This is a genomic window from Bradyrhizobium guangdongense (assembly GCF_004114975.1).
In the GTDB taxonomy this organism is placed as follows: Bacteria; Pseudomonadota; Alphaproteobacteria; order Rhizobiales; family Xanthobacteraceae; genus Bradyrhizobium; species Bradyrhizobium guangdongense.
In genome coordinates, this window is the sequence record NZ_CP030051.1 from 7,304,640 (window position 1) to 7,362,310 (window position 57,671).

The 57,671-nt window shown below is 64.6% G+C and carries 47 protein-coding genes (2 of these 47 cut by a window edge); 23 read left to right on the forward strand and 24 right to left on the reverse strand.

All coding sequences use genetic code 11. The features are described from left to right. Both X265_RS34975 and X265_RS34980 read right to left on the reverse strand, forming a co-directional pair. Positions 1-187, reverse strand: partial view of an efflux RND transporter permease subunit gene (locus X265_RS34975; protein WP_128968962.1) — the start only. Its footprint begins 2,978 nt before the window's first position; 187 of the gene's 3,165 nt are visible here — the first part of the coding sequence; it begins with the start codon at positions 185-187; its stop codon lies beyond the left edge, outside the window. Then, positions 184-1,401: an efflux RND transporter periplasmic adaptor subunit gene (locus X265_RS34980; RefSeq protein ID WP_164938947.1), complete on the reverse strand. Its 1,218-nt coding sequence runs from the start codon at positions 1,399-1,401 to the stop codon at positions 184-186. Before X265_RS34980 ends, X265_RS34975 begins: the two co-directional genes overlap by 4 nt. 270 nt (positions 1,402-1,671) lie before the next feature. Here X265_RS34980 and X265_RS34985 point away from each other — a divergent pair, with 270 nt between their 5' ends. From X265_RS34985 to X265_RS35015, 7 genes are all read left to right on the forward strand, one after another. Beyond that, positions 1,672-2,826: an iron-containing alcohol dehydrogenase gene (locus X265_RS34985; protein WP_128968964.1), complete on the forward strand. Its 1,155-nt coding sequence runs from the start codon at positions 1,672-1,674 to the stop codon at positions 2,824-2,826. A gap of 21 nt (positions 2,827-2,847) precedes the next feature. Then, the gene (locus X265_RS34990) at positions 2,848-4,398 is read left to right on the forward strand and encodes an AMP-binding protein (protein ID WP_128968965.1); all 1,551 of its coding nucleotides are present in this window, start codon (positions 2,848-2,850) and stop codon (positions 4,396-4,398) included. Positions 4,399-4,820: 422 nt separating this feature from the next. After that, positions 4,821-6,419, forward strand: coding sequence for an ABC transporter substrate-binding protein (locus X265_RS34995; RefSeq protein WP_128968966.1), 1,599 nt, complete (start codon positions 4,821-4,823; stop codon positions 6,417-6,419). Between the two features lie 38 nt (positions 6,420-6,457). Beyond that, positions 6,458-7,405, forward strand: coding sequence for an ABC transporter permease (locus tag X265_RS35000; protein ID WP_128968967.1), 948 nt, complete (start codon positions 6,458-6,460; stop codon positions 7,403-7,405). A gap of 191 nt (positions 7,406-7,596) precedes the next feature. Next, positions 7,597-8,490: an ABC transporter permease gene (locus X265_RS35005; RefSeq protein WP_128968968.1), complete on the forward strand. Its 894-nt coding sequence runs from the start codon at positions 7,597-7,599 to the stop codon at positions 8,488-8,490. Further along, positions 8,490-9,497 (forward strand): ABC transporter ATP-binding protein, encoded by a 1,008-nt coding sequence (locus X265_RS35010; protein ID WP_128968969.1) that lies wholly within the window; start codon positions 8,490-8,492, stop codon positions 9,495-9,497. The genes X265_RS35005 and X265_RS35010 overlap by 1 nt, the downstream gene beginning before the upstream one ends. Continuing rightward, positions 9,494-10,489 carry an ABC transporter ATP-binding protein gene (locus X265_RS35015; protein WP_128968970.1) on the forward strand — a complete coding sequence of 332 codons (996 nt, stop codon included), beginning with the start codon at positions 9,494-9,496 and terminating at the stop codon, positions 10,487-10,489. Before X265_RS35010 ends, X265_RS35015 begins: the two co-directional genes overlap by 4 nt. A gap of 120 nt (positions 10,490-10,609) precedes the next feature. Here the strand turns inward: X265_RS35015 and X265_RS35020 are convergent, their stop codons facing one another. The 7 genes from X265_RS35020 to X265_RS35050 all read right to left on the reverse strand — a co-directional run bounded on the left by X265_RS35020 (position 10,610) and on the right by X265_RS35050 (position 19,474). After that, complete coding sequence (locus tag X265_RS35020; RefSeq protein WP_128968971.1) at positions 10,610-12,583, reverse strand: acetyl/propionyl/methylcrotonyl-CoA carboxylase subunit alpha; 1,974 nt, start codon at positions 12,581-12,583, stop codon at positions 10,610-10,612. Next, a complete protein-coding gene (locus X265_RS35025; protein ID WP_128968972.1) occupies positions 12,580-14,196 on the reverse strand; it encodes an acyl-CoA carboxylase subunit beta in 1,617 nt (538 codons plus the stop codon). The genes X265_RS35020 and X265_RS35025 overlap by 4 nt, the downstream gene beginning before the upstream one ends. A 118-nt stretch (positions 14,197-14,314) precedes the next feature. Next, entirely contained in the window at positions 14,315-15,181 is an 867-nt protein-coding gene (locus tag X265_RS35030; protein WP_128968973.1) for a beta-keto acid cleavage family enzyme, read from the reverse strand. Between the two features lie 200 nt (positions 15,182-15,381). After that, positions 15,382-16,182 (reverse strand): helix-turn-helix domain-containing protein, encoded by an 801-nt coding sequence (locus tag X265_RS35035; RefSeq protein ID WP_128968974.1) that lies wholly within the window; start codon positions 16,180-16,182, stop codon positions 15,382-15,384. A 205-nt stretch (positions 16,183-16,387) separates the two neighbouring features. Continuing rightward, positions 16,388-17,044, reverse strand: coding sequence for a glutathione S-transferase family protein (locus tag X265_RS35040; protein WP_128968975.1), 657 nt, complete (start codon positions 17,042-17,044; stop codon positions 16,388-16,390). After that, positions 17,041-18,207, reverse strand: a complete 1,167-nt coding sequence (locus tag X265_RS35045; RefSeq protein WP_128968976.1) for an acyl-CoA dehydrogenase family protein — start codon at positions 18,205-18,207, stop codon at positions 17,041-17,043. The genes X265_RS35040 and X265_RS35045 overlap by 4 nt, the downstream gene beginning before the upstream one ends. A 130-nt stretch (positions 18,208-18,337) precedes the next feature. Beyond that, on the reverse strand, positions 18,338-19,474 hold the full coding sequence (locus X265_RS35050; protein ID WP_128968977.1) for an acyl-CoA dehydrogenase family protein: 1,137 nt from the start codon (positions 19,472-19,474) through the stop codon (positions 18,338-18,340). A 522-nt stretch (positions 19,475-19,996) separates the two neighbouring features. On the opposite strand from X265_RS35050, the gene X265_RS35060 reads away from it, so the two are divergent. Beyond that, entirely contained in the window at positions 19,997-21,220 is a 1,224-nt protein-coding gene (locus X265_RS35060) for an ABC transporter substrate-binding protein (RefSeq protein ID WP_128968979.1), read from the forward strand. 45 nt (positions 21,221-21,265) lie between these two features. On the opposite strand, the gene X265_RS35065 is transcribed toward X265_RS35060, so the two are convergent. Next, positions 21,266-22,066, reverse strand: a complete 801-nt coding sequence (locus X265_RS35065) for a helix-turn-helix domain-containing protein (RefSeq protein ID WP_128968980.1) — start codon at positions 22,064-22,066, stop codon at positions 21,266-21,268. Positions 22,067-22,252: 186 nt separating this feature from the next. Here X265_RS35065 and X265_RS35070 point away from each other — a divergent pair, with 186 nt between their 5' ends. The 4 genes from X265_RS35070 to X265_RS35085 all read left to right on the forward strand — a co-directional run bounded on the left by X265_RS35070 (position 22,253) and on the right by X265_RS35085 (position 28,585). Then, positions 22,253-24,526 carry a marine proteobacterial sortase target protein gene (locus tag X265_RS35070; protein ID WP_128968981.1) on the forward strand — a complete coding sequence of 758 codons (2,274 nt, stop codon included), beginning with the start codon at positions 22,253-22,255 and terminating at the stop codon, positions 24,524-24,526. A 179-nt stretch (positions 24,527-24,705) separates the two neighbouring features. Continuing rightward, positions 24,706-25,275: a class GN sortase gene (locus X265_RS35075; RefSeq protein WP_128968982.1), complete on the forward strand. Its 570-nt coding sequence runs from the start codon at positions 24,706-24,708 to the stop codon at positions 25,273-25,275. 114 nt (positions 25,276-25,389) lie between these two features. After that, entirely contained in the window at positions 25,390-27,609 is a 2,220-nt protein-coding gene (locus tag X265_RS35080) for an acetate--CoA ligase family protein (RefSeq protein WP_128968983.1), read from the forward strand. Positions 27,610-27,754: 145 nt separating this feature from the next. Then, on the forward strand, positions 27,755-28,585 hold the full coding sequence (locus X265_RS35085; protein ID WP_128968984.1) for an MlaD family protein: 831 nt from the start codon (positions 27,755-27,757) through the stop codon (positions 28,583-28,585). A gap of 3 nt (positions 28,586-28,588) precedes the next feature. On the opposite strand, the gene X265_RS35090 is transcribed toward X265_RS35085, so the two are convergent. The 3 genes from X265_RS35090 to X265_RS35100 all read right to left on the reverse strand — a co-directional run bounded on the left by X265_RS35090 (position 28,589) and on the right by X265_RS35100 (position 34,313). After that, complete coding sequence (locus X265_RS35090; RefSeq protein WP_244659399.1) at positions 28,589-31,624, reverse strand: autotransporter outer membrane beta-barrel domain-containing protein; 3,036 nt, start codon at positions 31,622-31,624, stop codon at positions 28,589-28,591. A gap of 307 nt (positions 31,625-31,931) precedes the next feature. Next, a complete protein-coding gene (locus tag X265_RS35095) occupies positions 31,932-33,434 on the reverse strand; it encodes a flavin-containing monooxygenase (RefSeq protein WP_128968985.1) in 1,503 nt (500 codons plus the stop codon). 120 nt (positions 33,435-33,554) lie between these two features. Continuing rightward, complete coding sequence (locus tag X265_RS35100; protein WP_128968986.1) at positions 33,555-34,313, reverse strand: S1 family peptidase; 759 nt, start codon at positions 34,311-34,313, stop codon at positions 33,555-33,557. 87 nt (positions 34,314-34,400) lie between these two features. Here X265_RS35100 and X265_RS35105 point away from each other — a divergent pair, with 87 nt between their 5' ends. Beyond that, on the forward strand, positions 34,401-35,036 hold the full coding sequence (locus X265_RS35105) for an HAD-IA family hydrolase (protein WP_164938948.1): 636 nt from the start codon (positions 34,401-34,403) through the stop codon (positions 35,034-35,036). A gap of 49 nt (positions 35,037-35,085) precedes the next feature. On the opposite strand, the gene mtnA is transcribed toward X265_RS35105, so the two are convergent. From mtnA to X265_RS35120, 3 genes are all read right to left on the reverse strand, one after another. After that, positions 35,086-36,195, reverse strand: coding sequence for an S-methyl-5-thioribose-1-phosphate isomerase (gene mtnA, locus X265_RS35110; RefSeq protein WP_128968988.1), 1,110 nt, complete (start codon positions 36,193-36,195; stop codon positions 35,086-35,088). Between the two features lie 30 nt (positions 36,196-36,225). Further along, complete coding sequence (locus tag X265_RS35115; RefSeq protein ID WP_128968989.1) at positions 36,226-37,101, reverse strand: S-methyl-5'-thioadenosine phosphorylase; 876 nt, start codon at positions 37,099-37,101, stop codon at positions 36,226-36,228. Between the two features lie 106 nt (positions 37,102-37,207). Beyond that, positions 37,208-37,480 carry a phosphopantetheine-binding protein gene (locus tag X265_RS35120; RefSeq protein WP_128968990.1) on the reverse strand — a complete coding sequence of 91 codons (273 nt, stop codon included), beginning with the start codon at positions 37,478-37,480 and terminating at the stop codon, positions 37,208-37,210. 357 nt (positions 37,481-37,837) lie between these two features. Here X265_RS35120 and X265_RS35125 point away from each other — a divergent pair, with 357 nt between their 5' ends. From X265_RS35125 to X265_RS35140, 4 genes are all read left to right on the forward strand, one after another. Beyond that, a complete protein-coding gene (locus tag X265_RS35125; RefSeq protein ID WP_128968991.1) occupies positions 37,838-39,055 on the forward strand; it encodes an acyl-CoA dehydrogenase family protein in 1,218 nt (405 codons plus the stop codon). 39 nt (positions 39,056-39,094) lie between these two features. After that, a complete protein-coding gene (locus X265_RS35130; RefSeq protein ID WP_128968992.1) occupies positions 39,095-40,075 on the forward strand; it encodes an amino acid--[acyl-carrier-protein] ligase in 981 nt (326 codons plus the stop codon). Positions 40,076-40,169: 94 nt separating this feature from the next. Then, positions 40,170-41,045: an acyl-CoA acyltransferase gene (locus X265_RS35135; RefSeq protein ID WP_128968993.1), complete on the forward strand. Its 876-nt coding sequence runs from the start codon at positions 40,170-40,172 to the stop codon at positions 41,043-41,045. Between the two features lie 170 nt (positions 41,046-41,215). Next, positions 41,216-44,083 (forward strand): PAS-domain containing protein, encoded by a 2,868-nt coding sequence (locus X265_RS35140; RefSeq protein ID WP_128968994.1) that lies wholly within the window; start codon positions 41,216-41,218, stop codon positions 44,081-44,083. Between the two features lie 112 nt (positions 44,084-44,195). Here X265_RS35140 and X265_RS35145 read toward each other — a convergent pair whose 3' ends face one another. After that, on the reverse strand, positions 44,196-45,890 hold the full coding sequence (locus tag X265_RS35145) for a putative bifunctional diguanylate cyclase/phosphodiesterase (protein WP_164938949.1): 1,695 nt from the start codon (positions 45,888-45,890) through the stop codon (positions 44,196-44,198). A gap of 220 nt (positions 45,891-46,110) precedes the next feature. Here X265_RS35145 and X265_RS35150 point away from each other — a divergent pair, with 220 nt between their 5' ends. Continuing rightward, positions 46,111-46,371 (forward strand): hypothetical protein, encoded by a 261-nt coding sequence (locus X265_RS35150; RefSeq protein WP_128969522.1) that lies wholly within the window; start codon positions 46,111-46,113, stop codon positions 46,369-46,371. A 193-nt stretch (positions 46,372-46,564) separates the two neighbouring features. Here X265_RS35150 and X265_RS35155 read toward each other — a convergent pair whose 3' ends face one another. From X265_RS35155 to mtgA, 3 genes are all read right to left on the reverse strand, one after another. Continuing rightward, a complete protein-coding gene (locus X265_RS35155; RefSeq protein ID WP_164938950.1) occupies positions 46,565-47,200 on the reverse strand; it encodes a hypothetical protein in 636 nt (211 codons plus the stop codon). A gap of 143 nt (positions 47,201-47,343) precedes the next feature. Beyond that, the gene (gene rpmF, locus X265_RS35160; protein ID WP_007598106.1) at positions 47,344-47,526 is read right to left on the reverse strand and encodes a 50S ribosomal protein L32; all 183 of its coding nucleotides are present in this window, start codon (positions 47,524-47,526) and stop codon (positions 47,344-47,346) included. A 170-nt stretch (positions 47,527-47,696) separates the two neighbouring features. Continuing rightward, complete coding sequence (mtgA, locus tag X265_RS35165; RefSeq protein ID WP_128968997.1) at positions 47,697-48,371, reverse strand: monofunctional biosynthetic peptidoglycan transglycosylase; 675 nt, start codon at positions 48,369-48,371, stop codon at positions 47,697-47,699. A 160-nt stretch (positions 48,372-48,531) separates the two neighbouring features. Between mtgA and X265_RS35170 the strand changes: the two genes are divergently transcribed. After that, on the forward strand, positions 48,532-49,455 hold the full coding sequence (locus tag X265_RS35170) for a polyprenyl synthetase family protein (protein WP_128968998.1): 924 nt from the start codon (positions 48,532-48,534) through the stop codon (positions 49,453-49,455). A 177-nt stretch (positions 49,456-49,632) separates the two neighbouring features. Then, the gene (locus X265_RS35175; RefSeq protein WP_128968999.1) at positions 49,633-50,310 is read left to right on the forward strand and encodes a DUF1345 domain-containing protein; all 678 of its coding nucleotides are present in this window, start codon (positions 49,633-49,635) and stop codon (positions 50,308-50,310) included. Between the two features lie 47 nt (positions 50,311-50,357). Here the strand turns inward: X265_RS35175 and X265_RS35180 are convergent, their stop codons facing one another. Both X265_RS35180 and X265_RS35185 read right to left on the reverse strand, forming a co-directional pair. Then, positions 50,358-52,190, reverse strand: coding sequence for a caspase family protein (locus tag X265_RS35180; protein ID WP_128969000.1), 1,833 nt, complete (start codon positions 52,188-52,190; stop codon positions 50,358-50,360). 163 nt (positions 52,191-52,353) lie between these two features. Next, positions 52,354-52,782, reverse strand: a complete 429-nt coding sequence (locus X265_RS35185) for a GFA family protein (RefSeq protein WP_128969523.1) — start codon at positions 52,780-52,782, stop codon at positions 52,354-52,356. 95 nt (positions 52,783-52,877) lie between these two features. Here X265_RS35185 and X265_RS35190 point away from each other — a divergent pair, with 95 nt between their 5' ends. From X265_RS35190 to X265_RS35205, 3 genes are all read left to right on the forward strand, one after another. Then, positions 52,878-53,252 (forward strand): nuclear transport factor 2 family protein, encoded by a 375-nt coding sequence (locus X265_RS35190; RefSeq protein ID WP_128969001.1) that lies wholly within the window; start codon positions 52,878-52,880, stop codon positions 53,250-53,252. A gap of 218 nt (positions 53,253-53,470) precedes the next feature. After that, a complete protein-coding gene (gene bla / locus X265_RS35200; RefSeq protein ID WP_128969003.1) occupies positions 53,471-54,328 on the forward strand; it encodes a class A beta-lactamase in 858 nt (285 codons plus the stop codon). 46 nt (positions 54,329-54,374) lie between these two features. Further along, complete coding sequence (locus X265_RS35205; RefSeq protein WP_128969004.1) at positions 54,375-55,985, forward strand: Na+/H+ antiporter; 1,611 nt, start codon at positions 54,375-54,377, stop codon at positions 55,983-55,985. Between the two features lie 30 nt (positions 55,986-56,015). Here X265_RS35205 and X265_RS35210 read toward each other — a convergent pair whose 3' ends face one another. Further along, positions 56,016-56,822, reverse strand: a complete 807-nt coding sequence (locus X265_RS35210) for an N-acetylmuramoyl-L-alanine amidase (protein WP_244659400.1) — start codon at positions 56,820-56,822, stop codon at positions 56,016-56,018. Between the two features lie 3 nt (positions 56,823-56,825). Further along, a protein-coding gene (locus X265_RS35215; RefSeq protein WP_128969005.1) for a Rieske 2Fe-2S domain-containing protein crosses the window boundary here: on the reverse strand, positions 56,826-57,671 show its 3' portion. Its footprint extends 492 nt past the window's final position; 846 of the gene's 1,338 nt are visible here — the last part of the coding sequence; its start codon lies beyond the right edge, outside the window; its stop codon occupies positions 56,826-56,828.

Below are 57,671 nucleotides of genomic sequence, written 5' to 3' on the forward strand. Positions count from 1 at the left end.
CGGTATCGGACACGGTCTGCGCCGAGGCGCCCGGATATTGCGTGGTGACGACGACCGTCGGCGGCACCACTTGCGGATATTCGGAGATCGGCAGCGTCGAATAGGCGAGCGTACCGACGATCAGGAGCACGATCGACAGCACCATCGCGAGGATGGGCTGATTGATGGAGAGGCGGCCAAGGTTCATGACTTGTCACCAGCCTTGCCACCGGCCGGCGCTTGAGCGGTCTGCGGGGTCACCTTGGCGCCGACGCGGGCGCGCTGGATGCCGTTGACGATGACGCGGTCCTCGGCCTTCAGGCCTTCGCGGATCACGCGCAGGCCGTCCTCAAGCGGCCCGAGCACCACGGGCCGCGCCTCCACGGTGTCGTCGGACTTCACCACGAACACGATCTTGCGCGACTGGTCGGTTGCGACAGCGGCATCCGGCACCAACAGCGCCTCGTAGGGCGCGCTGCCGATCAGGCGGACGCGGCCGAACTGGCCGGGCAGGATCGACAGATCGGTGTTCTTGACGACGGCGCGGCTGCGCAGCGTGCCGGTGGAGACATCGAGGCGGTTGTCGAGGAAGTTGACGGAGCCCTCATGCGAGGGCTTGGTTTCGCCGGCGAGCGTCACCTGCACGGGATTGGCCGTGTCGCGCGAGCTCGGGCGCTTCCCCTCGAACCAGAGCTTGCTGTATTTCATGAAGGCCGTCTCATCCATGTCGAAATAGATGTAGATCGGGTCCATCGTCACGATCGAGGTCAGCAAGGTCGAAGAACCGTTGTCGCTGCCCTGCACGAGATTGCCGGGACTGACGAGATGGCGGCTGACACGGCCGGTGATCGGCGCGGTGACATGGGTGAACTCGATGTTGAGCCGGGCGGCCTTCAGTGCACCCTCGGCCTGGGTCTCGGCGGCGTGCGCGGCCTGCAAGGCCTGGCGGCGCTGGTCGACGACCTGCTCGGACACCGCGCTGGTCTGGACCAGGTTCAGGCCGCGGTCGAGTTCGCGCTTGGCCAGCTCCACCTTGGCGCGGGCGTCGGAGAGCTGGCCGTCGGCCTGCTCGGCCACCGCCTCGAAGGGACGCGGGTCAATCACATAAAGCAGATCGCCTTGGTGGACGATCGCGCCGTCCTGGAACTCGACGGAGTTGACGAAGCCGCCGACGCGAGGACGCACCTGCACCTCCTCGACCGCCTCGAACCGGCCGGTGTACTCATCCCAATCGGTGACCGTGCGCTTGACCGGCTGCGCGACAGTGACCGGCGGCGGTGGCGGCGCGGCCGCCTGCGAGGTCGGCTGTCCGCAACCGCTGAGCGCGAAGGCCGCTACGAGCAGGCCGGCTAACGCGCAAGTCCGGGACTGAACGAAATCGTGCGTCGTGGCAAATTGCTCGCTTCCGTCCGGTCCGCTCATCCCAGGTCCTCGCATCACAGCCGCAGAAGCCTAGGGTAGGCTTTTACCTGCGGGCGGCACAAGATGGGTGGCAATGATGAACTCTTCAAGACCAATGGGTGTGCAATGCTGCAGAGAACGCCCTGGCCGGATGGCGGGTTGACACGGCTCTTCTTCGCCCCCTCCCGCGCGCGGGGGAAAGGCCGCCAGCGTCTTCACACATGACGCGCCCTGTCGGCTCGGCTAGATTATCCCATAGAAAACAAGACGAATTGTCCGGGGAGGACAGGCGTGCATCAGGGACGTGTCGTTTACGGCGCGATCGAGGAGGTCGTGTTCGGCCATCCGGCGGCCGAGGCCGTCGTCGCGCAGATGGACCGGCTCGGAACCCGCCGCGCCTTCCTGATGGTCTCAGGCACGCTGAACCGCCAGACCGACGAAATCGCAAAAATCCGAGACGCGCTGGGCTCGCGATGTGCCGGGCTGTTCGATGCGATGCCCGCGCACACGCCACGCGAGGCGGTGATCGCGGCGACCAACGCCGCGCGCGCAGCCGGCGCCGATCTGATCGTCACGGTGGGCGGCGGCTCGATCACCGACGGCGCCAAGGCGGTGCAGCTGTGCTTGGCCAACGGCATCGACGATGTCGCGGGCATCGACCGCATCCGCGTGCACAGGGGCGTCGCACCTGACATGACCGCGCCATTGGTGCGGCAGGTCAGCGTGCCGACCACGATTGCCGGCGGCGAATTCTCGTCGATCGCCGGCGTGACCGACCGCAGCACCCATGTGAAGCAGATGCTGCGGCATCCGCTGACCGTGCCGCGCGCGACCATCCTCGATCCCGCCATCACCGTGCACACGCCGGAATGGCTGTTCCTCTCCACCGGCATCCGCGCCGTCGACCATTGCGTGGAGGCGATCTGCTCGCACGAGACGCATCCTTATGCCGATGCGCAAGCGGTGAAGGGCCTTGCCATGCTGGCCGACGCGCTGCCGCGGGTGAAGGCCGATCCGGCCGATCTCGACGCGCGAATGGATGCGCAGATCGGCACCTGGTTGTCGATGGGCGCCCTCGCGGCCGGCGTGCCGATGGGGGCGAGCCACGGCATCGGCTACGTGCTGGGTGGCGCCTTCGACGTGCCGCACGGCTACACGTCCTGCGTCATGCTGCCGGCGGTGATGCGCTGGAATGCAAGCGCCAATGCCGAACAGCAGATGATCGTCGCCGCCGCAATGGGCTTTCCCGGCCACAACGCCGCCGACGTGCTCGATGCCTTCATCCGCTCGCTCGGCATGCCGCGCAGCCTCGCCGCCGTGGGTGTCTTGCCCGAGCATTTTGCTGCGGTCGCCGAACAGGCGATGCGCACGAACTGGATCCCGCGCAACCCGCGCAAGATCGAGAGCGCGGCGCAGATTCGCGAAATCCTTGATCTCGCCGCATGATGTCGTAATGCCGGAGGACTGATGTACCCAGGTCTGCATGCTCGACTGCGCCCGCTGCAACCCGCCTTCATCATGGCCGCGACGGGCGAGGCCGTCACCTACCGCGAGCTGGAGGCGCGCAGCAATCGCCTCGCGCATCTGCTTCGCAAGCATGGCTTGAAGCGGCTCGATCACTACTCGATCTTCATGGAGAACAATTCGCGCTATCTCGAAGCCTGCGGCGCGGGCGAGCGGTCCGGCCTTTACTACACGTGCATCAACTCCTTCCTGACGCCCGGCGAGCTGGCCTATCTCCTCGTCAACAGTCAGTCCAAGATCCTGATCACCTCGGTGGCCAAGCTCGACATCGCGCGGGAGGCGATCCAGGCCTGCCCCGAGATCAAGCTCTGCATCGTCGCCGACGGCCCCGGCGAGAGCGACCGCATCGTCGGGCTGGCTGATGTCACCGCCGAGCTGCCGAAAACGCCGATCGCCGATGAGTGGCTCGGCACCGCGATGCTCTACTCGTCGGGCACGACCGGACGGCCGAAAGGCATCCTGCGGCCACTGCCGGAGGAGCCGCCGAAACACAATCTGCCGCTGTTCGATTTCCTGACCAAGCTTTGGCACTACCGCGAGGGCATGGTCTATCTGTCGCCGGCACCGCTCTATCATTCGGCGCCGCAGGCCGCGGTCAATCTGACGATCCGCATGGGCGGCACCGTGATCATCATGGAGCATTTCGATCCCGAGCGTTACCTCCAGCTCGTCGAACAATGGGGCATCACGCACAGCCAGCTGGTGCCGACGATGTTCTCGCGCATGCTCAAGCTGCCCGAGGACGCGCGAAAGCGTTACGATTTGTCCTCGCTGGAGATCGCGATCCATGCCGCGGCGCCTTGTCCGGCGCTGGTCAAGGACGACATGATCAAATGGTGGGGGCCGATCATCCACGAATATTACGGCGCGACCGAAGGGCTCGGCTTCACGGCCTGCAACAGCGAGGAATGGCTTAGCCACCGCGGCACCGTCGGCAAGGTGCTGCTCGGCGACTTGCATATTCTCGACGAGAACATGCGGGAATGCCCGACCGGCACGCCGGGCCAGGTCTGGTTCAAGACGGCGTCGCCGTTCGAGTATTTCAACGATCCGGAGAAGACCAGGGAGGCGCGCTCGGCCGATGGCAGCATGAGCACGGTCGGGGATGTCGGCTATGTCGATGAGGACCGCTTCCTCTATCTCACCGACCGCGCCACTTTCATGATCATCTCCGGCGGCGTGAACATCTATCCGCAGGAATGCGAGAATCTACTGATCACCCATCCCAAGGTGGCGGACGCGGCGGTGTTCGGCGTGCCCAATGCCGATCTCGGCGAAGAGGTGAAGGCGGTGGTGCAGCCGATGCCCGGCGTGGTGCCGGGGCCCGCGCTGGCAGAGGAACTGATTGCTTTCTGCGGGCAGTCACTGTCGCGGCAGAAGGTGCCGCGCTCGGTCGATTTCGAGAAGGAATTGCCGCGGCTGCCGACGGGGAAGCTGTACAAGCGGCTGCTGAGGGATCGGTACTGGGGCAACAAGACGTCGCGGATCGTGTGAGGCGTTCTGCCGTGTCGTAAGCAAGCCAGTTCCAAAAACTCCGCTGTCATCCCGGGATGCGACAAAGTCGCGAACCCGGGATCCATAACCACAAGGCATCGTTGTTGCGCGCGCCGGTCACTCCGAGTCTTCGCCAAACGTCTCCCTGTGGCTATGGTCCCGGGATCTGCGCTGCGCTTATTCCGGGACCGCGACGGAGATTTGGCATTGCAATCGCGCGCAACGCTACCGCCGGAACCCTTCGCACCTGCACTCCCAAATTGTGAAAGCGTGAAGATTCCTGCGGCATTACGTCATCCAAATTGCCGAGGCCATAAAACGCGTTAGCCGGTTGCCTCGGTCCATGCGCGTCGGCTATCGTCGGGACAAACAGGCCGCAAAAGGCCCAAGAGGCTAAAGGCCAATGTCCAGGGAGGACGAGGATGCGGAGCGTGCGGGCGCTCGCCGCGACGGCGGCGCTGTCTTGGCTGGCGTTTTCGACCATTGCGTTCGCCGGCGAGCCCAAGCAGGGCGGAATCCTGCGGATGTATCACCGCGACAGCCCGGCGAATGCGTCCATCCTCGAGGGCGCGACCTATTCGGTCAACGTGCCCTTCATGGGCGTGTTCAACAATCTCGTCATCTACGACCAGCACATCGCGCAGAACAGCCCCGATACCCTCAGGCCTGAGCTGGCAGAAAGCTGGTCCTGGAGCGGCGACAACAAGAAGCTGACGTTCAAACTGCGCCAGGGCGTCAAATGGCACGACGGCAAGCCGTTCACGTCGGCCGACGTCAAGTGCACCTTCGATCTCCTGATGGGCAAGTCGCAGCAGAAGCTGCGGCAGAATCCGCGCAAGGCCTGGTACAGCGAGGTCAACGACGTCACGTCCAACGGCGACTTCGAGGTCTCCTTCGACCTGAAGCGGCCGCAACCTTCGCTGCTGGCGATGCTCGCCTCCGGCTATACGCCGATCTATCCCTGCCACGTCTCGCCGGCGGACATGCGCACCCACCCGATCGGGACCGGGCCGTACAAATTCGTCGAGTTCAAGGCCAATGAATCGATCAAGCTGACGAAGAATCCGGACTATTGGAAGAAGGGCCTGCCCTATCTCGACGGCATCGAATACACGATCATCCCGAACCGCTCGACCGCGATCCTCGCCTTCGTCGCCGGCAAGTTCGACATGACGTTCCCGACGCATATCACCATTCCGCTGCTGAAGGACATCAAGTCGCAGGCGCCGAACGCGGTCTGCGTCGTCGAGCCGACCAACGTTTCGACCAACATCATCGTCAATTCGACCTCCCCGCCGTTCGACAACATCGATATCCGCCGCGCGATGGCCATGGCGCTCGACCGCAAGGCCTTCGTCGACATCCTGTTCGAGGGTCAGGCCGACATCGGCGGCACCATGCTGCCACCGCCGCAAGGCATCTGGGGCATGCCCAAGGACAAGCTGCAGACCATTCCGGGCTACGGTCCGGACGTGAACGCAAACCGCGAGGAAGCGAAGAAACTGATGCAGAAGGCGGGCTACGGCCCCGACAAACATCTCGCCGTGAAGGTCTCGACGCGCAATCTGGCGGAATATCGCGATCCCGCGGTGATCCTGATCGACCAGCTCAAGAGCATCTATATCGACGGCGAGCTCGACGTGGTGGAAACTGCCAACTGGTTCCCGAAGGTCGCGCGCAAGGATTACATGCTCGGCCTCAACTTGACCGGCAATTCCGTCGACGATCCCGACCAGTCCTTCTACGAGAACTATTCCTGCGGCTCGGAGCGGAACTACACCAACTACTGCAACAAGGAGATCGAAAAGCTGTTCGACGTACAGTCGCAGGAGATCGACATCGCCAAGCGCAAGCCGCTGGTCTGGGACATCGACAAGAAGCTGCAGGAGGACGTTGCCCGTCCGATCATCTTCCATGCGCGGGCCGGCACCTGCTGGCAGCCCTACGTCAAGGGGGTCACGATCATGTCCAACAGCTCCTACAACGGATTTCGCTTCGAGGATGTGTGGCTCGACAAATAGTGCGCCAGGCTGAAGACTAAGGGCGCGGAGGGCGAAGGATGTTTGCCTATCTGGTGCGGCGCCTGTTCCTGATGCTCGTGACCCTGTTCGGGATCTCGGTCGTCATCTTCTTCCTGCTGCGCATCGTGCCCGGCAACATCGTCGACATCCTGTTCGCCGCGGCCGGCTACGTCGATCCCGCCGACAAGGTCGATCTGGAGAAGCAGCTCGGCATCGATCAGCCGCTGGTGGTGCAATATCTGCACTGGATCGGCGGCCTGCTGCACGGCGATCTCGGCTATTCCTATGTTTCGGAGAAGCCGGCGCTTCAGGAGATCTTGCCGCGCATCCCGATCACCGCCCGGCTCGCCGGCCTCGCGCTGCTGTTCTCGGCTTCGATCGGCATTCCGCTCGGGGTCATCAGCGCGGTCAAGCAGGGCACACGGCTCGACTATGCGCTCCGCGTGGTCAGCCTGAGCGGATTGTCGCTGCCCTCGTTCTGGCTCGGTCTTTTGGTCCTCACCGCGTCGGTGGCGATGTTCGGGCAGATGCCGATCTTCAATCCCAATCCACAAACCCTCGGCGAAGCGCTTGCGACCTATTGCATCCCGGCGATGGTGGTCGGATTCCGCAGTTCGGCGCTGACCATGCGCATCACGCGATCCTCGATGCTGGAGGTCTTGCGGCAGGACTATATCCGCACCGCCCGCGCCAAGGGCGCCTCCGATGCCGCCGTGAATTATCATCACGCGCTGAAGAACGCGATCCTGCCCGTGATCACCGTGATCGGCATCGAGGCGGCATTCCTGATCGGCGGCCTGATTGTGACGGAGACCGTGTTCAACATCCCCGGCGTCGCCCGGTTCCTGGTCGAGGCGATCCGCTGGCGCGACTACCCGATCGTGCAGAACCTCGTGATGCTCATCGCGGTGGTCGTGGTGTTCGCGAACTTCACCGTCGACATGCTCTATGCCGTGTTCGATCCGCGCATCCGGTACACGGATTAGTGGCATGAGATCGAGGCGATCACACGCGACGGCGGTGCTCCACCTCTCCCGTAGGGAGAGGTCGGGCCGCATCGCAAGATGCGGTCCGGGTGAGGGATTACGCTCTCTCGTGAGGGCAGAGCCCCCTCACCCGGCGCTACGCGCCGACCTCTCCCCGAGGGGGAGAGGTGTATCTCTCCGCGGAGGCCCGCATGGCCGCGATCGATTTTGACGTTGAACTGAGGCGGGCCGGCGCGCATGCGACCGGCGGCTGGCGGCGCGTGCTGTTTCTGGCACAGCGGCACGTGCTGGGCGCGGCCGGGCTCGTCATCATGACGCTGTTCGTGCTGACGGCGATGTTCGCCGACTTCATCGCCCGTTACGATCCGCTGAGCGTCGATGCCGCCCACGCGCTGGCGCGTCCGAGCTGGGCGCACTGGATGGGCACCGACTCGTTCGGCCGCGACGTTTTCAGCCGCATCATCCATGGCGCGCGGATCTCGCTGGCGGTGGGGCTCGGCTCGACAGCGCTCGGCGGCTCGATCGGCGTCATCGTCGGCCTCACCTCCGGCTATCTTTCCGGCTGGGTCGATCTCGTATTCCAGCGCGTCTCCGACGTTCTCCAGGCGTTGCCGCTGCTGGTGCTGGCGCTGGTGATGACGGCCGCGCTTGGGCCGTCGCTGCCGAACGTGATTCTCGCCATCGCCATCCCGCTGATCCCGACGGTGGCGCGCGTCACCCGCGCCAACACGCTGGCGCTACGGGAGCAACCGTTCGTCGAGGCCGCCAAATCGATCGGCATGAGCGAGGTCCGCATCGCGCTGCGTCACGTCCTGCCGAACACGCTGGCGCCGCTGATCGTGCTGGCCACCGCGCAGCTCGGCTCGACCATTCTGACCGAAGCCTCGCTCTCCTTCCTCGGCCTCGGCATTCCCGAGCCCTATCCGTCATGGGGGCGCATGCTGTCGGAGTCCGCCGCCGAATATGTCCGCACCGCGCCGTGGCTGGTGATCTTCCCGGGCATTGCCATCAGCCTCGCCGTGTTCGGCGCCAATCTGTTCGGCGACGCGCTGCGCGACATCCTCGATCCCCGGCAGCGCGGCTGATGGTTGAAACAACCGATCTCGTGCTCGAGGTGAAGAACCTGAAGACGGTGTTCTTCACCAATTCCGGCCTGTTCAAGGCGGTCGACGACATCTCCTTCACCGTGAAGCGCGGCGAGACGCTGGCGATCGTCGGCGAATCCGGCTGCGGCAAGAGCGTCACCGCGCTGTCCTTGATGCGGCTGGTCCCCGATCCGCCCGGACGCATCGTCGGCGGCTCGGTCTCGCTCGAAGGCACCGACCTGCTGGCGCTGGACGAAACCGGGATGCGCGAGGTTAGGGGCAACCGCATCTCCATGATCTTCCAGGAGCCGATGACCTCGCTCAATCCCGTGATGCGGATCGGCGACCAGATCGTCGAGGCGGTGCGGCTGCACCGGAACATCACGCCGAGGGAGGCGCACGCTGTCGCGGTCGAGATGCTGCGGCTGGTGCGCATTCCCGAGCCGGCGCGGCGCGCGCGCGAATATCCGCACCAGCTCTCCGGCGGCATGCGCCAGCGCGCGATGATCGCGATGGCGCTGGCCTGCCGGCCGGCGCTGCTGATCGCGGACGAGCCGACCACCGCGCTCGACGTCACCATCCAGGCCCAGATCCTGGCGCTGATCCTCGATCTTCAGAAGGAGCTCGGCACCGGCCTCGTGCTCATCACCCACGATCTCGGCGTCGTCGCGCAGACCGCACAGCGTGTGATCGTGATGTATGCGGGACGCAAGGTCGAGGAAGCCACCGTCGAAGCGTTGTTCGCCGCGCCCAAGCATCCCTATACGCGCGGGCTGATGGCCTCGATCCCGGCGGTGCCCGCATCGGGCGTCGCCGCGCAGGAGCGCTTGAACGAAATTCCGGGCACGGTGCCGTCGCTGGTGCGCTTGCCAAAGGGCTGCGCCTTCGCGCCGCGCTGCAAGCTCGCGGTGAAACGCTGCGAGGCGGAGTACCCGCCGCTAACCGATTGGGGCGGCGGCCATCTCGCCGCCTGCTGGCGCGCGGCTGAAGTGGCGGAGGTGGCATGACCAAGGCGCTGCTCGAAGTCACCGATCTCAAGAAATACTACCCGGTGCGCGCCGGCGTGCTGCGCCGGCAGGTCGGCACGGTGCATTCAGTCGACGGCGTCTCGTTCTCCCTTGGCGCCGGCGAGACGCTCGGCCTGGTCGGGGAATCCGGCTGCGGCAAGTCGACGGTGGCGCGCAGCGTGCTGCGGCTGGTCGAGCCGACTGCAGGCCGGATCCGCCTTGACGGCGAGGACATCACGCATCTGTCCAAGACCGCGCTGCGAGCGCATCGCCGCGCGATGCAGATCGTGTTCCAGGACCCGTTCGCCTCGCTCAATCCGCGCATGACCGCCGGCGATATCGTCGGCGAGCCGATCGCGGTCCACGGTCTTGCTACCGGCAAGGCGCTGGAGACGCGCGTCGCAAAACTGTTCGAGCAGGTCGGGCTGCGCCCGGACCAGATGCGCAATTTCCCCCATCAGTTCTCCGGCGGTCAGCGCCAGCGCATCTGCATCGCGCGGGCGCTGGCGCTGGAGCCGCGGCTGATCGTCTGTGACGAGCCGGTCTCCGCGCTGGACGTCTCGATCCAGGCGCAGGTGATCAACCTGCTGATCGATTTGCAGCGCCAGCATGGCTTCTCCTATCTCTTCATCGCTCATGACCTTGCCGTGGTCGCTCACATCAGCCACCGCGTTGCCGTGATGTATCTCGGCCGTATCGTCGAGATCGCCGACAAGGACGAGCTGTTCCGCAATCCGCGTCATCCCTATACGCAGGCGCTGCTCGCCTCGGTGCCGATCGCCAACCCGCTGGCGAAGAAGCTCGCGCCGCTGGTCGATGGTGACGTGCCAAGCCCGGTCAATCCGCCGCCCGGCTGCGCGTTTCACACCCGCTGCCGGTTCGCGATGGAGCGATGCAAGACGGAGCGACCGGTGCTGATGGATGCCGGCGACGGGCATCAGGTCGCCTGCCTGTTGAACGAAGGGACGGGGCGACCAGCGGAGGTACCGTAGCGCTGCCGCCGTCGGGTGGGCAAAGCGGAGCGTGGCCACCAGTCGTTCTCCATCACGGAGATCGTGGGCACGGCGCTTTGCGCCTTTGCCCATCCTACGAGACCGCGTTCGCGGCTCCGACTACGCCCCGATCTCCGCCACAACCCGTCCCGTCGTCACCTGCTCGCCCTCGGCGACATCGATCGCCGCCACCACGCCGTCGATGCCGGCCTTGTGGACGTGTTCCATCTTCATCGCTTCCAGCGTCAGCACCGGTTGGCCTGCTGTGACGCGGTCGCCCGGCTTGACCAGGACGGCGACAACACGGCCGTTCATGGCGGCGCGGACCTTGCCATCGCCGCCGTTGCTTGCGGCGGCCCTCGGCGCAGCCAGCGTGAGATCGGTGATGGCAAATGGAATGCCGCGATGCTGAACGTAGAGCCGATCGCCGTCGCGCAAGTATTTTGCACTATCCATCACGCCGCCGTGGCGGAAGCGGATGGAGCCAGGGTCTAGCTGGTCGATCTCGAACTTGTCCTGACGACCGTCCCTGCCAACAATGTAGCTGCCGTCGCGCTCGCGCGTGACATCAAGCTCGAGCGCCTGGCCGGCGATCTCGATCTTCACGGGAAGCGGAAACGTCGCCGACAGGCTCCGGCCCCTGCGCCATACCGGCGCGCGCGGATTGGTGACGTAGAGCAGCAGGCCGGCCAGCGCCGTATCGAATGCGGTATCCGCCCGCGGCGCCAGCAGCTCGTCGCGATGGGCGTCGATGAAGGCCGTCGTTGCCTCCCCCCTGGCAAAGCCGGGATGACGCAGGCAGGACATCAGGAACGCCTGGTTGGTGGTCACGCCGAGCGCCGTGAGCTGCTCGAGTCCGACGATTAACCGCCCCCTCGCCTCCTCGCGCGTCGCGCCATGGCTGATCACCTTGGCGATCATGGAATCATAGAACGGCGGGATCTCAGACCCGGATTGCAGCGCGTGCTCGACGCGAATGCCTTCCGGCACTTGCCAGCGCGCCATGCGGCCGGACTGCGGCATGAACTCATGCGCGGCGTCTTCCGAGCAGAGCCGCACCTCGATGGCATGGCCGGAGAACTTGATGTCCTGCTGCTTCACCGGCAACGGCTCACCACGCGCAATGCGCAATTGCAACTCGACGAGATCGAGCCCGGTGATCGCTTCGGTGACGGGATGCTCGACCTGGAGGCGCGTGTTCATCTCCATGAAGTAGAAGTCGCCGCTTGCATCGAGCAGGAATTCCAGCGTGCCGGCGCCCTCATAGCGCAGCGCCTTCACCGCCGCGACCGCGACCTCGCCCATCCTGGCGCGCAGCTCCGGCGTGACCGCGGGCGACGGCGCCTCCTCGATCAGTTTCTGGTGCCGCCGCTGCACCGAGCAGTCGCGCTCGCCGAGATGGATGGCGTTGCCATTGATATCGCCGAACACCTGAACTTCGATGTGACGCGGGTTCTGGATGGCGCGCTCGAGAATGACCGTGGGATCGCCGAACGCCGCCTTGGCCTCCGATCGCGCGCTACGCAACGCATCCGCAAACGACGCTGCGTCGGTCACCAGCCGCATGCCGCGACCGCCGCCCCCCGCAACGGCCTTGATCATGACGGGGAAACCGATCTTGCTGGCTTCCGCGAGCATGGTCTCATCACCCTGATCGGAACCTTGATAGCCGGGCACGACAGGTACCCCAGCCTTCTTCATGATCTCCTTGGCGCCGGCCTTGTTGCCCATCGCTGCGATCGCCTGCGGCGACGGGCCGATGAAGACGAGACCGGCATCCCTGCAGGCTTGCGCGAAGTCCTCGTTCTCGGCGAGGAATCCGTAGCCGGGATGAACGGCATCCGCGCCGCTCGCCTTGGCCGCGGCGATGATCGCGGGGATGTTGAGATAGGATTGCGCCGGCAGGGCTTCACCGATGCGCACGGCCTGGTCCGCCTGCTTCACATGGAGCGCATCGCGATCGGCATCTGAATACACGGCGACAACGCCAAGGCCGAGCTGCCGCGCGCTCCGCATCACGCGCAGCGCGATCTCGCCGCGATTGGCGACCAACACTTTAAAGAACGGCCGGTGCTGCACTGATCCGTTCCTCATGGCCGGGCCACCGAAAACTGCATGCGCTGGGGCATGCGCGAATCGCCCTCCCGGCAGATCGCGAGCACCTGCGACAGCACCGCGCGGGTGTCGCGCGGATCGATCACCCCGTCGTCGAGCACGCGCGCGCTGGTCGAGAACACGTCCATCTGGCCGTCGAACACGCCGACGATCTGCGCTTTCATGGCCTCTAACTTGTCTTTCTCGATCGGCTTGCCGCGGCGCGCCGCGGCGGCTTCCGTCACGATGGCCATCGTCTCGGCCGCCTGCTCGCCGCCCATCACCGCAGTCTTGGCGTTGGGCCAGGAGAAGCAGAAGCGCGGATGGAAGCCGCGGCCGCACATGCCGTAATTGCCGGCGCCGAACGAGGCGCCGCAATAGATGGTGATCTGCGGCACCGTCGCCGAGGTCACCGCCTGAATCATCTTGGAGCCGTGCTTGATCATGCCGGCTTCCTCATAGGCCTTGCCGACCATGTAGCCGGTGGTGTTGTTGAGATAGAGGATCGGCGTGCGGGTCTGGCAGCAGGCCTGGATGAAATGCGTCGCCTTGTTGGCGCCGGCGGGATCGAGCGGGCCGTTGTTGGTGATGATGCCGATCGCCTGGCCCTCGATGCGGGCGTGGCCGCAGACGGTGGCCGGGCCATAGTTCGGCGCCATCTCGATGAAGTCGGAATCGTCGATGATGCGCGCGATCACTTGGCGCATATCGACAGGCCGCTTGTGGTCCATCGGCATGATGCCGAGCAGCTCGTCCTGGTCGTAGCGCGGTGGCTTGAAGTCAGACGGCGTCCGGTCCGGCCGCTCCCATTGCAGCGCCGCCATGATCTCGCGCGCGATACGCAGGGCGTCGCGGTCATCCTCGGCGAGATAGTCGCCGAGACCGGAGATTTGCGTGTGCATCTCGGCGCCACCGAGCTCTTCCTCGGTCGCGATCTCGCCGGTCGCGGCCTTCAGGAGTGGGGGACCGGCGAGGAAGGCGCGGGTGCGGCCGCGCACCATCACGATATAGTCGGAGAGGCCGGTCTGATAGGCCCCGCCCGCGGTGGACGAGCCGTGCGTGACGGTGACGACCGGAAGGCCCGCCGCCGACAGCCGCGCGAGATTGCGAAAGATGTTGCCGCCGCGGACAAAATCCTCGACGCGGTAGCGCAGGAGATTGGCGCCGGCGCTTTCGACGAGTTGAACGTAGGGCAGCTTGTTCTCGAGCGCGAGCTCCTGCACGCGCAGCGTCTTGTCGAGGCCGAAAGGCTGCAGCGCGCCGGCATCGATACCGGAATCGCTGGCGCTGACCATGCAGCGGATACCGGAGACGAAGCCGATGCCGGCGATGACGCCACCGCCGGGCACGCTCTTGTCGGCATCCGGGACGTCGAACATATAGCCGGCGAGGGTCGACAGCTCGATGAAGGGCGCGCCGGGATCTAGCACCAGCGCGACGCGCTCGCGCGGCAGCAGCTGCCCGCGCTTGTGGAAACGATCCTTTGCCGCGGCGGAAGCGACACGCGTGCGTTCTTCCAGCGCGCGCATGCGGCCGATCAGGCCGAGCATGCCGTCGCGATTGGCCTGATAGCTGACGCCGCTGGGGGAGATGGTGTTTTCGATAGCAGACATTAGTGCTCCTGCCCGTCATTCCGGGGCGCGCGGAGCGCGAGCCCGGAATCCATACTCCCGATCGTGGTTATGGATTCCGGGCCTTGCCCTTTGGCCGTCCCGGAATGACGACGTGTGACTACCTGTTCGTCCCAAAGATCTTCCGCGCCTCGGCCGGGCTCGCGATCTCGCGGCCTGCTCGCCTTGCGCAGGCGGCGATGGCCTCGATCAGCTGTCCGTTCGAGGTCACCTTCTTGCCATTGGCGAGATAGAAGGTGTCCTCCAGCCCGGTGCGGAGATGGCCGCCAAGCTCGGCGCAGCGCTGATGCAGCGGCCAGATCTCCTCGCGCCCGATCGCGGTGACCTGCCAATGCGCTTCAGGGCGCTTCAGCTTGATCAGGATCGGCAGCAGCTCGGGATCGGCCGGCATGCCGGAGGCGACGCCCATCACAAAATTATATTCGAGCGGGCCGCTGTACATGCCGACTTGGGTGTACATGCCGACGCAGCGGACGATGCCGACGTCGAAACATTCGAACTCGGGGATTGTGCCGACTTCGTTCATGACGTCGAGATAGTCCTTCACTTTCTCGACCGCGTTGTCGAACATCATCGGGGGCCATGCCCAGGTGTTGTCGGCCTTCACCTTCAGATAATTCAGCGAGCCGGCATTGCAGGCAGCGATCTCCGGCCTGGTCTCGCGGATGCAATCGAGCGCGCCGGAGTAGTTCGGCCCTGACACGCCCGAGGTGTGGTTGATGATCACGCCGGGGCAGGCTTCGCGGATCGCCTGCTGGATCTCCTTTGACACAGCGACGTCCCAGGACGGCAGGTGCCCCTTGTTCGGCGCCTGCTGCCGCAGATGGATGTGCATGATGGATGCGCCGGCATCGAACGCAGCCTTGGCCTCGCGCGCCATCTGCTCGGGGGTCACGGGCACGTTGTGCTGCTTCGGGTCGGTGAGCACGCCGTTCAGCGCGCAGGTGATGACGGCCTTGTCGCTCATGCCAAAATTATCTCGCACGTTGAGAATTCAACGCTTGGGATCATGTGATGCGGGGCATGCGGCTTCTTGCGCGGAGAAGCTGGGAAAAAGGCGAGCTTTCGTAGGGTGGGCAAAGGCGCTGTTGCGCCGTGCCCGCCATATGTCACTGATCGAGAGATGTGGTGGGCACGCTTCGCTTTGCCCACCCTACGAGAGCGGTATCAACCCGCTTCCGCCATCCTCACCGTCTCGGTGCTGCGATAGATCGCCAGATCGCGCGAGCCGACGAAGATCGCGCGCGGCTTCAATCCGTAGAAGCGGCGGATCGAGTGGCTGAAATGGGTGCTGTCGGGATAGCCGATGTCCTGCGCGAGATGGGCGAGGTTGAGATCCTGGTTTGCGAAGTGCAGCAGATGCCGCGCGCGCTTCCAGGCGCGGAAGGAGCGGAACGAGATGCCGGTCTCCTCCTTGAACAGATGCAGGAAGCGCGACGCCGAGAGGCCTGCTTCCGCCGCGCAGGTATCCGCCGTCACCGGCTCGCCGGAGAAGCGCCCGATGCGGGCGACGGCGCGCATCACGCGCGGGTCGAGCACGCGGCGCGGCAGCGCCTCGCCAAAGCACATCTCGTCGAATTCGGCGGTGGTGATGTCGCCATAGCGCCGCTGACGCAGCAATGCGTAGGCGGCGAGGATCTTGCGGGCATGGGCGGCCCGGTCGGGGCCGGTCAGCCGCTCGGCCAAGGTCTCCAGCACCCCATCCGGCATGCTTTCGGGCTCGAGCGTCACGCTGATGACGGTGCGATATTCGCTGGCGATGGAATGCCGCTGGTTCGGCAGGGTGACGAACAGCTCGCCGGTGGCGAGGACATCGTCGATCGTCAGGTGCAGATCGCCCTTTACCGCGACATAGACGTGGCAGCAGCCGGGGGTTCGCTTGCGGGGGCGGCCAAGCAGGCCGGCATAGAAGACCCGCTCTGGTGTGATCAGCATCAGATGGTCGGATTCGCGACCGTGATATTCCATTGGGCTCCTCCTCGCGCGGCTCTCTGGCCGCTGCGGACGGAGGTCACCTTAGCGGAAATTTGGGCGCTGTCACGACGGGATAGCGCTGTCATGGAAACAGGCGCCATCGCTCCCGGGCGGTCGATTGAACCGAACCCGGAACCTCGATTTGGCTGCGCGAGAATCCCGATTCGCGCAATTGCGCGCCCCGGAATGACAGCATCCCTTACGCCCTCACGCGTGGTGCAACATTTTGCTCGAGGCCGGCCTTTTGCTCCGCAGCAACCGCACGCTTGAATCCGTCGCGCTGCTGCAAGCGCGCCCAATAGGCTGCGACATTTGGACCAAAATCCTTGGCGAGACCGATGCTGCCTGCGAGACGCAACGCATAGCCGATGACGATGTCAGCGGCGGTGAAACGGCCGGCGCACAAGGTTTCGGCATTGGCGGTCGCTGCCTCGACCGCGCGCAGTCGCCCCAGAAACCACTTGGCATAATCGGTGGCGACCTGCGGATTGCGCCGCTCCTCCGGCTCGAGCTGGGTGTAGCGGAGCACCAGCGTTTGCGGAAAGGTTAACGTGGCATCGCTGAAATACATCCAGTTCAGGAAGGCGCCATAGGCGGGATCCTCGGGGCCGACCATCAGCGGCGTCGGCCCGTAGACGACGCCGAGATAGTGACAGATGCCTGATGACTCCGTCATCCCGGTCTCGCCGTCGATCAGATATGGAATCGTGCCGAGCGGATTGAGCGCCAGATAATCCTTGGCGAAGACGCGCGGCGGGAACGGCAGCATCTTCAGCTCGTAAGGCAGCCCCATCTCCTCCAGCATCCAGAGCGGACGAAACGAGCGCGCGGCGTCGCAATGATAGAGCGTGATCATGAAGCCTTTCCTCTACTCCCAGGCAGCGTCCCCATCATCTTGCACAGAACCATCAGCATGACCTCGTCGGCGCCCCCACCGATCGAGGTCAGACGGCTGTCGCGATAGGCGCGGCTGACCGGCGTCTCGTTGGTAAAGCCCATTCCGCCCCAATATTGCAAGCAGGCGTCGGTGAGCTCGCGGCCGAGCCGGCCGGCCTTCAGCTTGGCCATGGTCGCAAGTTTTGTCACGTCCTCGCCAGCGACCAGCTGCTCGGCCGCGCGATAGATCAGCGCGCGCAGCAGCTCGACCTCGGTCTGCATCTCCGCGAGCTTGAAGTGCACGACCTGGTTGTCGAGGATGCTCTGGCCGAACGCCTTGCGGTTGCGGGTGTATTCGATGGTCTCGTCGATGATGTATTCGTGCGCCTTGAGACAGGCCGCGGCGCCCCAGAGCCGCTCCTCCTGGAACTGGATCATCTGGTAGGTGAAGCCCTTGCCCTCTTCGCCGATCCGATTGCGTTTGGGCACCCGGACGTTGTCGAAGAAGATCTGCGCCGTATCGGACGAGCGCATGCCCATCTTGTCGAGCTTGCGGGCGACCGTGACGCCCTTGCTCTTCATGGGCACGCAGATCAGCGATTTGTTGCGGTGAACCGGACCGTCGCCCGTGTTGGCGAGCAGGCAGATCCAGTCGGCTTGCGTACCGTTGGTGATCCACATCTTGCCGCCGGTAATGAGATAGTCATCGCCGTCGGAGCGGGCATTGGTCTTGATCGAGGCAACATCGGAGCCTGCGCCAGGCTCGGAGACGCCGATGCAGGCGACATAGTCACCCGAAATCGAGGGCCCCAGAAACTCGCGCCGCACCTCGTCCGAACCGAATCGCGCAAGTGCCGGCGTCGCCATGTCGGTCTGCACCCCGATCGCCATCGGCACGCCGCCGCAGGTGATGGCCCCCAGCTCTTCCGCCATCATCAGCGCATAGGAATAGTCGAGGCCTGAGCCACCGAACGCGACCGGCTTGTTCAGGCCGAGAAAGCCGAGACTGCCCATCTTCTTGAACAGCTCATGCGCCGGGAAGATGTCGGCCTTCTCCCATTCATCGACGTGAGGGTTGATCTCGTTCGCGATGAACTTTTGCAGGGAACGGCGGATGTCGTCGTGGTCGGCGGTGAATAGCATTCTTCTCAGCCTCGTCATTCCGGGACGCGCCTCTTGGCGCGGGCCCGGAATCCATAACCACCATCGTGAGTATGGATTCCGGGCTCGCTCCGCTTCGCTCGCGCCCCGGAATGACGCGAGGAGATAGTATTCACAATCCCATCTGCCTCGACGCCAGATCCTTCATGATCTCCTCGGTGCCGCCGCCGATGGCGTTGACCTTGACCTCGCGGTAGATGCGTTCGGCCTTGATGCCGCGCATGAAGCCGGCGCCGCCGAAGATCTGCACCGCTTCCGAGGCGCAGAACGCCATGGTCTGCGTCGCCTGGTTCTTCATCATGCAGATTTCGGCGACAGGGCTCTCGCCCTGCTCCAGCCGCCAGGCCAGCATTTCCAGCATCGCCTGCGAGGCTGCGACCTTCTGCGCCATGTCGACGATCTTGTGCCTGATGACCTGATGCTGCGCGAGCGGCTTGCCGAACGTCTTGCGCTCCTTGGCGTAAGCGACGGCTTCATCGAGACAGACCCGGGCAAAGGCGGTGCAGCTCGCGGCCATGCCCATCCGCTCGCTGTTGAAGTTCTGCATGATGATCTTGAAGCCCTGACCCTCTTCGCCGATCAAATTTTCGGCCGGCACCCGGCAGTCATCGAAATGCAGCGTCGCGGTGTCGGAGGCCCACCAACCCATCTTCTTCAACTTGGTGCGCGACAGGCCGGGCGTATCGCCCTCGATCAGCAGCAGGCTGACGCCGCCGGCCCCCTCGCCGCCGGTACGCACCGCAACGGTCAGATAATCGGCGCGCACGCCTGAGGTAATGAAGGTCTTTTCGCCGCTCACGACGTAGTGATTGCCGTCGCGCTGCGCCCTTGTGCGCAGGTTCGCGACATCGGAGCCACCGCTCGGCTCGGTGATCGCAAGCGCAGAGATCTTCTCGCCCGACAGGACCTGCGGCAGCACGCGCGCCTTCACCTCCGGCCGCGCGGCGCGCGCGATCGGCGGCGAGCCGATGGTGTGGCTCATCAGGCTGGCACTGACGCCGCCGGCTCCGGCGCGCGCCAGCTCCTGGCTCGCCACGATCTTCATGAACTGGTCGGCGGCGATCCCGCCATATTCCTCGGGGAAGCCGAGCCCCAGCAATCCGATCTCGGCCGCCTTGCGATAGAGGACGCGGGGAAATTCGCCGGCTTCGTCCCACTCATGGACGAACGGGGCAATCTCCTTGTCGACGAAGCGGCGCATGACGTCGCGAAAGGCGTCGTGCTCGGCGGTATAGAACGGGCTCTTCATTGCACTTTCGCCTTCGACGACTCGTCTCGTTCCACCATGGCTGGAACACCGGCGGCTCGCTTGCGCCGAGTGGCTGGGCCGGGAGCCGCTCGGCACCAGCCGCGCGATCCAGCAACTCAACGCAAGACGATTTTCCCTCCTCGCGGGCCAACTCCAAATCAAAAAAGTGCTGCACAAACTCCGGCTGGCCTCCCAGGGCCATGCCGGGATGGTGCACAGCAATAAAATTCAGGCGGCGCAAGACCGCCGAGGGAGGGAGTGTTGGCCGTCCGTTATTACGACTGGATCACTCATCATGCACGCCGCGCGCCTGGCAAGGTCGCGGCCATCGACCTCGCGAGCGAACGCCGATTGAGCTATGCGGGGTGTCCAAATCTCGCGCCTTCTCATTCTTCCGCCCACGCAGCTTCGACAAGAAATTCGCTGCCGTTTGATCAAAAGCGTCCGTCTCGCGGGCGCTTTTTATTTTGAAGTGCCTGCTCCATCCCACAAGAAACCCAGCAAGAAACCCAAGGAATTTCCATGAAGAACAAGAAACTCTCCCTGCTCGCCGCGGCGGCGGCCGTGACGTTGCTTTCGGCCCAAGCCGCCAACGCACAAAAGGCCTACGACACCGGCGTTACCGACACCGAGATCAAGATCGGCAATGTCGAGGCCTATTCCGGCCCGGCGTCCGCCTACGGCATCATCGGCAAGACCGAAGAAGCCTATTTCAAGATGATCAACGACCAGGGCGGCATCAACGGCCGCAAGATCAACTTTATCTCTTACGACGACGGCTATTCGCCGCCGAAGACGGTGGAGCAGGTCCGCAAGCTGATCGAGAGCGACGAGGTCTTCCTGGTGTTCAACGCACTGGGCACGCCGACCCAGACCGCCGTGCAGAAGTACCACAATGCCAAGAAGGTGCCGCAGCTCTTCCTCGCCACCGGCGCCAGCAAATGGAACGACCCGAAGAACTTCCCCTGGACCATGGGCTTCCAGCCCAGCTACCGGGTCGAAGCGCGGATCTTCGCGAAATACATCCTGAAGGAAAGGCCGGACGCGAAGGTCGCCATCTTCTACGCCAACGACGATTTCGGCAAAGACTATCTTGCCGGCATCAAGGACGTGTTCGGCGACAAGGCCTCGAAGCTGATCGTGGCGGAGGAAAGCTACGAGACGTCGGAGCCGTCGATCGACGCCCATATCGTCAAGCTCAAGGACACCGGCGCCGATGTCTTCGTCAACGTTTCAACTCCGAAATTCGCGGCGCAGGCGATCAAGAAGATCGCCGAGCTCAACTGGAAGCCGATGCATCTGATGACCGACGTCTCGGTGTCGATCGGCGCGGTGATGAAGCCGGCCGGGCTCGAGGCGTCCGAAGGCGTGCTCTCGGCCGGCTACCTCAAGGACGCGTCGGATCCGCAATGGAAGGACGATGCCGGCATGAAGAAGTTCATGGCCTTCATCGAGAAGTACATGCCTGGCGCTAACATTTCCGACGCCAATCTGGTCTATGGTTACGCCGCGGCCCAGACCATGGTGCAGGTGCTGAAGCAGGCGGGTGACAATCTCACGCGCGAGAACGTGATGAAGCAGGCCGCCAGCCTGAAGGATTTTACGCCCGATACGCTGATCCCGGGGATCACGATCAACACCTCGGCCACCGACTTCGCGCCGATCGAGCAGCTCAAGATGTGGCGGTTCAAGAACGGCCAGTGGGAGCTGTTCGGCCCCATCATCAGCGCCGAGCCGAGCGGCTAGCTCGGACGGGATGCCAGGACGCGCGAGATAGCGGCCGCAAGGCCGCTATTTCTTTTGCTCCGCCTGCAAAGGCGCACTGACGGGCAGGAACAGCGCAAAAGACTCGTCGACCGTGCGACGCAGATGATCGCGATAAAGCGGATGATTGGCATCATCGGGCCCGACCCGTCCCCAAGACGGCTTTGCCACGTTTCTGAGCGGCACGTAGGCGATCGGCGCCGCAACGGGCGTGAGCTGCGACCCCGGACCGGCGCGCAGGGTCGAGATGATGCCGTACATCTCGCCGGCCACCGTCGGCCGCGACACCGTGATGACGCGATGCTGGCCGTGCTTGTTGATGACGAGATAGATGAAGCCGGACTGGTGCGGCACCGCAACCTCTCCGGTATGCTCGTAGGCCGCATCGGTGCGCTCGCCCTCACGAAACACCAGGGAGGAGACGTTCGGCTCCCAGACGATCTCGGTGCGGTAGGCGAAGATCGCATCCTTGTCCCCGAATGAAGGCCGCAGCGTCACGAAGACGCCTTCGAGCCAGGTGACGGCGCGATGCGAATATGCGCCGAGGCTGTCGGGTGCGACATCGCTACCGGCCGTGGGCGACGGTGCAGCGGCGCTCTTGCGCAAGGAGACGCCCAGCGCCTGCTCCAGCCGGACCGTGGTGGCCAGCGTGAACGGACGGCGACCGCCGAGCGCCTTCTCCAGCGTCGACAGGCTGAGCTTGGCCTGCTCGGCCAGCGCCTGGCGCGAGATCCGACGCCTCGCGATTTCTTCGCGGATGGTGTCCGCGACCTCGCGGCTCTGCTCGTCCGAAAGCTGCCCGTCGTTAAGTTTATCCGGCGTCTGCATCGGTAATCCTGCTCCACTGGCGTCAGTCTAGCAGGGCGGACAAGTCAGCACAAAACCGGACAGGACCGCCACCATGGCGGCCCGCTCAGGCCGGCCGCGGCGGAACATTGCCGATCATTCTGCTCGCGACATCAGGCCCTCCCGACCGATGCTCAGGCCGTCAAACAGCTTTCGGGAGCAGGCGAAATGGACACTTACGACACGGTCGACAGCGACGAACACCCGGACGAGCACCTTTGGCTGGACAGGCTGATCAAGGTCGGTCTGTTTCTGCTGGCGCAAAGCATTGCCGTGCTCCTGGTCAGTTTCGTCGCCCTGCTGGTGAGCTTCGAAACCTCGTGGTCGGCGACGACGCAGCAGGCCAGCCTGCTCCAGCCCGGCGATGTCAGGTCCGGCACCCTCCTCCTGAAGAACGACAGTGCCACGACCGAAGCCGTCCGGCTCGGGATCGACGTCGACATCACGGTGTCAGGCCCGACGCTGCGCACGCGCGTCACGCAAGCTTTCCGTAACTCGACCAAGGACTGGGTCGAGGCAACCTATGTCTATCCGCTGGCGAGTGACGGCGCCGTCGACACGCTGAAGATGGTGGTCGGCGACCGCATCATCGTCGGCGACATCAAGGAGCGTCAGAAGGCCCGCGTGATCTACGAGCAGGCGCGCCGCGCCGGGCAGAAGGCCGCGCTCACCGAGCAGGAACGGCCCAATATCTTCACCAATTCGGTTGCCAATATCGGACCCGGGGAGACCGTGCTGGTGCAGATCGAATATCAGGAGCCGGTGCATCAATCCGGCAACGAATATTCGCTGCGCCTGCCGCTTGTCGTCGGGCCGCGCTACAATCCGGCCCCGCTCGTGCAGAGCGCCGATTTCCGCAAGGACGGCACCGGCTGGGGCGCGACCACATCAGACCCGGTGCCGGACCGTGACCGCATCTCGCCGCCCGTTCTCGATCCCGCCAGGAATGCGCCGGTCAATCCGACCAGCATCACCGTGCACCTGAACGCCGGTTTCGCACTCGGCGAGGTCAAGAGCCAGCACCACAAGGTCAAGATCGAGAGCCCGGATAACGCAACGCGCGTGATCACGCTCGCCGAGGGCGCGGTGCCCGCCGACCGCGACTTCGAACTGACCTGGAAGCCGGCCGCCCAACAGGCGCCGTCGGTCGGCCTGTTCCGTGAGCATGTCGGCAATGCCGACTACCTGCTCGCCTTCGTCACGCCGCCGGCCGCCGAGCAAGCCACGCAGAAGCCGTTGCCGCGCGAAGTCGTGTTCGTGATCGACAATTCCGGTTCGATGGGCGGCACCTCGATCGAGCAGGCCAAGGCAAGCCTGCTCTATGCGCTCGGCCGCCTCAAGCCGAACGACCGCTTCAACGTGATCCGTTTCGACGACACCATGGACGTGTTGTTTCCGACCTCCGTTCCCGCAGATAACGCGCATCTCGGCGAAGCGACCTCGTTCGTCAGCGCATTGCAGGCTCGCGGCGGCACCGAGATGGTGCCGGCGATGCGTGCGGCGCTGACCGACAAGCTCGGCGACACCAACATGGTCCGGCAGATCGTGTTCCTGACCGACGGGGCGATCGGCAACGAGCAGCAATTGTTCGAGACCATCACCGCGATGCGCGGCCGCTCGCGCATCTTCATGGTCGGCATCGGCTCCGCGCCCAACACCTATCTGATGACGCGCGCCGCCGAGCTCGGCCGCGGTGCCTTCACCCATATCGGCTCCGTCGAGCAGGTCGAGGAGCGCATGCGCGGCCTGTTCGCCAAGCTCGAGAATCCTGCCGTGACCGGCCTCACCGCAAGGTTCTCCGAGGCAAAGGCCGACGTCACGCCCACGATCATTCCCGATGTCTATCGCGACGAGCCGCTGGTGCTGGCGGCGAAGCTGGACAAGCTCGCGGGCTCATTGGAGATCAAGGGTCGTGTCGGCGACCGCCCGTGGTCGGTGACGCTGCCGCTGCAGAACGCCGCTCAGGGCAAGGGCCTGTCCAAGCTCTGGGCGAGGCGCAAGATCGGCGACGCCGAGGTGGCGCGGACGCTCCGCGAGATGACGCCGGAGGATACCGACAAGACCATCCTTGCGCTGGCGCTCGACCATCAGATCGTCACGCGGCTGACCAGTCTCGTCGCGGTCGACAAGACCCCCAGCCGTCCCGAAGGCGCGCCGCTCAAGCTCAGCGAGCTGCCGATCAATCTGCCGGCCGGCTGGGATTTCGAAAAAGTGTTCGGCGAACGGCCGCAGCTGACGCCGACCCAACTGCGCGAACGCCGCGCCGATGCGGGCCAGCCCGCGGCAAGGCGGTCGGCTCCCGTCACACCAGACGCGATCCGCCTGCCCAAGACCGGGACCTCGGCCGAGCTCAAGATGATCGCAGGACTGGTCATGATTGCACTCGCCCTGATCCTGTTCGTGTTCAACCGGCGTCGGACCTTGCTCACTGGCGCCGCTTGAGAGAGGAGCACCCCGAACTCCTCTTGCTTGGCGCGCGCGGCTGCCCGTCCCGAAACCAACGGCCGCGCGCGCCTTTTTTCCTGTCATTGCGAGGAGCGAGACGACGAAGCAATCCAGACTGCCACCAGGGAGACAGCCTGGATTGCTTCGCTCCGCTCGCAATGACGAGGAAGATTGCCATGTCCCGCTTCATTTCGCCTCTGGTCGTCGCGCTCTTTGGAATGATCCTGTTCGGCGACGGCGCCTATATCCACGCCAAAGCCTGGCTCGCGCAGGTACTGCTGGAGCGCGCGTTCGAGCGGAGCGTGGCGACCGGCGAGACGGTCAAGCCGTGGTCATGGGCCGACACCTGGCCGGTCGCCCGGATCGAGGTGAAGCGGATCGGCGCAAGCGCTATCGTGCTGGAGGGCACGAGCGGTCAGGCGCTTGCTTTCGGACCCGGCCATGTCGAGCGGACGGCCGCTCCAGGCGAACGGGGCGTTGCCGTATATGCCGCACATCGCGACACGCATTTCCGCTTCCTGCGGAATGTTTCGGTCGGTGACGTCATCGAGATCACGCGCCGCGACGGCAAACATTTCCTCTATCGCGCGGATTCCTCGGCTGTGGTCCGTTTCGATGCAACCGGCATCGATCCCGCGACACGGGATTTTGAACTAGTGCTCTCGACCTGTTGGCCGTTCGATGCCGTCACATCAGGGCCCGAGCGCTACATCCTGCATGGCGTTCTGATTGGAGAGAATCAATAAGAGCGACACATCGCTCATTCCATCTTGCGGCATACCAGTTGGTTGCCACTGAGAAGAACTCGCCATAGAACAGAGGAACGCGCCGTCAAGAAGAACAACAGGTGAGGTCACGCCATGGAAGCTCAGGTCTCTGCTGCATCGGTTCCTGCCCGTCCGTGGTCGCCTTCACCCGATGCCAGCGACATCGTCAAGCGCATCCATGCCATGCTGCATCCCCGCAACATCGTGCTGGTGGGCGCGACCGACAAGCCCGGCAATTACGCCGAGCGCATCTGGAACAATCTGGTCAAATACGGCTACGAGGGCGGGCTCTATCCTGTCAATGCCAAGCGCGACACGATCTGGGGCGTGCCGTGCTACAAGGATTTTGCGAGCCTTCCCGAAAAGCCTGATCACGTGTTGGTGCTGGTGCCCGCGCGCTTTGCCGTACAGGTGATCCGCGACGCCGCTGCCGCCGGGGCGCGATCGGCCACCATTGTCACCTCCGGCTTCAGCGAATTGCAGGACGAGGAGAGCCAGAAGCTGGCCGCAGAGCTGCAGAAGGCGGCGCGCGAGACGGGACTCGCCGTCACCGGCCCGAATTGTCTCGGCAATTTGAGCGCCGGCGAAAAGCTCTTCACAAACATCGACGACCGCATCGTCACCATGGAACAGGGCGCGGTGGCGATCGCCGGCCAATCCGGCGCCATCGTGATGGCGATCCGGCAAGCGCTGGAGGATCGTGGCGTGGGCGTCGGCTACATGGTGACGACAGGCAACGAGACCGGGCTCGAGACGCCGGACCTGATGCGCTATTTCGCCGAGGATCCCAGCATCAGGGTGATCGTGGTCTATCTCGAAGGCGTGCGCAACACCAAGGCGTTTCGCGACGCCTGCAAGGCGGCGCGTGCGGCGAGCAAACCGGTGATCGCGCTCAAGCTCGGATCATCGGAAGGCGGCCGCGCCGCGGCGATGGCGCACACCGGCGCGCTGGCAGGCTCGATCGAGACGTTCGATGCCATCGCGACCCGCGAAGGCGTCATCCGCGTCAGCGGGCTCGACGAACTGATCGAGACCACCGAATGCTTCGTCCACGCCACCGTGCCCAAGGGCGACCGGCTCGCGGCGGTGACGCTGTCCGGCGGCAAGCGCGGCATGCTGATCGACGCCTTCTATGCACAAGGCCTGAACTTCGCTCCGCTGAGCCCGCATGTCAGCAGCGAGCTGGCCAACATGCTCGGACCGGGCTCGATCGTCGGCAATCCGCTCGACGCCGGCTTTGCCGCGGTGGTCGATCCCTCCGTCTACATGAAGTCGATCAAGCTGATGATCGACGATCCCGATATCGACATCGTCATCATCGATTCCGAGTTGCCCAAAGCGCCGCACGAGCAGCGCGAGCGCAATTTGCGGATGGTCAACGAGATGGCGAGCCGGGCCTCGAAACCCGTGATCTACATCAGCGCGATGTCGATCGGCTTTACCGAATTCACCAAGGGCCTGCGCAAGTCGCTGCCGCATCTGGCGGTGATGCAGGGCATGGACCGTGCCGTGACGGCCATCAAATCGCTGCTCGCCTATGCGAAGCTGCGGAAGGAGGTACCCGACATCGTCTCGAGCTCCAAGCCAGCCGCGCGCGCGGTGCTGGAGAAGGCGCTGAAATCGGCGAGCGGCGCCGCGCTCGACGAGGTCGCCTCGAAGAAACTGCTGAAGGCCTATGGCATCCCGATTTCGAAGGAGGGAATCGCGCAGACGGCGGCAGAAGCCGTGAAGATCGCCAAGCAGATCGGCTTTCCCGTGGTGGCCAAGGTCGTCAGCGCCGAAATCCTGCACAAATCCGATATCGGCGGCGTGGTGCTGAACCTCACCACCGCTGCAGAGGTGAAGAAGGCCTTTGCCGACATCACCGCACGGGTGGCCAGGTTGAAGGGCAAGCCGAAGCTCGACGGCATCCTGATCGCACAGCAGGTGAAGGCCGACCTCGAGCTCGTGGTCGGCGCCTCGCTCGATGCCGAGATGGGGCCGGTCGTGCTGTTCGGCACCGGCGGCGTCGATATCGAGCTGATGAAGGACGTGGCGCTATCAGGCGCGCCGCTGGACGAGGCCGAGGCGCGGCTGCTGATCGGCCGCACCAAGGCGGGTATCAAGATGCGCGGCTATCGCGGCAAGCCGGCGTTGCACGAGGTCTCCGCCGTGAAGGCGCTGGTCGGGCTCTCCAATCTGATCGCGGATGCCGGCGACCGGATCGCCTCGATCGACGTCAATCCGTTCCTGATCAACACCAAGACCGGTGTCGCCGTCGACGCGCTGATCGTGTTGAACAATGCTGCGGCAAAACGCGCGGCCAAGCATTGATGTCGTCTAGGGCGGATTAGCGCAGCGTAACTCGCCAATTTGCACGAATGCCGGCGTCAAGCGGCGGGTTACGCTTCGCTAACCCGCCCTACGTACCATTACTGCCTCCTTCCAACTTTCAGGCATTGACCGTAAACTCGACCTTATGGCACGCGCGAGCAATCTGGTGATTGGAACGACGACGCTGACGGTGATCGCCGTGGCGTTCGGCGGCGTGCTCGGCATGCAGAAATGGCGCACTATCCAGAGCCGCAGCCAGTTGCGCGTCGTGTTCGAAGGCGGCTCGGCGAGCGGCCTGCGCCGCGGCGGCCCGGTCAATTTCGACGGCGTTCCCGCCGGCCAGATTCTGTCGATCAAGCTGGAGAATCCGCGCAAGGTCGTGGCGCTGGTGTTGCTCGACAACACCGCGCCGATCCGCAAGGACACGGTGGCCGGCATCGAGTTCCAGGGGCTCACCGGTGTCGCCGCGGTCTCGCTGATCGGCGGCGCTCCGTCCGCACCCCCGGTGCCGCTGGACTCGGACGGCATTCCCGTGCTCACCGCCGATCTCAGCGACGCCGAATCCATCGTCGATACGCTGCATAGCGTCGATCGCTCGATCGTCAGCAACGCGCCGGCAATCAAGGAGGGCCTCCGCACGTTCGAAGACTACACCGCCAGCCTCAGGGGCAAGGGCGAGGAGATCGACACGGTGATGCTCAAGGTCGACAATGCGTTTGCGGGTTTCGACAAGGCGGTCACGAAAATCGAGGGCGTGGTGCCCGGCTTCATCGACGGCAAGACCGACGAGCTGTTCGAGAAGGTGAAGGCGCTGCACGAGCTCGCCGACACCATGAAGAAGAAATCGGCGAGCTTCCTCGAGGACACCCGCCGCTCCCTGCTCGACGTCAGCGAAGCCGCCAACAAGATGAGCGGAATACCAACGCCCGTGGCCGCCCCTCGCCCGCCACGCAAGCCGCCGCACCCCAAGCGGTAGAATTTACCAGGTGTAGCGCACGACGCCCTTGCCCGCGTAGGAGCGCGTGACGTTCGAGAATTCGCCCTCGAAGGTTGCCGCGGCGGACCAGCCGTTCATCCAGTTCATTTGCACCGACGCGGTCGTGAGCGCGGAATCGCGCGCCAGCGCGGCGCCGTTCACGACGAAGGCCGAGCCCGGCAGCGTCTGGAACACCGCACCGACCATGCGATCCGGATTGAAATCATGCGCCCAGGCCGCGCGACCGCGCAGCGTCACCACGCCGCCGGCCGCGGCAAAGGATTTGTCGGCGCGCAAGCCGAGCTCGGTCCGGGTGCTGGTCACGTCCTTGGCGGCATAGTTGAGCGCGAACGTGTTGTTGCCGACCACGGCGAATTCCTGATAGCTCGGCAGGCTGAACAAAGTGGCCTGCAGCGCGGCATAGGGTGTCAGGCCGATCCACGGCGTCGCCTGGCGATAACCGCCTTCGAGACGTCCCGAGACGGCGTTGGCGTTGAACCGGGCACGCAGCTGATCGGTGCCGGCCGCCGTGACGATGCGGTTGGTGGTGACATCCTGCCAGCCGTAGGCCAGCGCGGCCGTGAGGTAAGCGGGGCCGGCGTTGTGACGAACGAAGGCGCCGGCCTGGAACAGGTCGGAGTGGCCCCAGCCGAGACCATTGACGCCGAAACCGGTAGCGCCGCCGGCGAGCGCAAAGCCTGCGATTGTCGAGGGCGAGAAGCGATAGTCCAGACCGACCGCCGTGCCGTAGACGCTGCTGGTGGTGGTGCTCGAGCCGAGTGCCGCGTGGCCGTCGGTGGTCTGCGAGCCGCCGAAGCCGGCCGCCCAGACGTCCCAACGCTGCTCGAATGTCGGCGGCGCCGCCTTGCGATCAATCGAGGCAAACGCGTCGCTGGGCCGCCTGGCGGAGGCGGCGTAGGCATTCGCGCGGGTCTCGTCGGCGTAAGGGGCCGCACCCGGAGGACCGCTGCGCCCTGCGCCGAACACATCGGTCAACAGGCTCATGAACAGGTTCATCGCGTTGAATGTCGTCTGCTGCGATCCCGTTGCCGATTCACCCGAGGCCTGCGACAGGCCGGCGGGACCGAGGCCCGCGAACTCAGCCGGCAGGACGCCATTGGCGTTGAAAAAGTTCTGAAGCGTCGTCGCCACGTTCTGCTGGTTGACGTTGAGCGCGTATTTCGCACCATAGTCCAGCGTGAAATCGAGAAAGACCTGGCTCGAGCCGACGCTCGTCGTGCCGATCAGTCCGCCCGGCGCGGCAACGCCGGCAAAATTTCCGGTGGCGATGCCCGAGAAGTCCATGATCGCGTAGTGCTTCATCACCATGCTGCCGGCAGACAGCGAAATACCGACCGTCCCGTTCAGCGCGACATTGCCGCTGACGAGCGCGTGACTGGTGCTGGAGCCGCTGCCGACCTGCACGGCATAGACCGAGCCGGGCTGAAAGCTGAGATCGCCCTGAACCCGCATGCTTGAGCCCGGACTACCGTTACCCGGGGCGTAAATGCCGCCATTGGTGATGACAGTGTTGCCGATTATGCCGGCGCCATAGAGCGCAGCGCCCGCATTCACCGTGGTCAGGCTCGACTGCGAGATGCTGCCATCCACGCGCAGGCTGCCGCCATTGATGGTCGTCGTGCCGGTGTAGGTATTCGTGCCGGAGAGAACCAGCGTTCCGGTGCCGACCTTCTCGAGAGAGCCAGGCCCCGGGCCACAGCCGCAGGAATCGGCGATGACGCCGCTCACTTCGGTCGACAGATTGTTGCTGCCGACCACAAGCGTATTACCGATACCGATCACGTAGGTGCCGGAGCCTGCAATCGATCCGGCGCTCACGCGCCCGTCGCCGTTCGGACCGGTGCTGCCGGAAAAATCGACAATGCCGGTCCCATTCGTGATGAATTGCGCGTTGCCGCCCGTTGCGGCAACGAAAAACTGCGTCGTGCCGCCGTTGAGTGTCGTGATGGTGGCGTTTCCGGCGGTCGCGTTGCCGCCAAAGACCGTCGAGCCACCCGATCTATTGGTGATGCTGGCGTCGGCCGCCGTGGTTGAATCGCTGAAGATCGTCACGGCGCCCGTGCGGTTGGTGATCTTGGCGCTGCCCGCGCTGCTGTGTTCGAGAAATTCGATTCCGCCGCCGCTCTCGTTGGTGATCGTTGCAGATCCTGCCGTGGTCCGCGCAAAGAAGATCGTAGCTCCCGTGTTGTTCAAAATCGTCGCGTTGGCGGCCGTTGCGGTGTCGGTTCCGCGAAACGTGCCGAAGAACGTTTCGCCACCGTTGATGTTGGTGATCGTGATCGAGCTTGCGCCCGTGCTATTGAGGAAGGTGGTGGTGGCCGGGCCGAAGCTGCTGCCGTCATTCCGGATCGTGGATATCCCTGACGTGTTGGCATTGACGACGTTGAAATAGCCTTCGTTGACGACCGATCCAGTAAGGCCAGCGGTATGGGTGAGATCACCGAGTTGCAGCGTCGCGCACGAGCATATGGTGACAGAGACGGCATTCGTTCCCGTCAGAGCGAGCGTGCCGGAACCGAATAGGGACATCCCGCCGCCGCCGACGATGTTTGAGGCAATCACCGCCGAGGGAGCCGACGTGCCGGTGACGTCGCCCACATTGATGATCGTCCCGCCCACCGCCAGCCTGAGGTCCCCACCCTGGATTGTATAAATCGAATGATCGCCGGTGTTGGTGAACGTCAGGGCGCCGGTAAGCTGGACGCCGGTTGGCGCGACCGTCACCGTACCGCCGGTGGCCGGTGTCGATGTGGCGGAGGCGCCAAACACTGTGCTGGTCGCCACGGATGGATCGTAGACCGAACTCGTCGTCCCGGGATCGTTCGTCCAGTTCGTCGTGGTCGTTTCCCAAACGCCGCCTCCGCCGTTGACGGCGCCGTTGGGCGTGGTCTGCGATCCGTTGAAGAATTGCTGCGCGGCTGCGGGGCTCGTCGTCGCGGCCACGCTCAAGGCAAAGCCAAGCCAGACGGCCGCGCGAACCGCGGCGACGATCCGGCGCGGGCAATTCTGCCCCCTCAATGGCACCCCAGCCCGCAACGCTTGCCCCCTGACCCTTGGCGCTCCTAGCGGCGCCAGCCCCGGAACCTAGATCATGGGAATGGTCAGTAGAACTACGGGCGGCCCAGAATCCGCCCGTAAGGCTGCAACTCAGGCAGATTCGACACACGTTGTTGCAACCGCGCCACGTTTTGACACGTTCGGCTCTCAATCGGCGCATGCGACGGTGCGTCAGAATGGCCGATCGTGTGTACGGCCATTCACACCGGAAGCATACGCCCACGCCCTCGCCATGACGATTGAGAGATGATCGGGCGGCCGGAAGCCGTTACCCGTACACAAACGCCGCGTCATCGAGATCGGTCCTCGGGATCTCGTCCTTCTCGGTCCAATAATCCTGACTGTGCTGCCATTCCGGCTTGTCGCCGCGCTTGGGCAAGAGGTCCATGTTGCGCATGATGTAGCCGGGGTTGAAGTTCTCCGGATCGATCCAGGGCAGGATCGGCATGTTGTGATCTTCAGGCCGCAGCTTGACCTCGACCTTCTTTGCGCCTTTCGCCTTCATGTGGCCGAGCAGGCGGCAGACGAAATCCGCAACAAGGTCGACGCGAAGCGTCCAGCTCGCACGGAAATAGCCGAACACCCAGACCATGTTCGGCACGCCCGTGAACATCATGCCGCGATAGGTGACGGTGTCGCCGAACGCGAGCGGATTGCCGTCGATCTCGAAGGCGATATCGCCGAGCGCAGAGAGATTGAAGCCGGTCGCGGTGACGATGACATCGGCCTCGAGCAGCTTGCCGGATTTGAGCTGAATACCGTTCTCGACAAAGCACTCGATCTCGTCGGTGACCACGGAGGCCTTGCCGCTGGCGATGCCCTTGAACAGATCGGCATCAGGCACGAAGGCGATGCGCTGGCGCCACGGCCGATAGCTCGGCGTAAAGTGCTTTTCGACATCGTAGTCCGGACCGAGCACGGCACTGATCTGGCCGATCAGCTCCTTCTTCACCTGCTCGGGCTTGGAAAGGCAGAGCTTCGTGAACGCATCCTGCTCGAACAGGATCTTGCGGCGGACGATCTCGTGGATCCAGGCTTCATCCACCTGAAGCCGGCGCAGTTCCTCCGCGATCTCGATGGCGTTACGCCCCAGCCTGAAATAGGTCGGCGAGCGCTGCAGCATGGTGACATGCGCGCAGTCGTCGGCGATGTTCGGCACCAGCGTCGCCGCTGTCGCGCCCGAGCCGATTACGACGACCTTCTTGCCCTTGAGATCGAGATCGTCGGGCCAGGTCTGCGGATGGACGATACGCCCCTTGAAGCGGTCCATACCCTTCCATTCCGGCGTGTAGCCTTCCGAATGGCGATAATAGCCCTGGCACATCCAGAGGAAGTTGGCGCTGAACGTCTTGGTCTCGCCGGTGTCCGTCGTCACGGCCTCGATGGTCCAGAGATTCTGCTCGCTCGACCAGCTCGCCGAGACGATCTTGTGCTTGTACCGGATGTGGCGAGCGATATCGTTGTCGTCGATCACTTCGTTCATGTAGGCGAGGATTTCCTCGGCGGTTGCGATCGGCGGCCCGACCCAAGGCTTGAAGCTGTACCCGAAGGTATGGAGATCGCTGTCCGAGCGAATGCCGGGATAGCGATGCGTGCTCCAGGTGCCGCCGAACGTCGCCTGCGTTTCCAGGATGACATAGCTCGTGCCCGGGAGCTGCTTTTCGAGGTGATAGGCGCTGCCGATGCCGGAGATGCCGGCGCCGACGATCAGCACGTCGAAATGTTCAGAAGCCTGTTTGGCCGTGGCGTGACTGCGAACAGCGACATTCATTGTTGTTTCTGTGCCTTGTCTTGTTCAGGCCGCCTTGATGGCGACGCGTTTCCTCCGCGACGGTCATGTTCGCCCGCCGCGCTTCCCTCGCAAAATGACATAGATCAACTCGCGATCAAACTATAACGCCGCGCCCCAGCTCCGCGCGGTCTGCAAGAGCCAGTCACGGTACAGCGTGAGCGGCGTAACCCCGGTCAATCCGCCGCAGCCGGCAGCGCCATTCGGCCCGGTGGACCAGCTGATCACGCCGACAAGCACCGCGCCGTTCGATCTGTCCTCGAACACGGGGCCGCCGGAATCGCCGGTGCAGGCGCCGATTCCGTCGCGAATACCGTTGGTTACGGGATCAACCAGGCGGATCTGGAAGGTGCCGGGCTGTCCGGTGGCGACGAGACCGGCAACCCGCGTGGCGCCGCCGCTCTTGCCATCGCCGCGCACGGTGACGCCGATACCGGCGATGGTGAAACGGCTGCCGACCCGGATCGGAATAGTTGGCGCGCCGACCGGCACGGTCGATTTTCCCTTGAATGGAATTTGAAGTTGCAGCAATGCCACGTCGGCCGTGGCGCGATGTGCCTGCATCGCTTGCATGTTGAAGCCCGGATGGATCGCGACGGTGCGCACGTTCAGCAATTGCGGCTGACCATCGGCGCCGCGATCGACGATCTTGTAGTCGGCGCCGGGCTGCACGCAGTGAGCGACCGTCAGCACGATTTGCGGGGCGATCAGAGTGCCGCTGCAGAAATTGCCGCGCGAGCCCACGATGGTGACGACCGCGCGCGCGACGCCCTCCGTCTGAGGTGTACCGCCGCCGACGATGGCATGAGCGGGCACGGCAGGCAGCAGGGCTGCTGCGATGAGAAAAACGAACTTCTTCATGGGAACACGCTTCTATCGTCGGCCGGACTGGCCCTTGCGGATAGCGCATGCTAGCCCTCTTGGGAAGGAATTGACGAGGGCAGGACATTGGCGATTGAGGCTGTGATCTTTGATTTTGGCGGCGTGTTGACGAGCTCACCATTCGAAGCGTTTGCGCGATTCGAAACCGAGCGTGGTCTGCCCGTCGACATCATCAGGCGCACCAACGCGGCCAATCACCTGGAAAATGCCTGGGCCAAGTTCGAGCGCGCCGAAGTCGATATCGAGACGTTCGACCAGCTGTTCGCAGCGGAGTCGCTCGCGCTCGGCGCCGAAGTGCGCGGACGCGACGTGCTGCCGTTGCTCCAGGGCGACCTGCGCCCCGAGATGGTCGCCGCGCTGAAGCGCATCAAGGCAGAGTTCAAGACCGGCTGCATCACCAACAACCTTCCGGCCAATGCCATCGGCAGCATGACCGGGCGCTCGCTCTATGTCGCCGAGGTAATGGTGCTGTTCGATCACGTCATCGAATCCGCCAAGATCGGCCTGCGCAAGCCGGACCCACGCATTTACCAGCTGATGGTCGAGACGCTGAAGGTCGATCCGAAGAACTGCGTCTATCTCGACGATCTCGGCGTCAACCTGAAGCCTGCGCGGGACATGGGCATGACCACGATCAAGGTCACGACCGGCACGCAGGCGATCGCCGACCTCGAGGCGGCGACCGGGTTGAAGCTGGCATAGTCTATCACCCTCGTCATTGCGAGCGCAGATCGATCGCCCGATTACCTAGCTACTCCGCCGCGGCAGCGATCCGCTCGGGAAACGCGGCCGCCAGCGAGGCACGGTCGGGCTTCAGGACGCCGCGCTCGGTGATGAGGCCAGTCACGAGGCGCGCCGGCGTGACGTCGAAGGCATAATTCGCGACCGGTGAGCCCTCAGGCACGATCCGCACCGTCTCCAGCCGTCCATCCGCGGTGCGGCCGGTCATGTCGGTGACTTCCGCGCCGCTACGCTGCTCGATCGGAATATCGCGAATGCCGTCGCCAACCGCGAAGTCGATCGTGGGCGACGGCAGCGCGACATAGAACGGCACGCCATTGTCGTGCGCGGCGAGCGCTTTCAGATAGGTGCCGATCTTGTTGCAGACGTCGCCATTGGCGGCGACGCGGTCGGTGCCGACGATGGCGAGATCGACCATGCCGTGCTGCATCAGGTGCCCGCCGGTATTGTCAGGAATTACGGTGTGCGGCACGCCATGATGGCCGAGTTCCCAGGCGGTCAGCGAGGCGCCCTGATTGCGCGGACGCGTCTCGTCGACCCAGACATGGATCTTGATGCCGCGCTCATGCGCAAGATAAATCGGCGCGGTTGCGGTGCCCCAATCGACGGTGGCAAGCCACCCGGCATTGCAATGGGTCAGCACGTTGACCGTCTCGCCCGGCTTCTTCCTGGCCACGATCGCCTCGATCAGCGCAAAGCCGTTGGCGGCGATGCCGCGATTGATTTCGACGTCCTGCTCGACGATCTCGTCGGCGCGGGCGTAGGCCGCTTCGGCCCGTTCAACCGGATCGATCGGCGCAAGCGCCGCACGCATCTCCTCCAGCGCCCATTTCAGATTGATCGCGGTCGGCCGCGCCACGATCAGCGTGTCGTAAGCGCGCTTCAGGCCGGCGTCGGACGGGTCCGCACGCATCGCCAGCGCCATGCCGTAGGCCGCGGTCGCGCCGATGAGCGGTGCGCCGCGTACCAGCATGTCGCGGATCGCCACGGCGGCGTCTTGGCACGAGGTCAACTTCGCAATGATGAACTCATGCGGCAACCGGCGCTGGTCGATCGCGCCGACCGACCAGCCGTCGCGTTCGCGCCAGATGCTGCGAAAATGCTTGCCGTCGACCTTCATGGCATTCTGCCTTTTCGTTCTTCTTGCGTCTCAACCGCGCAAAATGCGCCCGGCCACCGCATCGAGCTTCTTCAAAAGCTCGGGATCGCGCGCCTCGGGCGCGGTGATCAGCGCGGTATCCAGCGCACGGTCCGAACCGATCGGGCACGGCTCGTGTTCCCGTGGAAAATCCTTCGCCAGCCGCGCCACCAGCGCCTTGGCCTTGTCAGCGTTCGAGGTGAGCACGCGGATGATGTCCTGCACCGTGACCGCGTCGTGATCCGGATGCCAGCAGTCGAAATCCGTCACCATCGCGACGGTCGCGTAGCAAATCTCGGCCTCGCGGGCGAGCTTGGCTTCGGGCATGTTGGTCATGCCGATCACGGAATAGCCCAGCGTCTTGTACGTCATGCTCTCCGCATAGGTGGAGAATTGCGGTCCCTCCATGCAGACATAGGTGCCGCCGCGCGCGATCGCGATCCCTTCGGCCTCGGCCGCCGCCGCCAGATGAATCCGCAGCCGCGGCGAGACCGGATGCGCCATCGAGACATGCGCGACGCAGCCTCTGCCGAAGAACGAGCTCTCGCGCTTGTGAGTGCGGTCGACGAACTGATCGACGAGAACGAAGGTGCCGGGCGGCAGCTCCTCCTTGAAGGAACCGCAGGCCGAGAGCGAGATCAGGTCGGTGACGCCGGCGCGCTTCAGCACATCGATATTGGCGCGATAGTTGATGTCGGAGGGTGACAGCCGATGCCCCTTGTCATGGCGCGGCAGGAACACGATCGGCAGACCTGCAATGGTGCCTCGCCGCACGGGCGCCGACGGCTCCCCCCAGGGGCTCCTGATCACCTCTTCGTGCGCGCCTTCGAGACCCGGCAAATCATAGATGCCGGAGCCACCGATGATGCCCAATACCGCCTGCGTCATACCTGCTTCACCCTGTCCGCCACGTGCGACATGGTTAAGCTATGCCAGTTTTGCGGCAGTTTTGGAACGGGGGGCGGGGTCCTGCCCGGAGGCAGCGGCGACCTGGCTAAGCCGCTTTCGCCAGCTTCAGCTGGGTCGCGACCATGCGTTCCAGGGTCTCGACGGACTGGAAATTCTCCGGCGTGATCTCCGACTGCGGAATGGTGAAGTCGAACTCGGCCTCGATGCCCAGCATCAGATTGACCATGTCCATCGAGGTCAGGCCGACATCGACGAGCTTGGCCTGCGGCGCGGCATCGGCGGCAAGCGAATTCTGCTCGAGGATGCCCTTCACCAGCTTGGTGATGCGATGACGCAAATCGGTATCGAAGGCCTGCATCGGCAAATTCCCATCTGTCTTTAAAAGGTCGGGCCGGTCGCCGGGTACGATGGGCACGACGGGCCGATCCCGCAATGCCTGCCAGCATTACATCGCGTTTCTTAGTAAACGATGACTCAGATTGTCTGGAATTACGGCATCTTCCAGAACCCTAACGCGATCGCCGAAATTCGGGCCATGCAAACAACCGCACCTTAACTGTTCGTTCGAAATTGCGGTTCGTTTACCCTCTATTTCATCGACGAATTTGAATTAAATCCGTAGCCTCGTCTCACAAGCAAAGATGGCCGGAGGATCGCTGACGCGCATCGCGAATGATGCCGACGATCTTGAACGGCAAACCGGAGGCGGACGAGTATGAACGTGCGTGAAGCAGTCCTCACTGTCGACGAAACACCGACGAGCCTGCTCGAGCAGGGCCCTTCCCTCATCGAGCGTACCGCCCGAACCGCCAGCGTGGCTGCGGCCGATGCCGATGGCGTCGATCGCGATGCCCGCTTCCCGCACAAGGCCTTCGAGACCGCGCGTGAGCAGAAGCTGCTCGGCGTCATGATCCCGGTCGAGTTCGGCGGCTTTGGCGCCTCGATCTACGACGTCACCGACATCTGCTACACGCTCGGGCGCGCCTGCGCCTCGACGGCCATGATCTACGCGATGCACCAGACCAAGGTCGCCTGCATCATCAGGCACGGCCACGGCATTCCCTGGATGGAAACCATGATGCGCCGGGTCGCCCGCGACCAATGGCTGCTCGCCTCCTCCACCACCGAAGGCCAGAACGGCGGCAACATCCGCGCCAGCGCCGCAGCCGTCGACCACGCCGGCGACACCATCTCGCTGCTGCGCGACGCCACGGTGATCTCCTACGGCGCCGAAGCCGATGGCCTCGTCACCATCGCCCGCCGCGCCACCGAGGCCGCGGCCTCTGACCAGGTGCTCCTTGCGCTCGCCAAGGACGATTATTCGCTGAAGCAGACCCTGGGCTGGGAAACGCTCGGCATGCGCGGCACCTGCTCGACCGGTTTCGAGCTCAGGGTCGACTGTCCGGCTGACCGCGTCTTCCCGGAATCCTATGACAAGATCCACGCCCAGACCATGACGCCCTTCGCGCATCTGTGCTGGTCATCGGCCTGGGCCGGCATCGCCGCCGCAGCGGTGACGCGCGCGCAGGCCTTCATCCGCAAGGCTGCACGCTCTTCCGGTGGACAGATGCCGCCGGCCGCCGCGCATTTCACCGCCGCGAAGATGTCGCTGGCGAAACTTCGCGCGCTGATCTCAGCCAATCTCGACGCCTTCGCCCATGCTGAACATGACGAGCGCGCGCTCGGCTCGCTGGACTTCCAGTCCTCGATCACGCTGTTGAAGGTGCAGGCCTCCGAGCTCGCGGTCGAGACCGTGATGCATGCGATGCGCACTGCGGGCCTGTCCGGCTATCGCAACGACGGCGAGTTCACCATGGGCCGCCACCTGCGCGACGTGTTGTCGTCGCCGATCATGATCAACAACGATCGTATTCTGGCCAATGCCGCCACGTCGACGCTGATGAGCGGTGTGCCGGCGAGCCTTCGTGACTAAACCAACAAAAAGCAAATTTGAGATAGCAGGACATCGACCATGAACATTGCCGTCCTCCCGGATTCGCCCGAGACTGCCCCGCAAATCGCCGATCCGCTCGATCATCTCGCCGACAAACTATTCCACCGCATGGGCTCGGACGGCGTCTACGCCCGCACCGCGCTGTATGAAGGTGTGGTGGAGAAGCTCGCCGCGCTGATCACCAGCCATCGCGAATCCGGCACGGAAGCGCTGCGCTTCCCGCCGGTGATGAGCCGGGCCCAGCTGGAAAAGTCCGGCTACCTCAAGAGCTTTCCGAACCTGCTCGGCTGCGTCTGCGGGCTGCACGGCACCGAACGCGAGATCAACGCCGCGGTGAGCCGCTTCGATGCCGGCGGCGACTGGACCACGTCGCTGTCGCCGGCCGACCTCGTGTTGTCGCCCGCGGCCTGCTATCCCGTCTATCCGATCGCGGCGAGCCGCGGGCCCTTGCCGAAGGGCGGCCTGCGCTTCGACGTCGCCGCCGACTGCTTCCGCCGCGAGCCGTCGAAGCATCTCGATCGCCTGCAATCGTTCCGGATGCGCGAATATGTCTGCATCGGCACGCCCGACGACGTCGCCGATTTCCGCGAGCGCTGGATGGTGCGCGCGCAGGCGATCGCCCGCGATCTCGGCCTGACCTTCCGGGTCGATTATGCCAGCGATCCCTTCTTCGGCCGCGTCGGCCAGATGAAGGCGGTGAGCCAGAAACAGCAGCAGCTCAAGTTCGAGCTCCTGATCCCGCTGCGCTCCGAAGAGCAGCCGACCGCCTGCATGAGCTTCAACTATCACCGCGAGCATTTCGGCACGACCTGGGGCATCCAGGACGCCAATGGCGAGCCTGCTCACACTGGCTGCGTTGCCTTCGGCATGGATCGGCTGGCGGTCGCGATGTTCCACACCCACGGCACCGATCTCTCCGCCTGGCCCGCCAAGGTGCGGGACATCATGGGCATGCCGCCGCACGTAGCGACTGAGGCCCACGGCGAAGGCTGGCGCTAGAGCGTGATCCGGAAAGCGTGAAGCTATTTTCCGGATCGATCATGCTGAAACGATAGACTTCAAGAGGCCGACCATTTCCACGGGCAAGACGAGCGTGATCCACACCAAGGTCCGATGTCGCGAGATCACCGAGTCCGATGTTGACGCCATCGCGGACTTGCTGACGCGCGGCTTCGTCGGCCGATCGCGCAATTACTGGATCCAGGGCCTGCGCCGGCAGGCCTTCCGGCCCGTGCCGGAGGGCTATCCGCGTTTCGGCTATATGCTCGACAATGACGGCGAACCGGTCGGCGTGCTGCTGCTGATCTACACCACACGCAAGGATGGGGAGGAGATCGCCATCCAGTGCAATCTGTCGAGCTGGTATGTCGAGCCGGCCTACCGCAACTACGCGCCGCTGCTGACCAAGATCGCGCAACGGCACAAGCACGTCACCTATCTCAACATCAGCCCGGCGGTATGGACCTGGCCGATCATCGAGACGCAGGGCTTTCGCGCCTATTGCCGCGGCCTGTTCTTTTCGGTGCCGGCACTGTCCCGCGCGCCGCGCTGGAGCAAGATCGAAGTCATTTCTCCGCACGCCAAGCAGATCGAGGGCCTGTCCGAGGCCGAGACCGAGTTGCTGACGCGGCACGCACGCTACAATTGCCTCAGCCTGGTGTGCCGCACGCCGAAAGGCGTCTTCCCCTTCATCCTGCAACCGGTGCGCATCCGCCGCGGTTTCATCGCGCCGCCGGCGATGCAGCTGATCTACTGCCGCAGCGCCGCCGAATACGCCGCCTGCGCCGGCCGCATCGGCCGGCTGCTGCTGCGTCTCGGCAAGATCTCGGTGATCGTCGATTCCAACGAACCCATCCCCGGCCTTGTCGGTATTTATACCGAGCGACGCGGGCGCAAATATTTCAAGGGCCCGCACCGTCCACGACTGGCTGATCTCACCGATACGGAACTCGTGCTGTACGGGCCATAGGCGTTCGGCTTCGCTATCGCTTTGCGGTCACGCTGTTTGCACGCTCGCTCTGCATCGCCAGTCACTCTCCGTAAACTACGGCGCTTAAGGGAATTTTCCCGCCTCTTCGCTACGCTCAGCGGCTGAATTACGTTGCGTTAAGTCTATTGCGCCGAGATCCCGCTGATCCCATGACGTCGACCCGCAACAACGAGCTCGGTGCATGCCACGACCAAGGCCGGCAGGCCCTGCTGTCGCTGAGCCAGCTGGCGCTCGATGGCATGGAACAGGGCGTTTGTGTCTACGACGCCGACAACCGGATCGTGCTGGTCAACACGCGCTACCTGACGCTGTTCGACATGTCGGCCGATATCGTCCGGCTCGGGACGAGCTATCGCGAGGTGCTCGCCCATAGCATGGCGCGCGGGAATATCCCCCGGAGCGAGCTCGATGCGCTCTATGCTTCGCGGATCGCGTTGATCGCGGCCGGCAAGCCGTTCCAGACGCGGCAGACGCTCGCAAGCGGTCTCGTCATCACGCTGGAACTGAAGCCGCTTCCCGACGGCGGCTGGATGACGATCTGCGACGACGTCAGCCGTCTCGCCCGCCTCGAAGCCGAGCTGCAACTGCAGACGGAGCGCAGCCAGCACGCGCTCGCCCACATGTCGCACGGCCTCATCATGTATGACGCCGAGGATCGTGTGGTCGTCTGCAACGAGCGCTTCCTGCAACTCTACGATCTCGACCCCGCCGTTTTGAAGCCAGGTATCGCGCATTGCGCGGCGATCGATCATTGGCTGTCGCGCGGCAACCGGGCAGAGATGTCCGGGGACGAGTTCCGCGATATCAGGACCAACGACATCAGGACAAGAAGCCCGAAGACCATTCTCGTGACGTGCCATGACGGCCGGAAAGTGCAGGCCGTATCGCGCTTCATGCCCGACGGCGGCTGGGTCACGGTGCATGAGGATGTCACCGAGCGGCTGCAGCGCGAAGAGATGCTGAAGCAACAGAACCTGATGCTGGATGCCGCGCTCGAAAACATGGCACATGGCCTCGCTTTCTACGACAGCGACATGCGCCTGCGCATCTGCAATTCCACCTATCAGAAGATCTACCGGCTGTCTCCGGAGGAGAGCAAGCCCGGCACGCATCTCTCCGAGCTGATCGAGCGCTCCATGGCGAACGGCGCCTTCGCCTCCGAATACAGCCCGCAGCAGATCCTCAAGGCGGCCCGGGTCCGGATCGAGAACAACGATACCTCCCCCATGCGCCGGCGCATGAGCAACGACACGGTGATCTCGGTGCGCTATTGCGCACTGGCCGAGGGTGGCTTCGTCGCCACCTATGAAGACATCACCGAGCGCGAGCGCGCGGTCGAGGAACTGAGCGAGCAGTATCGCCGCTTCGACGCGGCGCTGAACAACATGAGCCAGGGCCTGTGCATGCTCGACACGAGCCTGCACGTGATCGTCTGCAATCGCCGCTACATCGAGATGTACGGCCTGTCACCCGATGTCGTGAAGCCCGGCGTCTCGATGCGCGAGATCATGGAGCACAGCTGCTCGCTCGGCATCCACCCGAACACGACCGGCGCCAAGCTCTATGCCGACTATGTCGAGCGGCTGCGCGAGGGCGAGCACACGCTGCACCGCCATTTGAGCGACGGCCGCATCATCAAGCTCAACCACAAGCGCATGGAGCATGGCGGCTGGGTCGTCACCTATGAGGACGTGACCGAGCGGCACAAGGCGCAGGCGCGCGTGGCTCACATGGCGCGACACGACTCTCTTACCGACCTGCCCAACCGCACACTGTTCCGCGAGAAGATGGGCGAGGGGCTGAACCAGGTCGCGATCGCCGGCGGCGCCATGGCCGTGCTGTGCTTCGACCTCGACAATTTCAAAACCGTCAACGACCGGCTCGGCCATGCCGCCGGCGACCGGCTGCTGCGCTGGGTCGCGGCGCGGTTGAGGGAGAACGTCGGCGAGCACGACACCGTCGCCCGCCTCGGCGGCGACGAGTTCGCCGTGCTCCAGCGTGGACCACAACCGCAATCGGCGGAAAAGCTCGCGCGGCGCCTGGTCGAGATCATCGGGCATCCCCCGCCGCTGGAAAGCCAGTCCATTCACGTCGGCGTCTCCGTCGGCATCGCCATCGCGCCCGATCACGGCCTCGATGCCGACGAGCTGATGAAATGCGCCGACCTTGCGCTATACCGGGCCAAGGCCAAGGGGCGCGGCGCCTATCAGCTGTTCGAGCCGGAGATGGAAGAAGAGGCGCGCAGCCGGCACGCGCTCGAGCAGGATCTGCGCGGCGCGCTGGAATCCAACCAGTTCCATCTGGTGTTCCAGCCGCAGGTGCGGCTCGACAGCACCGAACTCACCGGCTTCGAGGCGCTGCTGCGCTGGAGACATCCCACGCGCGGCTTCGTCTCGCCGGCCGAGTTCATTCCGATCGCCGAAGAGAACGGGCTGATCGTTCCGATCGGCGAATGGGTGTTGCGCACCGCCTGCGCCACGGCCGGCTCATGGCCTGAGGTTACGGTCGCGGTGAACCTGTCGCCGGTCCAGTTCCGCTCGCGCGGACTGGTCGCGATGGTCACGAGCGCGCTGGCCGAGGCCGGCCTGCCGGCGCAGCGGCTCGAGCTCGAAGTCACCGAGACGGCGCTGCTCGACGACAGCGAAGCGACCATCGGGATCCTGCACCAGCTCCGCGCCCTCGGCGTGCGCGTCAGCTTGGATGATTTCGGCGTCGGCTATTCCTCGCTGAGCTATTTGCGCAAGTTTCCGTTCGACCGCATCAAGATCGACCGCTCCTTCGTCGGCACGCTCGGCGAAAGCCCGGAGAGCGTCGCCATCGTCCGCACCATCGCGAGCCTCGGCTCGGTGCTCGGCGTCGAGACCACGGCGGAAGGCGTCGAGACATCGGAGCAGCTCGACTTCGTGCGTGAATGCGGCTGCACGGCCGTACAGGGGTACTATTTCGGCAAGCCCTGCCCGGCGGCCGAGGTGGGACTTACCATCGCGACGCTGAACGCGGTTCGCCGCGTGGCGTGAGCGCCCTGCTCGCGGATCGCCGCGAAAACAACCCCATGCACAGTAGAAGGGGCGTTGATTTCAAAGGAGAATTTTCGTGGGCCCGCTTCGCTTTGCCCATCCTGCCCGTATCTCAGCTTGCGGCCGGCAGTGCGCTATCCGGCGGCGGGCACCACGGGCGGTCGGCTGACGCCAGCCCGATCAGGCGGCCCTGGATGTAATCGCAGCCCCAGTCGCGCAGCATGGTGGCGGCCTCCTCGTCCTGCACCCATTCGGCGACGGTCTTGATGTCGAGGCGGCGGGCGAGATCGATCAAGGTCTGCACAAAGGCGCGATCATCGGCGGAGTGGGTGATGTTCTGCACGAAGGCGCCATCGATCTTGACGATGTCCACGCCGAGCTTGCGCAAATTGCGGAACGAGGTGTAGCCGGCGCCGAAATCGTCGATGGCAATGCGGCTGCCGAAATTCTTGAGACGGCTGACGAAAGCGCGGACGTCGTCGATGTCCTGGATCGCGACCGTCTCGGTGATTTCCACGATCAGCCGTTCGGCGACGCCGGGATGGGCGCGCATCAGCGATTCGATTCCGGCCCACCAGTCCGGGTCCATCGTGGTGTCAGGCGAGATGTTGAGGCTGAGCCGAATGTTCGGCGCGGCTGCGAGCTCGGCGACCACCAGTTCGAGCACACGGTGATCGACGAGGCGGATGAGGCCGAGCCGCTCGGCGACCGGCACGATGTCGGGCGCGAGCAACACCTGGCCATCGCCCTGGTCCATCCGCACCAGACATTCGTGGAAGGCCCCCTCGCGCGTGGCAGCCGACACCACCGGCTCGTAAGCAAGCCTGATGCGGCGTTCGTTGAGCGCCGTGACGATCTCGTCGGTGACGCGGATGTTGACCCGGCGCTGGGCGTCGCGCTCGGCGTTCGGTCGCCACGCCGCGAACGAACCGGCGCGGCGGCGCTTGGCGGCATCCAGCGTCTCATGGGCGCGGTTGATCGCCTCGTCGGTATTGCGGGCATAGCGCGGCAGGCTGACGGCGCCGATCGAGACGGTGACGGACACCGGACCGGATTTGGTCGGCACCACCTCGTTGCGGATGCCGGTGAGAAAGCGCTCGGCGGCGACGTTCATGTCGTCGACGGTGCAGTTCTTCAGGATCAGTCCGAACTTGTTGCCGGAGAAACGGCCGAGCACGTCGCCACCGCGCAGCCGCGCGCGAATGCGCCTGGCGACGTCGAGGATCACCGCGTCGGCAACGTCGAAACCGAAGGCGTCGTTGACGCGGGCGAGATGATCGATCCCGACCAGCATGAAGGCCGCGGTCGAGCGGAAGCGGCTCGTCTCCTCGATCGCTTCGGCCAGCGCCGCGATCAGATGAGAGCGGTTGAGCTCGCCGGTCAGAGGATCGAGCCGGGCCAGCTTCGTCAGTTCCTCGTCGCGGGCATGCCGCTCGTTGTTGATGCGGACCGATCCGATCGCCCGCAACGGGCGGCCGTCGGGGCCAGCGAACCAGCGGCCGGTCTCTTCAATCCAGACCACGGGATCGGAGGCGCTCATGCGCACACCATATTCGACCCGGTAGGGCGTGCCGTCGGCGCCGTGCACGGCCGAGGTCTGCGCCAGCGCCGCGCTCCGTAGCATCTGCGCGGGCTCGATCAGCTTGGCGAACTCGGCACCGCTCGCAAGCCGCTCTGCGGGAATGCCGGGGAAGATGGCGCCGGCCTGCTCGCCCCAGACGATGGCGTCGCTGACGAGATCCCAGACGAACACGGCTTGGCCGAGGGCAGCCAGGATTTCGGAGGCTTGCGGCAATGCTGGGGTCAAAAGCGCCTCGTTTCGGGACAGCGGGGAGTCCTGAGCTGGCACAGGATACGGCCAGATTCGCCTCCGACCCTAGGCAAAGTTCATAAACAATTTGGAAACCACGTTCCCAAGGCGTTCAGGAACGGGTTAGTCTCGGCCGGCATAGGCCTTGCGAGACCATCTCATGCACCGGCGCCGACGTCCCAAAACGCGCCAGTTCAAGCGGATCAGCGGTGTTGTGATGGTGAATGCGGATCAGATCGAACAGACGACGCAGGAAGCGGGCACCGCGCTGGTCCCGCTCACGCCAGTCTTGCAGTGGGTCCGCAAGGTGCCAATGACGCGCCCCGATCCGAGCTTCGTCACCCAGCTGATCGCCAATGCCGAGCACCTGCCGCAGGCAGGCCGACTGCGCCGTGGCTCGTCCGAGGACGCGCGCATGGCCTATAGCGGCAAGCGGCCACTGCCCAGCGTCGCTACGAGGACGCGGCAGGTGGCGTAAGGCAGCTCTAGTTTTTTGAAGCGCGACCGCGCCCTCAACCTCTCCCCGCTCGCGGGGAGACGTCGGATCGCTCTTGCGATCCGGGTGAGGGGGTACAGGTTTCTCGACCATCTCGCGTGTGGAGAGAGGCCCCTCAACCCAACCCTCTCCCCGTAAGAACGGGGCGAGGGAGCGCACCGCCGCTGCCGTAAAATCACCGCGGCTCTTCGGGTGAGGGCGGCGTGCCGTTGCCCGGCTGCAAATGCGGCGAGGGAATTTCCGGCGATGGCGCGACACCCGGCTTCGGCGCGGGATGATCCATCAACACGGATTCGGCAACCGATTGCGCCGAGGGCGTCGGCGGCTCAGGCTGCGGTGCGGGCTCGGGATATTTCGGCTCGAACGTGGTCACTGGCGTCGGCGGCTCGGCCTGCCGCTTCGTCTTGCGTGGCGACACCACGGCCTCGGCCGCAACATAGGTGATGCGGCGGCGTGCGCGTTGGGCGATGCCGCCGAGAAAATCGGCCATCGCGAGCAGCACCAACAGGAAGTAGGTGGAGTTGCCGAATTTGGGCCACATCACGAATTCGGCCGCGGCCGCGCCGAAGATGACCAGCGACAGCAGATGATCCATCAGGAATTTCGCACCGGGCCGCGCGCCCTTGACCACTTCGAGCAGCAGCAACAGCACGCCGAGCGCGAGCAGAAGATCGGCTAACGTGACCGGCCAGGTCTCGCCCGTGATCATCGGCACCCTGAACAGCACGTCCGTGAAGGACACGGTGGGCATCAGGAAGGCGATGATGTTGTACACCGCGAGCGGAATCAGAAGCAGCGGGAAACCGACCATCGGCAAAGCGCCTTCTTGATCAAGATGTTCGGGCAGGACAATGCGGCGGCGAAGCTTTTGCTCCGCCGCCGCCATTGTCATATCTCACGGGTTGGCCGAAATCAGGCAGGTGCAACCAACCTGCCCCAGGAAAAGTCCTGACTTCAGGACTCTTTCTTCTTCAGGACCTGGCGGCCCTTGTACATGCCGGTCTTCAGGTCGAGATGATGCGGACGACGGAGCTCACCGGAGTCCTTGTCTTCCACATAAGTCGGCTTCTTGATGGCGTCTGCCGAGCGGCGCATGCCACGGCGCGACGGCGAGGTTTTTCTTCTCGGAACGGCCATTTCAGTATCCTCTAGGGATTGGTGTTCATCCGGGCATCGTCCGCGGGAGGACGGCTCAGCACCCGCAATACGGGGCGAGCTGAATGCCGATCAAGGCCGGGCTTATAGAGGAAGGCTGGCCGTAAAGCTAGGGTTCTGGCACGGAAAAAGCGCCCGAAAAGGGCTCGAAATCAGCGATTTTCCCGCCAGCAGGTCAAAAGCGAGGCGGCCTGCCCCCTCGCCACATAGGTCCCGGCCAGCCGCCGGACACCCGGGCCCGGGGTCCTGGCGCTGCGTTTGACCGGATTCGGCAGGATGGAGGCCAGCAGGGCCGATTCCCGGGGCGAGAGGTCCTCTGCCGACTTGCCGAAAGCATAGGCGCTCCCCGCCTCCGCCCCAAATTGGCCCTGCGGACCGAGCTCGGCGATGTTGAGGTAAATTTCCAGGATCCGCTGCTTGGGCAGGACAAAATCGATCCACAGCGCCAGCGGAAACTCCAGCGCCTTGCGGATGAAATCCCGCCCCTGCCAGAGGAACAGGTTCTTCGCCACCTGCTGGGTGATGGTGGAGGCGCCGCGGAAGGCGGTGCCGTCCTCCCGGGCATCGTCGATGGCCTCGCGCAGCGCGCCCCAGTCGATACCGTGATGCTTGCAGAAATGGGCGTCCTCGGCCGCCACCACCGAGCGCGGAAGATAAGGCGACATATCAGCCAGATCGATCCATTCCCGGTGCATCGGCGCGCCCGTCAGCGAGCGCCACGCCATCAGCGTCGAAACCGGATGACCGGTCCGGTAGAACGGCGCGACCACATAGGGCGCGAGAACCACAAGCGCGAGCGCTGCAAGCAGGACTTTAACGATGCGCAAATCGACCTTTCCGGCGCGAAATGTACGTGGCCGCGGCCCCCGCCATTAAGTCTGTGATAATTCGGGCCTTTTCCAGCACTTTTTGGGCGTTCCAAACGATTGACTGGAACGGGCGCATAAAGGATTGTCCCGCCGAATTTTAGTTCTGGAGCCTTTCTTGATGACCGGCACGTCACCGTCCGATTTCGCCAAGCGTCTGGACAAGACCGCTGATGACACCGAGGCCTTGCTCGGGCGCTTGTTGTCGGACGACATCCTGCACGATGAGATCGCCCGCCCCAAGCGACTGATGGACGCAATGCGCTACTCGAGCCTGAACGGCGGCAAGCGTCTGCGGCCGTTCCTGGTGGTCGAGAGCGCCGCCGTGTTCGGTGTTCCCCGTGACGCCGCGCTGCTCGTGGGCGCCGCGCTCGAATGCATCCACTGCTATTCGTTGATTCATGACGATCTGCCTGCGATGGACAATTCGGACCTGCGCCGCGGCCGCCCCACCCTGCACAAGCAGACCGACGACGCCACCGCGATCCTCGCCGGTGACGGCCTGCTGACTCTCGCCTTCGACATCATCACCCGCGACGAGGTCCATCGCGACGCCAATGTGCGGCTCTTGCTGACGCGCGCGCTGGCGCGCTGTGCCGGCATCGGTGGCATGGTCGGCGGCCAGATCCTGGATCTCGCCGGCGAAGGCCGCTTTGGCGGCAACGAGCCGATCGATGTCGCGCGCATTCAGCAGATGAAGACCGGCGCCCTGCTGCGCTACGGCTGCATTGCCGGCGCGCTGCTCGGCCAGGCCTCGAGTGCGGAGTATCAGGCGCTCGACGATTACGGCCGCGCGCTCGGCGAAGCTTTCCAGATCGCCGACGACCTGCTCGACGTCGAAGGCGATGCGGCCGCGCTCGGCAAGCCGGCCGGCGCCGATGCCGTGCTCGGCAAGACCACCTTCGTCACCCAGCTCGGCATCGAAGGCGCCAAGCAGCGCGTGCGCGATCTACTGGCGCGCGCCGACAGCGCGGTGTCGATCTTCGGCGAACGCGCCGCCGTGCTGCAGGCCGCGGCGCGGTTTGTAGCTGAGCGGAAGAACTGACAGCTACGGGCTCCCCACCTCTCCCGCTTGCGGGAGAGGTCGCGCCGAAGGCGCGGGCGAGGGTTCTCTCCTCTGAGGGAGTGTCCCACCGCGGAGACACCCTCTCCCCTACCCTCCCCCGCAAGCGGGGGAGGGAGCTCACCTGCGATGCCGCTCAGGCCTCACCGGACGATCCGAATGGAAAAAGAAGATCCCGTCCTCGTCCGCTTCCGCCAGATGTCGCGGCCGATGCGGCTGATCTATTCGCGACCGCGGACCTTCATCTCGCTCGCCGTCGGCATCCTCGTCTGCCTGCTCGTTCCCGGCTCGCACCGGCTGGTGACGCGACTGTTGTTCGGCTGGGATGCGCTGATCGCAGTCTACCTCGTGCTGGTCTACACGATGATGCTCTGCAACGATCACCAGCACATCCGCCGTGGCGCCGCGATGCAGGACGACGGCCGCTTCGTGATCCTGCTGGTGACGGCGACCGGCGCGTTTGCGAGCATCGCGGCCATCGTCTCGGAGCTCGGCACCCACCGCGGCACCGCGGAGCTGACCATCGCCATCACCACCATCGCGCTGTCCTGGGCGGCCGTGCACACGACCTTCGCGCTGCATTACGCCCATGACTATTACCGCCCGCCGCTCGGCGGGTTGCAGTTCCCGAGCGGCGACAAGGAAGATCACGCCGACTATTGGGACTTCGTCTATTTCTCGTTCGTGATCGGCATGACCGCGCAGGTCTCCGACGTCGGCATCACCGACAAGACGATCCGCCGCACGGCCACCGCGCACGGCATCGTGTCCTTCATCTACAACACGGCCCTGCTGGCACTGACGGTGAACATCGCGGCGAGCGCGATCGCCACTTAAGTCCCTCTCCGGTGTCGTCCTGGCGAAAGCCAGGACGACATTAAGTCCTAATGACACACCTCGACGTTGGCATCGTTGCCGGGGCCGCCGCCGCCGCGGTATTCGAGATGGCAGCCGCGGTTGACCGGGCGACAGCCGGTGCTGTTGCTGCAGTACATCTGGCCGCCGCCACCCGAGGCGCGGCCGGCGCCAGCAGCAGCGGCGATGCCGGCAGCGGCACCAATACCTCCAGAGGCTGCCTCACCGCGACGCTGCCGTGCGGGACGGTCCTCGCTGTCGTCGCGCCTGGCGGTGGCGGGCTTGGCCGCTTTCGCCGGCTTGGCGGCACGTTGCTTTTCGCACTCGTTGTCGCTGTTCAGCACATAGCCGTCGCCGCAGACGATCCTGGTGCATTTGTCGCCATCGGCCTTGAAGCCGTGGTCGCAGACCAGCGGACAGACGCGTGACTGTTTGGACTTGACCACGTCGAGCGCATCCGTGCTCGCCATCTTCACGTCGAGCCTGGTGCCGGCATAGCGGTTGAACTGCGACAGCGACCGCTGCGAGGACGTATTCCAATTGCCGTCAGGCTGACCTGAAAAGCAGCCGACGCGGCCGAGCTCGGTCTGCACCGAGCGGTTGAGATCGGCCGGCGTGGTGGCCGGGGTCAGCGCGGCGACATTGGTGCCGGCGGGGCTCGCGGTGCTGGCCGGCACAGCGCTCGGCGCTGCTGCGGCGAGATTGACACGCTGCTGCTCGGCGGCGGCGGCCTGCTGCTGCGCCTGCTCCTTGGCCTTCTGCGCGGCAAGCTGGGCCTGCTCGGCCGCCTTGGCATCGGCCGCGGCCTTGGCCTGCGCATCCCGCTGCGCGCCGAGCGCGGCGAGACGGTCGCGCTCGGCCTCGGCCTGTTTCGCCTTCTCGATCGCGGCGGCATGAACCTGCTCGGCCTGGATCTTATCGAGCTGGAGCTTGGCAAGGTTGGCATAGAAACCGTCAGGATGCTGGGCCAGGAAGGCTTCCCACGCCGGCTTATTGCCGACCTGGAGCGCGAGCTCGTAATCGCGCCGCATGTCGGCTTGCGGATTGCTCGCGGGTGCGGCGGCCGCTGCGGCCGCGGGTGCGGCCCTGACCGGCACCAGCGGCACGTCTTCGCCGCCGAGCGATCCATAGACGAACGGCTCCTGCTTGTTGCCGGTCGACTTCAGCACGTCGTCGCGCACGAAGCCGAAGGCGCGGCGGACGTCGAGGCCGGGCGTCGTCAGATGCTTCGACAACGCGAGAGTGAAGGGGCTGTTGGCGCCGTCGCCATCCTGCGCCGTGAAGCCTGCCTTGGCCGAATAAGCGATCAGCGTGTTGGTGCTGGTCGGCTCGACCTGAGCCAGACCGCGGCCGATGCCGCGCGAGGCGAGCGTGCGCTTCATGGTCCTGCCGAACGGATTGTCGCGGCAGGCGTCGAGGATCACCAGGCGAAGCTGCTTCGCCGGCTCGACCGCGACCAGAACGCGATCGAGCGAGAGCGCCTCGTCATAGACGTCGGTGTCGCGCTCGAGCTTGGCATCGACCGGGATCAGGTAGTTGGAGCCTTCGACCTCGATGCCGTGGCCGGCATAATAGACCACGGCGATGTCGGCATCGCGGGTGGCATCGGCGAAATCGCGCAGCACGCGTCGCGTATCGAGCGCAGTCAGGTCGTGGCGGGACTCGACGACGTCGAAGCCGGCATCCTTCAACGTCTTCGCCATCACCGCACCGTCGTTGACGGGATTGGCGAGCGAAGGCGCGTGCTGGTAGGCCGAGTTCGCCAGCACCAGCGCGACGCGTTTTCCGGCGAAGGCCGGCGCGGCGCCCGATATCAGCGCGAGACCAAGGAGCAACGGAAAAAGCCTGAACAAATTGCGCATGACACGACTTCCAACGTTCGGGGCAGTTCACACCCTCAAGGCCAGCCTTAGCAAGATCCGCCGCTTGCGCTTGTGATGGAGATCACGAAGCCGGCGGGCCCCCCTTTCGTTAGTCGCGCCAGTGCGTTGGCGGTTCGCCGCCAAACGCGCGAGGGCAGGTTCCCTAGGCATCCCCCACATGCCCTCGATACTGAGGCAGGTCGTCCGTGATCTCATGCCATGGCGCCTTGGAGCCGACGAAGATATGAGCGGACGGGCGGATCGAGGGGGCATCGACCAGGGTTCCCATGGCGATATGGACCCATTTTCCTTCACGGACGCGGGAATACAGCAGCGAGCCGCAGCGGCCGCAGTGCGCATCATGGGTAGTGTCGTCCCCGTAAATGGTCCGCTGGTCCTCGCCCCTGACCAGGCGGAGCTGGCTGTGCTCGATCCCGGCGAACGGCTTGAAGGCGGAACCGGTGGTGCGGCGACAGTTCGAGCAGTGGCAGTTCAGCGCGTAGGAAAATGCGTCGGCCACCTCGTAGCGGACCGCGCGGCAGCAGCATTCGCCGGCAAGGATGCGGGCGTCCTGATGTCGTGAACCCGTCATGATGGCACCTTCGTGCAAATGGCAGAACACAGCCATAGCGCAATTCGACCTGTACGACTAAGTTTGCGGTGCGCCATCATGCAAAAGGATGACCCATGAGCTCAAATCGGTCGAGCGTCGAAGCCGTCGTGCAAACCTATTTCGACGGACTTTACGAGGGTGACGCGGACAAGCTCGGCGCCGTCTTCCACCCCACAGCCGATCTGCGCTGGGTGGAAAAGGGCGAGCTGAAGATCCTGACCGTGCCGGACTGGCTCGCCTGGGTGCGCAAGCGCCCCTCCGCCAAGGCGGAAGGCAAGCCGCGCGAGGATTTCATCGTCACCATCGACCGCTCCGACGACAAGACCGCCTTCATCAAGGTCAAATGCCAGCTGCCGCCGCGGTTCTTCACGGATTACCTCGTGGCGATGAAGCTCGCCGACGGTTGGCAGATCGTGTCGAAATCGTACAGGTATGACCTGAAGGAGTGAGGACGTCTCTCAGTCGACCTTCCACGGCCCAAAATCTGACGTGCTCGTCCCCCATTTTCCGTGATTTCGAGCCCAACTCTCGCCACGCGTCATTGCGAGGAGCTCTTGCGACGAAGCAATCCAGACTGTCTCCGTTGAGGGATTCTGGATTGCTTCGCTGCGCTCGCAATGACGGGGCGGATAGTACATGCCCTCCCCACTTCCCCTGAAAGTCCCCCATGCATCTCGACCGCCGCTCCCTGCTCGCTTCGCTGTGCTTTATGGCCACTGCTCCCGCGCTCGCCGCGGACACACCGCCTGAACTCGACTCCTACGAGCGCGAGAGCGGCGGAAAGATCGGGGTCTATGCGGAGAATCTGACGACCGCCAAGAAACTGGCCTGGCGGGCCGACGAGCGCTTCGTGATGTGCTCGACATTCAAGGCTTCGCTGGCGGCCTGCGTACTGGCGCGGGTCGATCGCGGTGAGGACAAGCTGGCGGCGATGATTTCCTACGACAAGGGCGACTTGCTCGAATACGCGCCCGTCGCGAAACAGAACCTCACGACCGGTGCGATGTCGGTCGCCGAGATGTGCAAGGCGATCGTCGAACTCAGCGACAACACCTGCGCCAATTTGCTGCTCGCCCGGGTCGGCGGTCCGGCCGCGCTCACCAAGTTCTGGCGCTCGATCGGCGACACGACCACGCGGCTCGACCACAACGAGCCCGAGCTCAATCGCTCGCCGCCAGGCAATCCCCATGACACCACCACGCCGGCGGCGATGGCCGGCAATCTGAAGCGGCTGGTGATCGGCGAGGTGCTGTCGCCGGCCTCAAGGGCCCAGCTCACCGCATGGATGGTCGACTGCAAGACCGGCGCGAACCGGCTGCGCGGTGGCCTGCCGGCCAGTTGGAAGATCGGCGACAAGACCGGCAACAACGGCAAGGACGCGTCGGGCGATATCGCAGTCGCCTGGCCAAAGCCCGACACGCCGATCCTGATTGCGGTCTACACGCAGGGCGGCACGCCAAGCCCGGCGCAGCTCGAAGCAGTGTTCGCGCGCATCGGACGCATGGTGGCCGAACGACTGGCGTAAGCCGCGCTGCATTGACCTGCCGGCCGCTTCCGGGCCAAGACAGGTCATGATCGCAGCGAAATTCCAGACCTTCCTCATCCTGCTCGCGGTGCTGGCAGGCACAGCACTGGTCGCCCGCCGCTTCAACATGGCGCCGGCCATTTTGCTGATGCTTTCGGGGGTCGGCCTCGCCTTCGTGCCCGGCATGCCGTCGGTGGAACTGCCGCCGGAACTGGTGCTGCTGATGGTGCTGCCGCCGCTGATCTACTCGGCGAGCGTCGCCATGAGCTGGCGCGAGTTCAGGAACAATTTGCGCCCGATCGTGCTGCTCGCGGTCGGCGCGGTGATCTTCACCGCGGCGATGGTGGCGACGGCCACCCATTACGTGATCGGCCTGCCCTGGAGCATCGGCTTCCTGCTGGGCGCCATCGTCGCGCCGCCCGACGTGGTGGCGCCGCTCGCGATCGCGCGGCGGCTGAACATGCCGCGGCGGCTCGTGGTCATCCTCGAAGGCGAAGGGCTCGCCAACGATGCCACCGCGCTGATCCTCTACCGCTTCGCGCTCGCCGCGATCATGGTCGGCCACTTCTCCCTGCCCTTGGCAACAGGCGAATTTTCTCTCATCGTGGCCGGCGAGATCGCCTTCGGCATCGGTGTCGGCTGGCTCTCGCTGCGTTTCCGCAAATGGTCCGGGGATCCGCAGGTCGAGCTGACGCTGTCGCTGATCACGCCCTACGTCTCCTACTGGCTGCCCGAGCATGTCGGCGGCTCCGGCGTGATCGCCACCGTCGCCTGCGGCCTTTATGTCAGCTGGAACGGACCGCTGCTGATCTCGGCGTCGACGCGCCTGCAAGGCATCTTCTTCTGGGACCTCATCATCTATCTGATCGAGGGCTTGCTGTTCCTGCTCACCGGCTTCCAGATGCGCGCGCTCTACGAGAAATCGAAGGCGTTTCCGCTCGACGACATCATGATCGCGACCGCCGTGGTCATGGTCATCATCGTTCTGGCACGCTTCGCCTGGCTCTACCCCGCGACCTATCTGCCTCGGATGCTCAGCAAATCGCTGCGCAGGCGCGATCCGTCGCCGCCCTGGCAATGGCCGTTTGCGCTCGCCTTCACCGGCGTGCGCGGCGCAGTATCGCTGGCGGCCGCGCTGGCGCTGCCGTTCACGCTGCCTGATGGCGCGGCATTCCCGTATCGCGACCTGATCCTTTTCGTCGCCTTCGGCGTCATCTTCATCACGTTGATCGGCGTCGGCCTGACGCTGCCGCCGGTGGTGCGCTGGCTCGGCATCGCGGAAGCCGGCCACAGCGAGCATGTTGCCGAGCACGCGGCCGAGATCGCGGCACGGCGCCAGGCGCTCGATGCCGCGTTGAAATCGCTGGATGCGCTGAGCGCGGAGAAGGAAGTCTCCGAGGAGGTGATGCGGCTCCTGCGCGCCCGGCACGAGATCCGCGTCAATCAGCTGCCCGACTCGCTCGATCCTGCCCACCACGACGTCTCCGCCGCCGGCACCGCGCTGACCCGCGAGCTGATCGTCGCGGAGCGCAAATTCATCCACGACCTCCTGCGCGACGGGCAGATCACCGACGAGACGCGGCGAAGAATCGAGCGCGACCTCGATCTGGAGGAGGCGAGCCTGGCGAACCGGGAATATCAGCGGGCGCCGCTGTAGCTTTTTTCGTCATTGAAGCAGCCGCGTAAACTAGCGCTTTTCGCAATAGGCCCGCATCGCGGTCGTCACGGCCGACGCGATCAGTTCCTGCCGCTCCGGCGAGTTCATGGCCATCTCCTCGTCGCGGTTGATGATGGAGCCGGCCTCGAGCAGGACCGCGGCGCTGCGGGTCTGCGACAGCACGACCAGCCCGTCGTAGCGGTAGACGCCGACGTCCTTGTCGAGCAGCGGATGCCGGTAACGCCCCATCAGCGGCAGCGTGTATTGGCTCGCATAGTGCAGCCCGTCTGCCTTCAGCTCCTTGCCCAGCAGGCGGGCAAAAGACAGACTGTCGGTGAAATGCGGATTGCGCTCCGACACGAACAGCGAATGGCCGCTGAAGCGGTCGCTGAACCAGCTCCTGGCGCCATCGAACTCCCACTCCTCGAGCATCTTGTCCGGCACGGAATCATGGTGGATCGACAGGACAAGATCGGCATGTGCGGCGTTGGCGGTCCCGACACGCTTGAGCAGGCTCGCTTTCGCCTTGCCGTCAGTCACGAGCACACGGGTCGCGGCAAAGCCCGCCGATTTCAAGTGCGTTCCGATCCGCCGCGTCAAATTCAGGTTGAAGCCGAATTCGACGTCGTTGCGGGCGCTGGTCGCGCCTTGCGATTCCGAGGTGTGTCCGACATCGAGGACGATCTTGAAATTGCGGGGATCGCAGGCGGTCGGAGCGGCCGGCTTCGCCCTTGCCTTCATCCCCTGCCGCGCCGGTGCGGCACGCCCCACCGCGGCGAACGGGAGCGCGACGAGGCCCAGCACAATCGCCGCGACGATGCCCCGCGCCGGTGACACGCGCTACTCCGCGGCCGCGATTCTGGGACGGCCGACGAAACCCGCGACGTCGCCGAAGCGCTCCAGCATCACTGCGGGCAGGTCCTTGGTCTTGCTGGTGACGCAGGCACCGGAGCGCACCGCGTAGCGATCCTGATGCGCGGCCTGCGGCGGCGGCTCGCCCTGTTGCAACCCCCGCGCCAGCTCCATCACGGTTTTGCGGAAATGCATGATGCCGAGATCGGTCGGGCCGAGATGCTCACGGGTGCGATCGGCGATCGGGCCCTGGCTGTCCTGCACGGCGGCATCCTGCTCGGAAACGCCCTTGATGCCGGTGTAGCTCCTGGTCTTCTGCAGCTTGCGATCGATCAAATAGTCGTTGCCCTTGTGACGCAGCGGCACGTAGTGATCGTCGACCTCCGCGATGACGCCGTTGCCGCGGTCATAGGCCTCGCGCTCTGCTTGCGTCAGCGGACGCTCCGGATTCCAGGCGTAAGTATAGATCCAGCAGGTGGTGTCGGTGACGGGCACGAAGGTCTGGCCGAAGATGTTCTCGCCCGGCATCGCGCTCGGCGCATAGGCGTGGAACGGCATCAGGAACTGGGCGATGCGCCAGTAGATGTTGTCTCCGCCGGTGAGCCGGCCGCCGGCGATGGTCAGTCCCGCCTCGTGCGGACTGACCTTGATCACGGGGCGGGGATCCTCGGCGATCCAGCGCATGTGGTCGTTGTTCATGCGCGCGATCGGATTCACGAAATGCTTCTTGATATCGAGGATCTCGTTCTCCTCCTTGTCGAAGGAGAGATGGGCGAAGGTGAAATGCGCGGTGTCGATGGAGCCTTCCAGCGCCTGCACCCAATTGCAGTCCTG

Excerpts from the sequence above, each read along its gene's own strand:
- X265_RS35180 (WP_128969000.1), bottom strand. The coding sequence starts at position 52,190 with ATGCGCAATTTGTTCAGGCTTTTTCCGTTGCTCCTTGGTCTCGCGCTG.
- X265_RS35085 (WP_128968984.1), top strand. The coding sequence starts at position 27,755 with ATGGCACGCGCGAGCAATCTGGTGATTGGAACGACGACGCTGACGGTG.
- X265_RS35060 (WP_128968979.1), top strand. The coding sequence starts at position 19,997 with ATGAAGAACAAGAAACTCTCCCTGCTCGCCGCGGCGGCGGCCGTGACG.
- X265_RS35150 (WP_128969522.1), top strand. The coding sequence starts at position 46,111 with ATGGTGAATGCGGATCAGATCGAACAGACGACGCAGGAAGCGGGCACC.
- X265_RS35005 (WP_128968968.1), top strand. The coding sequence starts at position 7,597 with ATGGCCGCGATCGATTTTGACGTTGAACTGAGGCGGGCCGGCGCGCAT.
- X265_RS35000 (WP_128968967.1), top strand. The coding sequence starts at position 6,458 with ATGTTTGCCTATCTGGTGCGGCGCCTGTTCCTGATGCTCGTGACCCTG.
- X265_RS34980 (WP_164938947.1), bottom strand. The coding sequence starts at position 1,401 with ATGAGCGGACCGGACGGAAGCGAGCAATTTGCCACGACGCACGATTTC.
- X265_RS35015 (WP_128968970.1), top strand. The coding sequence starts at position 9,494 with ATGACCAAGGCGCTGCTCGAAGTCACCGATCTCAAGAAATACTACCCG.
- X265_RS35205 (WP_128969004.1), top strand. The coding sequence starts at position 54,375 with ATGATCGCAGCGAAATTCCAGACCTTCCTCATCCTGCTCGCGGTGCTG.
- X265_RS35155 (WP_164938950.1), bottom strand. The coding sequence starts at position 47,200 with ATGGTCGGTTTCCCGCTGCTTCTGATTCCGCTCGCGGTGTACAACATC.
- X265_RS34995 (WP_128968966.1), top strand. The coding sequence starts at position 4,821 with ATGCGGAGCGTGCGGGCGCTCGCCGCGACGGCGGCGCTGTCTTGGCTG.
- X265_RS35025 (WP_128968972.1), bottom strand. The coding sequence starts at position 14,196 with ATGTCTGCTATCGAAAACACCATCTCCCCCAGCGGCGTCAGCTATCAG.
- X265_RS35170 (WP_128968998.1), top strand. The coding sequence starts at position 48,532 with ATGACCGGCACGTCACCGTCCGATTTCGCCAAGCGTCTGGACAAGACC.
- X265_RS35080 (WP_128968983.1), top strand. The coding sequence starts at position 25,390 with ATGGAAGCTCAGGTCTCTGCTGCATCGGTTCCTGCCCGTCCGTGGTCG.
- X265_RS35115 (WP_128968989.1), bottom strand. The coding sequence starts at position 37,101 with ATGACGCAGGCGGTATTGGGCATCATCGGTGGCTCCGGCATCTATGAT.
- X265_RS35050 (WP_128968977.1), bottom strand. The coding sequence starts at position 19,474 with ATGAAGAGCCCGTTCTATACCGCCGAGCACGACGCCTTTCGCGACGTC.
- X265_RS35075 (WP_128968982.1), top strand. The coding sequence starts at position 24,706 with ATGTCCCGCTTCATTTCGCCTCTGGTCGTCGCGCTCTTTGGAATGATC.
- X265_RS35045 (WP_128968976.1), bottom strand. The coding sequence starts at position 18,207 with ATGCTATTCACCGCCGACCACGACGACATCCGCCGTTCCCTGCAAAAG.
- X265_RS34990 (WP_128968965.1), top strand. The coding sequence starts at position 2,848 with ATGTACCCAGGTCTGCATGCTCGACTGCGCCCGCTGCAACCCGCCTTC.
- X265_RS35070 (WP_128968981.1), top strand. The coding sequence starts at position 22,253 with ATGGACACTTACGACACGGTCGACAGCGACGAACACCCGGACGAGCAC.
- X265_RS35190 (WP_128969001.1), top strand. The coding sequence starts at position 52,878 with ATGAGCTCAAATCGGTCGAGCGTCGAAGCCGTCGTGCAAACCTATTTC.
- X265_RS35065 (WP_128968980.1), bottom strand. The coding sequence starts at position 22,066 with ATGCAGACGCCGGATAAACTTAACGACGGGCAGCTTTCGGACGAGCAG.
- bla (WP_128969003.1), top strand. The coding sequence starts at position 53,471 with ATGCATCTCGACCGCCGCTCCCTGCTCGCTTCGCTGTGCTTTATGGCC.
- X265_RS35095 (WP_128968985.1), bottom strand. The coding sequence starts at position 33,434 with ATGAATGTCGCTGTTCGCAGTCACGCCACGGCCAAACAGGCTTCTGAA.
- X265_RS35035 (WP_128968974.1), bottom strand. The coding sequence starts at position 16,182 with ATGGAATATCACGGTCGCGAATCCGACCATCTGATGCTGATCACACCA.
- X265_RS35100 (WP_128968986.1), bottom strand. The coding sequence starts at position 34,313 with ATGAAGAAGTTCGTTTTTCTCATCGCAGCAGCCCTGCTGCCTGCCGTG.
- X265_RS35030 (WP_128968973.1), bottom strand. The coding sequence starts at position 15,181 with ATGAGCGACAAGGCCGTCATCACCTGCGCGCTGAACGGCGTGCTCACC.
- X265_RS35130 (WP_128968992.1), top strand. The coding sequence starts at position 39,095 with ATGAACATTGCCGTCCTCCCGGATTCGCCCGAGACTGCCCCGCAAATC.
- X265_RS35010 (WP_128968969.1), top strand. The coding sequence starts at position 8,490 with ATGGTTGAAACAACCGATCTCGTGCTCGAGGTGAAGAACCTGAAGACG.
- X265_RS35040 (WP_128968975.1), bottom strand. The coding sequence starts at position 17,044 with ATGATCACGCTCTATCATTGCGACGCCGCGCGCTCGTTTCGTCCGCTC.
- X265_RS35120 (WP_128968990.1), bottom strand. The coding sequence starts at position 37,480 with ATGCAGGCCTTCGATACCGATTTGCGTCATCGCATCACCAAGCTGGTG.
- rpmF (WP_007598106.1), bottom strand. The coding sequence starts at position 47,526 with ATGGCCGTTCCGAGAAGAAAAACCTCGCCGTCGCGCCGTGGCATGCGC.
- X265_RS35140 (WP_128968994.1), top strand. The coding sequence starts at position 41,216 with ATGACGTCGACCCGCAACAACGAGCTCGGTGCATGCCACGACCAAGGC.
- mtnA (WP_128968988.1), bottom strand. The coding sequence starts at position 36,195 with ATGAAGGTCGACGGCAAGCATTTTCGCAGCATCTGGCGCGAACGCGAC.
- X265_RS35185 (WP_128969523.1), bottom strand. The coding sequence starts at position 52,782 with ATGACGGGTTCACGACATCAGGACGCCCGCATCCTTGCCGGCGAATGC.
- X265_RS35020 (WP_128968971.1), bottom strand. The coding sequence starts at position 12,583 with ATGAGGAACGGATCAGTGCAGCACCGGCCGTTCTTTAAAGTGTTGGTC.
- X265_RS35175 (WP_128968999.1), top strand. The coding sequence starts at position 49,633 with ATGGAAAAAGAAGATCCCGTCCTCGTCCGCTTCCGCCAGATGTCGCGG.
- X265_RS35125 (WP_128968991.1), top strand. The coding sequence starts at position 37,838 with ATGAACGTGCGTGAAGCAGTCCTCACTGTCGACGAAACACCGACGAGC.